General features: G+C 46.7%; 56 protein-coding genes and 1 pseudogene (1 of these 57 running past the window's edge). 22 read left to right on the top strand and 35 right to left on the bottom strand.

The genetic code is table 11. From position 1 onward, the window contains the following. On the top strand, nucleotides 1-519 hold the 3' portion of the coding sequence (locus tag ICN12_RS04615; RefSeq protein ID WP_216271270.1) for an RNA pyrophosphohydrolase. Its footprint begins 78 nt before the window's first position; 519 of the gene's 597 nt are visible here — the last part of the coding sequence; the start codon falls outside the window, past its left edge; it ends in the stop codon at nucleotides 517-519. Next, complete coding sequence (locus ICN12_RS04610; protein WP_216270999.1) at nucleotides 516-1,085, top strand: CNP1-like family protein; 570 nt, start codon at nucleotides 516-518, stop codon at nucleotides 1,083-1,085. The genes ICN12_RS04615 and ICN12_RS04610 overlap by 4 nt, the downstream gene beginning before the upstream one ends. A gap of 32 nt (nucleotides 1,086-1,117) precedes the next feature. On the opposite strand, the pseudogene proB reads toward ICN12_RS04610, so the two are convergent. The 4 genes and pseudogenes from proB to rplU form a co-directional block, all read right to left on the bottom strand. Further along, a pseudogene (gene proB, locus ICN12_RS04605) lies at nucleotides 1,118-1,894 on the bottom strand (glutamate 5-kinase); the annotation flags it as partial. A gap of 28 nt (nucleotides 1,895-1,922) precedes the next feature. Then, nucleotides 1,923-3,017, bottom strand: a complete 1,095-nt coding sequence (gene cgtA, locus ICN12_RS04600) for an Obg family GTPase CgtA (RefSeq protein WP_216270995.1) — start codon at nucleotides 3,015-3,017, stop codon at nucleotides 1,923-1,925. 87 nt (nucleotides 3,018-3,104) lie between these two features. Beyond that, nucleotides 3,105-3,365, bottom strand: coding sequence for a 50S ribosomal protein L27 (gene rpmA / locus ICN12_RS04595; RefSeq protein WP_015420374.1), 261 nt, complete (start codon nucleotides 3,363-3,365; stop codon nucleotides 3,105-3,107). A gap of 33 nt (nucleotides 3,366-3,398) precedes the next feature. Next, nucleotides 3,399-3,710 (bottom strand): 50S ribosomal protein L21, encoded by a 312-nt coding sequence (gene rplU / locus ICN12_RS04590; protein WP_041484800.1) that lies wholly within the window; start codon nucleotides 3,708-3,710, stop codon nucleotides 3,399-3,401. Between the two features lie 75 nt (nucleotides 3,711-3,785). Here rplU and ICN12_RS04585 point away from each other — a divergent pair, with 75 nt between their 5' ends. Both ICN12_RS04585 and ICN12_RS04580 read left to right on the top strand, forming a co-directional pair. Beyond that, entirely contained in the window at nucleotides 3,786-4,790 is a 1,005-nt protein-coding gene (locus tag ICN12_RS04585; protein ID WP_216270993.1) for a polyprenyl synthetase family protein, read from the top strand. A 60-nt stretch (nucleotides 4,791-4,850) separates the two neighbouring features. Further along, nucleotides 4,851-5,618 (top strand): fumarylacetoacetate hydrolase family protein, encoded by a 768-nt coding sequence (locus ICN12_RS04580; protein ID WP_216270992.1) that lies wholly within the window; start codon nucleotides 4,851-4,853, stop codon nucleotides 5,616-5,618. Nucleotides 5,619-5,737: 119 nt separating this feature from the next. On the opposite strand, the gene ICN12_RS04575 is transcribed toward ICN12_RS04580, so the two are convergent. Then, a complete protein-coding gene (locus tag ICN12_RS04575; RefSeq protein ID WP_216270990.1) occupies nucleotides 5,738-6,757 on the bottom strand; it encodes a 2-dehydropantoate 2-reductase in 1,020 nt (339 codons plus the stop codon). A gap of 101 nt (nucleotides 6,758-6,858) precedes the next feature. Continuing rightward, a complete protein-coding gene (locus tag ICN12_RS04570) occupies nucleotides 6,859-8,274 on the bottom strand; it encodes a high affinity choline transporter 1 (protein WP_216270988.1) in 1,416 nt (471 codons plus the stop codon). 108 nt (nucleotides 8,275-8,382) lie between these two features. Between ICN12_RS04570 and ICN12_RS04565 the strand changes: the two genes are divergently transcribed. Beyond that, nucleotides 8,383-9,354 (top strand): squalene/phytoene synthase family protein, encoded by a 972-nt coding sequence (locus ICN12_RS04565; RefSeq protein ID WP_216270986.1) that lies wholly within the window; start codon nucleotides 8,383-8,385, stop codon nucleotides 9,352-9,354. A gap of 5 nt (nucleotides 9,355-9,359) precedes the next feature. Here ICN12_RS04565 and ICN12_RS04560 read toward each other — a convergent pair whose 3' ends face one another. After that, nucleotides 9,360-9,854: a methylated-DNA--[protein]-cysteine S-methyltransferase gene (locus ICN12_RS04560; protein ID WP_216270984.1), complete on the bottom strand. Its 495-nt coding sequence runs from the start codon at nucleotides 9,852-9,854 to the stop codon at nucleotides 9,360-9,362. A 117-nt stretch (nucleotides 9,855-9,971) separates the two neighbouring features. On the opposite strand from ICN12_RS04560, the gene ICN12_RS04555 reads away from it, so the two are divergent. The 6 genes from ICN12_RS04555 to zapD are packed head-to-tail and all read left to right on the top strand — an operon-like array spanning nucleotide 9,972 to nucleotide 15,297. After that, a complete protein-coding gene (locus ICN12_RS04555) occupies nucleotides 9,972-11,261 on the top strand; it encodes an HlyC/CorC family transporter (RefSeq protein ID WP_216270982.1) in 1,290 nt (429 codons plus the stop codon). Continuing rightward, nucleotides 11,258-12,328 carry a GspE/PulE family protein gene (locus ICN12_RS04550; protein ID WP_216270980.1) on the top strand — a complete coding sequence of 357 codons (1,071 nt, stop codon included), beginning with the start codon at nucleotides 11,258-11,260 and terminating at the stop codon, nucleotides 12,326-12,328. Before ICN12_RS04555 ends, ICN12_RS04550 begins: the two co-directional genes overlap by 4 nt. Before the next feature lie 5 nt (nucleotides 12,329-12,333). Further along, nucleotides 12,334-13,392 carry a type II secretion system F family protein gene (locus ICN12_RS04545; RefSeq protein WP_216270979.1) on the top strand — a complete coding sequence of 353 codons (1,059 nt, stop codon included), beginning with the start codon at nucleotides 12,334-12,336 and terminating at the stop codon, nucleotides 13,390-13,392. 35 nt (nucleotides 13,393-13,427) lie between these two features. Then, complete coding sequence (locus tag ICN12_RS04540; RefSeq protein ID WP_216862142.1) at nucleotides 13,428-13,892, top strand: prepilin peptidase; 465 nt, start codon at nucleotides 13,428-13,430, stop codon at nucleotides 13,890-13,892. Next, nucleotides 13,847-14,521: a dephospho-CoA kinase gene (coaE, locus tag ICN12_RS04535; protein WP_216862141.1), complete on the top strand. Its 675-nt coding sequence runs from the start codon at nucleotides 13,847-13,849 to the stop codon at nucleotides 14,519-14,521. Before ICN12_RS04540 ends, coaE begins: the two co-directional genes overlap by 46 nt. 23 nt (nucleotides 14,522-14,544) lie before the next feature. After that, entirely contained in the window at nucleotides 14,545-15,297 is a 753-nt protein-coding gene (gene zapD, locus ICN12_RS04530; RefSeq protein WP_216270975.1) for a cell division protein ZapD, read from the top strand. Here the strand turns inward: zapD and ICN12_RS04525 are convergent. The 5 genes from ICN12_RS04525 to exaC form a co-directional block, all read right to left on the bottom strand. Further along, on the bottom strand, nucleotides 15,294-15,710 hold the full coding sequence (locus tag ICN12_RS04525) for an NUDIX domain-containing protein (protein ID WP_216270973.1): 417 nt from the start codon (nucleotides 15,708-15,710) through the stop codon (nucleotides 15,294-15,296). The genes zapD and ICN12_RS04525 overlap by 4 nt on opposite strands. A gap of 14 nt (nucleotides 15,711-15,724) precedes the next feature. Next, complete coding sequence (locus tag ICN12_RS04520; RefSeq protein WP_216270971.1) at nucleotides 15,725-16,585, bottom strand: ATP-binding protein; 861 nt, start codon at nucleotides 16,583-16,585, stop codon at nucleotides 15,725-15,727. A gap of 11 nt (nucleotides 16,586-16,596) precedes the next feature. Further along, entirely contained in the window at nucleotides 16,597-17,832 is a 1,236-nt protein-coding gene (argJ, locus tag ICN12_RS04515) for a bifunctional glutamate N-acetyltransferase/amino-acid acetyltransferase ArgJ (RefSeq protein ID WP_216270969.1), read from the bottom strand. An 80-nt stretch (nucleotides 17,833-17,912) separates the two neighbouring features. Next, nucleotides 17,913-18,290, bottom strand: coding sequence for a DUF779 domain-containing protein (locus ICN12_RS04510; protein WP_216270964.1), 378 nt, complete (start codon nucleotides 18,288-18,290; stop codon nucleotides 17,913-17,915). 77 nt (nucleotides 18,291-18,367) lie between these two features. Next, complete coding sequence (gene exaC, locus ICN12_RS04505) at nucleotides 18,368-19,888, bottom strand: acetaldehyde dehydrogenase ExaC (protein ID WP_216270963.1); 1,521 nt, start codon at nucleotides 19,886-19,888, stop codon at nucleotides 18,368-18,370. A 284-nt stretch (nucleotides 19,889-20,172) separates the two neighbouring features. Between exaC and ICN12_RS04500 the strand changes: the two genes are divergently transcribed. Further along, a complete protein-coding gene (locus ICN12_RS04500) occupies nucleotides 20,173-21,309 on the top strand; it encodes a sigma-54-dependent Fis family transcriptional regulator (RefSeq protein ID WP_216270961.1) in 1,137 nt (378 codons plus the stop codon). 6 nt (nucleotides 21,310-21,315) lie between these two features. Here the strand turns inward: ICN12_RS04500 and secA are convergent, their stop codons facing one another. Then, nucleotides 21,316-24,081 carry a preprotein translocase subunit SecA gene (gene secA / locus ICN12_RS04495; protein ID WP_216270959.1) on the bottom strand — a complete coding sequence of 922 codons (2,766 nt, stop codon included), beginning with the start codon at nucleotides 24,079-24,081 and terminating at the stop codon, nucleotides 21,316-21,318. 24 nt (nucleotides 24,082-24,105) lie between these two features. On the opposite strand from secA, the gene ICN12_RS04490 reads away from it, so the two are divergent. Continuing rightward, the gene (locus ICN12_RS04490; protein WP_255537697.1) at nucleotides 24,106-24,639 is read left to right on the top strand and encodes a hypothetical protein; all 534 of its coding nucleotides are present in this window, start codon (nucleotides 24,106-24,108) and stop codon (nucleotides 24,637-24,639) included. Between the two features lie 28 nt (nucleotides 24,640-24,667). Here ICN12_RS04490 and lpxC read toward each other — a convergent pair whose 3' ends face one another. The 19 genes from lpxC to bioB all read right to left on the bottom strand — a co-directional run bounded on the left by lpxC (nucleotide 24,668) and on the right by bioB (nucleotide 45,655). Continuing rightward, on the bottom strand, nucleotides 24,668-25,582 hold the full coding sequence (gene lpxC / locus ICN12_RS04485) for a UDP-3-O-acyl-N-acetylglucosamine deacetylase (RefSeq protein ID WP_216270958.1): 915 nt from the start codon (nucleotides 25,580-25,582) through the stop codon (nucleotides 24,668-24,670). Between the two features lie 28 nt (nucleotides 25,583-25,610). Next, complete coding sequence (locus ICN12_RS04480) at nucleotides 25,611-26,111, bottom strand: peroxiredoxin (protein WP_216270955.1); 501 nt, start codon at nucleotides 26,109-26,111, stop codon at nucleotides 25,611-25,613. Between the two features lie 111 nt (nucleotides 26,112-26,222). After that, on the bottom strand, nucleotides 26,223-27,563 hold the full coding sequence (ftsZ, locus tag ICN12_RS04475) for a cell division protein FtsZ (protein ID WP_216270953.1): 1,341 nt from the start codon (nucleotides 27,561-27,563) through the stop codon (nucleotides 26,223-26,225). Nucleotides 27,564-27,611: 48 nt separating this feature from the next. After that, complete coding sequence (gene ftsA, locus ICN12_RS04470; protein WP_173959480.1) at nucleotides 27,612-28,841, bottom strand: cell division protein FtsA; 1,230 nt, start codon at nucleotides 28,839-28,841, stop codon at nucleotides 27,612-27,614. A gap of 9 nt (nucleotides 28,842-28,850) precedes the next feature. Then, complete coding sequence (locus ICN12_RS04465; RefSeq protein WP_255537696.1) at nucleotides 28,851-29,717, bottom strand: cell division protein FtsQ/DivIB; 867 nt, start codon at nucleotides 29,715-29,717, stop codon at nucleotides 28,851-28,853. After that, nucleotides 29,714-30,706, bottom strand: coding sequence for a D-alanine--D-alanine ligase (locus ICN12_RS04460; protein WP_255537703.1), 993 nt, complete (start codon nucleotides 30,704-30,706; stop codon nucleotides 29,714-29,716). Before ICN12_RS04460 ends, ICN12_RS04465 begins: the two co-directional genes overlap by 4 nt. 13 nt (nucleotides 30,707-30,719) lie before the next feature. Then, a complete protein-coding gene (murC, locus tag ICN12_RS04455; protein ID WP_216270950.1) occupies nucleotides 30,720-32,156 on the bottom strand; it encodes a UDP-N-acetylmuramate--L-alanine ligase in 1,437 nt (478 codons plus the stop codon). Further along, the gene (gene murG, locus ICN12_RS04450) at nucleotides 32,153-33,226 is read right to left on the bottom strand and encodes an undecaprenyldiphospho-muramoylpentapeptide beta-N-acetylglucosaminyltransferase (RefSeq protein ID WP_216270948.1); all 1,074 of its coding nucleotides are present in this window, start codon (nucleotides 33,224-33,226) and stop codon (nucleotides 32,153-32,155) included. Before murG ends, murC begins: the two co-directional genes overlap by 4 nt. Then, on the bottom strand, nucleotides 33,223-34,494 hold the full coding sequence (ftsW, locus tag ICN12_RS04445; RefSeq protein WP_216270946.1) for a putative lipid II flippase FtsW: 1,272 nt from the start codon (nucleotides 34,492-34,494) through the stop codon (nucleotides 33,223-33,225). Before ftsW ends, murG begins: the two co-directional genes overlap by 4 nt. Further along, a complete protein-coding gene (murD, locus tag ICN12_RS04440) occupies nucleotides 34,491-36,110 on the bottom strand; it encodes a UDP-N-acetylmuramoyl-L-alanine--D-glutamate ligase (RefSeq protein ID WP_216270943.1) in 1,620 nt (539 codons plus the stop codon). Before murD ends, ftsW begins: the two co-directional genes overlap by 4 nt. A 10-nt stretch (nucleotides 36,111-36,120) precedes the next feature. Beyond that, entirely contained in the window at nucleotides 36,121-37,290 is a 1,170-nt protein-coding gene (gene mraY / locus ICN12_RS04435) for a phospho-N-acetylmuramoyl-pentapeptide-transferase (RefSeq protein WP_216270941.1), read from the bottom strand. After that, nucleotides 37,281-38,729 carry a UDP-N-acetylmuramoyl-tripeptide--D-alanyl-D-alanine ligase gene (locus ICN12_RS04430; RefSeq protein WP_255537695.1) on the bottom strand — a complete coding sequence of 483 codons (1,449 nt, stop codon included), beginning with the start codon at nucleotides 38,727-38,729 and terminating at the stop codon, nucleotides 37,281-37,283. Before ICN12_RS04430 ends, mraY begins: the two co-directional genes overlap by 10 nt. After that, the gene (locus ICN12_RS04425) at nucleotides 38,726-40,279 is read right to left on the bottom strand and encodes a UDP-N-acetylmuramoyl-L-alanyl-D-glutamate--2,6-diaminopimelate ligase (protein ID WP_216270939.1); all 1,554 of its coding nucleotides are present in this window, start codon (nucleotides 40,277-40,279) and stop codon (nucleotides 38,726-38,728) included. Before ICN12_RS04425 ends, ICN12_RS04430 begins: the two co-directional genes overlap by 4 nt. Further along, nucleotides 40,276-42,048, bottom strand: coding sequence for a peptidoglycan D,D-transpeptidase FtsI family protein (locus tag ICN12_RS04420; RefSeq protein WP_216270938.1), 1,773 nt, complete (start codon nucleotides 42,046-42,048; stop codon nucleotides 40,276-40,278). Before ICN12_RS04420 ends, ICN12_RS04425 begins: the two co-directional genes overlap by 4 nt. Then, nucleotides 42,045-42,311 carry a cell division protein FtsL gene (gene ftsL / locus ICN12_RS04415; RefSeq protein ID WP_216270936.1) on the bottom strand — a complete coding sequence of 89 codons (267 nt, stop codon included), beginning with the start codon at nucleotides 42,309-42,311 and terminating at the stop codon, nucleotides 42,045-42,047. Before ftsL ends, ICN12_RS04420 begins: the two co-directional genes overlap by 4 nt. Beyond that, nucleotides 42,308-43,258 carry a 16S rRNA (cytosine(1402)-N(4))-methyltransferase RsmH gene (gene rsmH, locus ICN12_RS04410; protein WP_216270933.1) on the bottom strand — a complete coding sequence of 317 codons (951 nt, stop codon included), beginning with the start codon at nucleotides 43,256-43,258 and terminating at the stop codon, nucleotides 42,308-42,310. The genes ftsL and rsmH overlap by 4 nt, the downstream gene beginning before the upstream one ends. A gap of 12 nt (nucleotides 43,259-43,270) precedes the next feature. After that, complete coding sequence (mraZ, locus tag ICN12_RS04405; RefSeq protein ID WP_041484992.1) at nucleotides 43,271-43,699, bottom strand: division/cell wall cluster transcriptional repressor MraZ; 429 nt, start codon at nucleotides 43,697-43,699, stop codon at nucleotides 43,271-43,273. A gap of 273 nt (nucleotides 43,700-43,972) precedes the next feature. Beyond that, complete coding sequence (gene coq7, locus ICN12_RS04400; RefSeq protein ID WP_216270931.1) at nucleotides 43,973-44,602, bottom strand: 2-polyprenyl-3-methyl-6-methoxy-1,4-benzoquinone monooxygenase; 630 nt, start codon at nucleotides 44,600-44,602, stop codon at nucleotides 43,973-43,975. Nucleotides 44,603-44,617: 15 nt separating this feature from the next. After that, a complete protein-coding gene (gene bioB / locus ICN12_RS04395) occupies nucleotides 44,618-45,655 on the bottom strand; it encodes a biotin synthase BioB (RefSeq protein ID WP_216270929.1) in 1,038 nt (345 codons plus the stop codon). 89 nt (nucleotides 45,656-45,744) lie between these two features. On the opposite strand from bioB, the gene bioA reads away from it, so the two are divergent. Genes bioA through ICN12_RS04375 form a run of 4 tightly spaced genes read left to right on the top strand, consistent with a single transcriptional unit; the run spans nucleotide 45,745 to nucleotide 50,252 of the window. Further along, nucleotides 45,745-47,091 (top strand): adenosylmethionine--8-amino-7-oxononanoate transaminase, encoded by a 1,347-nt coding sequence (gene bioA, locus ICN12_RS04390; protein ID WP_216270926.1) that lies wholly within the window; start codon nucleotides 45,745-45,747, stop codon nucleotides 47,089-47,091. After that, entirely contained in the window at nucleotides 47,088-48,317 is a 1,230-nt protein-coding gene (gene bioF, locus ICN12_RS04385) for an 8-amino-7-oxononanoate synthase (RefSeq protein WP_216270924.1), read from the top strand. The genes bioA and bioF overlap by 4 nt, the downstream gene beginning before the upstream one ends. Next, nucleotides 48,314-49,036, top strand: coding sequence for a dethiobiotin synthase (gene bioD, locus ICN12_RS04380; RefSeq protein ID WP_216270922.1), 723 nt, complete (start codon nucleotides 48,314-48,316; stop codon nucleotides 49,034-49,036). The genes bioF and bioD overlap by 4 nt, the downstream gene beginning before the upstream one ends. Before the next feature lie 19 nt (nucleotides 49,037-49,055). Beyond that, complete coding sequence (locus tag ICN12_RS04375; RefSeq protein ID WP_216270920.1) at nucleotides 49,056-50,252, top strand: M20 aminoacylase family protein; 1,197 nt, start codon at nucleotides 49,056-49,058, stop codon at nucleotides 50,250-50,252. 5 nt (nucleotides 50,253-50,257) lie between these two features. On the opposite strand, the gene ICN12_RS04370 is transcribed toward ICN12_RS04375, so the two are convergent. The 3 genes from ICN12_RS04370 to apaG all read right to left on the bottom strand — a co-directional run bounded on the left by ICN12_RS04370 (nucleotide 50,258) and on the right by apaG (nucleotide 52,716). Next, nucleotides 50,258-51,034 (bottom strand): enoyl-CoA hydratase, encoded by a 777-nt coding sequence (locus ICN12_RS04370; RefSeq protein ID WP_216270918.1) that lies wholly within the window; start codon nucleotides 51,032-51,034, stop codon nucleotides 50,258-50,260. A gap of 26 nt (nucleotides 51,035-51,060) precedes the next feature. Next, nucleotides 51,061-52,215: a murein transglycosylase A gene (gene mltA, locus ICN12_RS04365; RefSeq protein WP_216270917.1), complete on the bottom strand. Its 1,155-nt coding sequence runs from the start codon at nucleotides 52,213-52,215 to the stop codon at nucleotides 51,061-51,063. Nucleotides 52,216-52,341: 126 nt separating this feature from the next. Further along, on the bottom strand, nucleotides 52,342-52,716 hold the full coding sequence (gene apaG, locus ICN12_RS04360) for a Co2+/Mg2+ efflux facilitator ApaG/CorD (RefSeq protein WP_216270914.1): 375 nt from the start codon (nucleotides 52,714-52,716) through the stop codon (nucleotides 52,342-52,344). A gap of 49 nt (nucleotides 52,717-52,765) precedes the next feature. On the opposite strand from apaG, the gene rpe reads away from it, so the two are divergent. The 5 genes from rpe to trpC are packed head-to-tail and all read left to right on the top strand — an operon-like array spanning nucleotide 52,766 to nucleotide 57,407. Next, complete coding sequence (rpe, locus tag ICN12_RS04355; RefSeq protein WP_216270912.1) at nucleotides 52,766-53,491, top strand: ribulose-phosphate 3-epimerase; 726 nt, start codon at nucleotides 52,766-52,768, stop codon at nucleotides 53,489-53,491. Next, nucleotides 53,491-54,996, top strand: coding sequence for an anthranilate synthase component I (trpE, locus tag ICN12_RS04350; RefSeq protein WP_216270910.1), 1,506 nt, complete (start codon nucleotides 53,491-53,493; stop codon nucleotides 54,994-54,996). Before rpe ends, trpE begins: the two co-directional genes overlap by 1 nt. Further along, nucleotides 54,980-55,546, top strand: a complete 567-nt coding sequence (locus tag ICN12_RS04345) for an aminodeoxychorismate/anthranilate synthase component II (RefSeq protein WP_216270908.1) — start codon at nucleotides 54,980-54,982, stop codon at nucleotides 55,544-55,546. Before trpE ends, ICN12_RS04345 begins: the two co-directional genes overlap by 17 nt. A 23-nt stretch (nucleotides 55,547-55,569) precedes the next feature. Then, on the top strand, nucleotides 55,570-56,592 hold the full coding sequence (trpD, locus tag ICN12_RS04340) for an anthranilate phosphoribosyltransferase (protein ID WP_216270906.1): 1,023 nt from the start codon (nucleotides 55,570-55,572) through the stop codon (nucleotides 56,590-56,592). 11 nt (nucleotides 56,593-56,603) lie between these two features. Further along, nucleotides 56,604-57,407, top strand: a complete 804-nt coding sequence (trpC, locus tag ICN12_RS04335; RefSeq protein WP_216270904.1) for an indole-3-glycerol phosphate synthase TrpC — start codon at nucleotides 56,604-56,606, stop codon at nucleotides 57,405-57,407. Nucleotides 57,408-57,671 lie beyond the last annotated feature (264 nt).

Below are 57,671 nucleotides of genomic sequence, written 5' to 3'. Positions count from 1 at the left end.
CGCGTTGGGCAGCATTCGTGGCAGTTCCCGCAGGGCGGGATTCAGCATGGTGAGAGCCCAGAGCAGGCCATGTACCGCGAATTGCATGAGGAAGTTGGCTTGCTACAGGAACATGTCCAAATTATTGGGCGCACTAGGGACTGGCTTCGTTATGACGTCCCTGAGGAGTTCTTACGCCGACAACATGCCTCCAAAACCCATCGTGCAAGCTATCGTGGCCAAAAACAAATCTGGTTTTTATTGCGTTTAGTCGGCTCAGATAGCGATATTCACTTACGCGCCTCAGAGCACCCTGAATTTGATGCCTGGCGCTGGGTTCCTTTTTGGATTCAACTGGACTCCGTTATTGACTTCAAGCGCGAGGTTTACCAAATGGCCCTTTCCGAACTCGCCCGCTACCTTTCAAGAGGCATTCGCATGCAACAACTTGCCTGGGGATCGCCGATCGACCTACTTCAATCTTTCTATGCGAATGAAGAAGATGAGCCCAAAGAGCCAAAACCGACTGATAATCCATGATAAAACTCTCTAATCGCAGCATTTCCCTTTCTTTACTTGGCTTAGCGCTTAACCTAGCTCTAGCGGGGTGTGCGGGAGACCCTCTGGAAAGCGGCGTGGATCCATTTGCGCCAACGGTTTTCAAAGAGGGTGCGACGGCAATGCCGCTGAACCCACCAAATAAATCCACCATTCAACCTTTTTATGTATCTCAACATACTATTTTTAAGTTTGCGGTGGATACGGACTCAATTTTGATTGGGAATGATGGTGTGACGAGATACATCGTTATTCTGACCAGCCCGAATGGTAATAGCCAGACTCAATATGAAGGTATCCGCTGTGACTCATTTCAATGGCGTCTGTATGGCACTTTTGAAAATAGCGCCTGGAAAGAAAATCCGCTTTCAACTTGGCGCACTATTCAGAGCAATGTACCAAACCGCTATCAAGCTGCACTAGCCCAAGGCGCATTCTGTAACTTTGCTTATCAAGAAAAGAATATTAAGGCCATCATTAACTCGCTTAATCCGAATGGCTTTACTGGACAGACTAAGCCAACCAATTCATTTGGCGTAGTTAATTAAAGCCAGTATTAGGGGAGTGTTGACGCTTAAGCAGCTGTCAAGTAAGTGCCAATTTTTGCGCCAGCCATCAAGCGAGTAAGGATATTAGGCTCGTGGCCTGAGGCAATTACGGTAGCAGCACCCGTTTGAGCGGCAACCTTTGCTGCCAGAACTTTTGTCAACATACCGCCCTTGCTCAGCTCACTTGCTGCACCACCTGCCATTTTTTCTAAAGCGGGGTCACCAGCAACCGCATCACTCAGCAAAGTAGCTGAAGCGTCTTGACGTGGATCAGCAGTAAATAGCCCGCCCTGATCTGTCAAGATCACCAATAGATCGGCATGAATTAAATTGGTTACCAAAGCTGCCAAGCTATCGTTATCGCCGAATTTAATTTCATCGGTAACTACGGTATCGTTTTCATTAATGATGGGGACAACGCCCAACTTCAACAAAGTATCCAAAGTCGCCTTGGCATTGGCATTGCGCTCTGCGTGCGCTAAATCCGCGTTCGTTAACAAGACCTGAGCACTACGTAAATTAAAGCGTGCAAAACAGCTTTCATACACCTGCACTAAACCCATTTGACCAACTGCAGCAGCAGCTTGTAGCTGATGAATTTCTTGTGGACGCTTAGTCCAGCCAAGGCGTTGCATTCCTTCAGCAATTGCACCAGAACTCACCATCAATACCTCATGGCCAGCGCCTAACAAGGCAGCCATTTGCTCAGCCCACATCGCAATTGCAGCATGATCTAAGCCCTCACCATTATTGGTGACTAGGCTTGAGCCTACTTTGACAACAATACGTTTTGTTTTCTGAGTATTCATATCAAATGCATATTCAAATGACGGCTATTTAGTCTGGAGTTTTATTTTCTGATGGAACTTGTTCTTGATAACGTGGATCTGCTGCACGCTCATCCGCGTCATCACGATCTTTGCGAACAGAATCCAAGTAATCTTGTAGAGAGTAGCAAAGCTTATCGCAACCCAGGCCTGTTAAAGCAGAGATCTCAAATACAGGACCCTTCCACTTAAAGCGCTTGATAAAGTCTGCAACGACTTTCTTGCGATCTTCTTCGGGAATCATGTCAACTTTATTCAAGACTAACCAGCGCGGCTTTTCAACAAGAGCTTCATCGTACTTGCGTAATTCATTCACGATAGCTACAGCATCAGCCACGGGATCAATATTCTCATCAAATGGAGCGATGTCGACCAAATGCAAAAGTACACCAGTACGCTGCAAGTGTCTCAAGAAGCGATGGCCTAAACCAGCACCTTCCGCGGCACCCTCAATCAAACCTGGAATATCTGCAATCACAAAGCTACGCTCAGCACCTACGCGCACCACACCTAAATTAGGATGCAGAGTCGTAAATGGGTAGTCAGCAATCTTTGGACGCGCATTCGAGACAGCGGTAATTAAAGTGGATTTGCCAGCATTAGGCATACCCAACAAACCTACGTCAGCCAATACTTTTAATTCCAGTTTGAGCTTGCGGCGTTCGCCATCTTTACCATTGGTTTTTTGGCGAGGAGCGCGATTCGTACTGCTCTTGAAGTGAATATTGCCCCAGCCACCTACACCGCCCTGTGCCAAGCACAGGCGCTCGCCATGGGTAGTTAAGTCAGCTATTGGCTCACCAGTTTCGTAATCAGAAATGATTGTGCCAACAGGCATACGCAATTCGATATCGTCGCCTGCGCGACCATAGCAATCAGCGCCACGACCAGGCTCACCGTTTTTTGCGGTATGCGTTTTAGCGTAACGATAGTCAATCAGGGTATTGATGTTGCGATCTGCAGTAGCCCAAACGCTTCCGCCTTTGCCACCGTCTCCACCATCGGGACCACCGAATTCAATAAACTTTTCGCGGCGCATGGAGGCACTCCCGGCGCCACCTTGGCCAGCGATGACTTCAATACAAGCTTCGTCTATAAATTTCATGAATAAAAAAGGCCTCGCTTAGCGAGGCCTGTTCCTAAGAGTTAAATTCGGAATAAATCTGAATCAAACGTGTCTCAGTCAGGCGTCTTATGAACGCGGGAGAACTGAAACCTGGGCCTTCTTCAGAGCACCCTTAACGCCAAATTCCACTTGTCCATCAACTAAGGCAAACAAAGTGTGATCCTTACCAATACCAACGTTCATACCCGGATGTACTCGTGTACCACGTTGACGAATGATGATGCTGCCAGCATTGATTTGCTCGCCGCCAAAAACTTTAACGCCTAAGCGTTTCGATTCTGAGTCGCGGCCATTTCGTGTCGAGCCGCCGCCTTTTTTCTGTGCCATATCTTTCTCCTGCTATTTAGCCGTTAGCCTAAATTAGGCTTTAATCGTGTTAATCAGAATTTCTGTGTAATTCTGACGATGGCCTTGGTGCTTTTGATAATGCTTGCGACGGCGCATCTTAAAGATTGTCACTTTATCGTGACGTCCCTGGGAGACGACAGTGGCCATCACAGCTGCACCATTAACCAATGGATCACCCAATTTGAGTGAAGCGCCTTCGCCTACGGCGAGGACTTGGTCAAGAGTGATTTCGCTGCCGATTTCCGCTGGTATCTGTTCTATTTTCAATTTTTCGCCTGCAGCAACTTTATACTGTTTGCCACCGGTTTTTATGACCGCGTACATGGTGTGAAACCTCAAATTAATTCTACGTTTAAGCTAATCCACCCTGGATGAGCTAAGCCCATTATTATATATTGCATGACGACGAGTGTCAAAACCAATGAATTAAGCCAAATTTTGGCCCCAATTGCCTTAGATTTCAAGGCCTTAGACGATGTTATTCGTCTGCGACTAGCCTCAAAAGTTGCCTTAATAGACCAAATCTCCACTTACATCATCCAGGCAGGCGGAAAACGGGTGCGTCCAGCCCTACTGCTCCTAGTTGGCAAAGCTTTGGCCGATGGTAAGGACACCCCGCATGCCCTAGAACTAGCTGCAGTTGTGGAATTTATTCATACAGCCACTCTGCTTCATGATGATGTTGTTGATGAATCCACCCTCAGAAGGGGTCGAGAAACTGCAAATGCAGCCTTTGGTAATGCAGCAAGCGTACTTGTGGGTGATTTTTTGTACTCCAGAGCGTTTCAGATGATGGTTGGTCCAAATGATCTACGCATCATGGAAATCCTTTCGGATGCAACCAACACAATTGCCGAGGGTGAAGTTTTACAACTTCTCAATATGAATGACCCAGAAGTGGATGAAGAGAGCTATCTGCGGGTGATTCGCTATAAAACTGCCAAGTTGTTTGAAGCTTCTACGGAGCTTGGGGCTATTTTGGCTGGTACTAACAGCAAGCAAAGGGAGCAATCCGCTGCTTTTGGTCGCCATATCGGCACTGCATTTCAATTAATGGATGACCTTCTGGATTACACGGCCGATGCCTCCCAAATGGGAAAAAATGCTGGCGATGACTTACGAGAAGGCAAGCCTACGCTCCCATTAATTTATCTGCTCGAGAATGGCAGTACTGAAGAGCGCCTGCTGGTTCGCGCAGCCATTGAACAAAATCAAGATTTACCAGATGATGTCTTTGCACAAATTCTCAGTGCAGTTCAAAATTCAGGCGCCTTGGATTACACCCAGGCCGCAGCAAAACGTGAAGTCGATCTTGCGCTGGAGTGCCTCAAGGGATTCCCGCAGAATGCGGCAACAACAGCTTTGCACGCCTTATGCAAATACTCACTATCTAGACAGGCTTAAGCACGAACGCATCCCTGTAAGATATTGTTAATTCAAAATTAACAATCGGGAGAATTCATCATGGCCCAGTGGCTCAGATTTCAGCATCAAGGTAAAGCGGGCTTAGGGCAAGTGCAAGGCGATCAGATTGCCGTGTACACCGGCGATCTATTTAACAACCCCCAAGCCACAGGCGAAACCTTAAAACTAGCTGATGTCACCATCGACATCCCGTGCACTCCATCGAAAATGGTTGCTATGGTGGATAACTTCCACGCACTCGTCACAAAGCTAGAGCATGCTGTACCAACGGAGCCTTTGTATTTTCTCAAAGGCAATAATTCTTTCTTGGCAGCCAATCAAGTCATTCGTACCCCAAAGTCGTACACTGGAAAAGTGGTCTATGAGGGTGAGCTTGGAATCGTGATTGGAAAAGATTGTTACGAAGTGAATGAGACTCAAGCAGCTAATGCAATTTTTGGCTACACCTGTATTAACGATGTCACTGCTATCGAGATTCTGAATCGCGATCCTGGATACGCACAGTGGACACGCTCCAAGAGCTTTAATACCTTTGGCGTCTTTGGTCCTTATATCACTACAGATATAGACCCAAGCAAGCTGACAATTAAAACCATATTGAATGATCAAGAGCGTCAAAACTATCCGATCGCCGATATGATTTTCCCACCAGCAAAATTAGTAAGCTTGATTTCTCAAGATGTTCCACTAAAAGCTGGCGACATCATCGCCTGTGGAACCTCTGTAGGTGTTGGTTCCATGAAGCCCGGCAGCAATGTCAGCATCATCATTGAGGGAGTTGGGCGCCTAGATAATCGCTTCGAGTAAGTTAGCTACCGATTCAACATTAAAGCTTCAAAACAAAAAACCTCACCATATTTAGTGGTGAGGTTTATTAATGCCTAGGTACTTTAAATATTGAAGCTAAATATTGCTATAAATTTATTTTAGTAACCTGAAACCGATGGCAATGCCAAGCTACCCTTAGATGCTTGAACGTTCTCATCGAGATACTTCGTCAAAGCAAAAACAGTATTTAAGCAAGGTGTTGGTGTTTCAGTAATCTTGCCAAGTTCAATCACAGAGCCTAACAAGGCGTCAATCTCTAAGCTGCGACCCGCTTCTAAGTCTTGCAACATCGATGTTTTATGTTTACCGACTTTTTCAGCGCCAGCAATACGACGCTCAATGTCCACACGGAAAGTCACACCCAACTTCTCAGCAATAGTTTGCGCTTCGGCCATCATGTTGCGGGCCAATTCTTTAGTGAGGGGATATTGGCAAATGCCTTCCAAGGTGCCATGAGTCAGCGAGCTGATTGGATTGAAGGTCATATTGCCCCAGAGCTTCAACCAAATTTCAGAGCGGATATCTTCTAAGATGGGTGATTTAAATCCAGCAGCCGCCATCATTTCAGATATCTTCTGAATTCGCTCAGTCTGCTTGCCATCCAACTCGCCTAATGGGAAGCGATTGCCCTCGACGTGACGAATCACACCGGGGGCTTGAGTAAAAGTAGCTGGGTACACTACGCACCCAATAATATTATTGGGATTGATTGCCTTCTTAGCAACACCGCCAGCATCTACTGTCTCGACAGAGTAATCCTGATATTCGCCACCCAGCTTCTGGAAGTACCACCAAGGAATTCCGTTTTGCATCGGAATCAAAATGGTTTCAGGACCCATGATTGCAGCAAGATCTTCAATAATCGGCTCAACTTGATGTGCCTTCACAGCCAAAATAACTACATCTGGAGTTTCGGCGTCTGTAATTTTTTCTACTGCTTTTACCTGTGCTACCAAAGGCTCAGGCTGATCATCCATAATTAATGCGAGCCCACGCTCTTTAATCGCAGCCAAAGTAGCACCACGCGCTACGACAGTAACGTCATTGCCCGCTCGCGCCAACATGACAGCAAGGTAACCGCCAATAGCGCCCCCTCCACCGATCACACAGATTTTCATAAGAACTCCATAAAGATAATAAATTTTGAATTAGCGCCATATTAGAGGAGAATATTTTGCAGTGCAACAAAATATTCTGCTTAATTTTTAGGCAGCGCAGATCAATTTGCACTCAGCCTTGTTCTGGGCACCAATCCACCCAAAAGCATGCCCGCAATACTGGCCAAAAGGCCGGCCAATTGAGGTGGAAGAATGGCATTAGGTGCAAGTATTTCGCAGCTAATCCAAACCGTCAGACCACCTACAACAGCTAATAAACCACCCAAAGAATTTGCCTTAGGCCAATAAACCCCAAAAGCAAGCGGCACAAAAGCCGCAACCAAGGTGACCTTATAGGCATTCTCAACCATCTTAAAAATCGATAAATGGGAATTAATTGCAAAAAAGGTAACCACCACTGCAAAGCAGAGCACAGTAATTCGCATTACTTTCAATAAGTCTTGATCAGACAGATGCTTAAAGAAGCCTCTCACAATGTTCTCAGCAAAGGTGACGGAAGGCGCGAGCAAGGTAGCGCTGGCACAACTCTTGATGGCCGACAGCAAGGCGCCAAAAAACATGACCTGAGCAATCAGTGGCGCGTGATTCAAAATCAGTTTAGGCAAAATCATTTGTGGATCCGTATCAAGGTATTGCTTCACCAGATCCGGGCTAATGATGGTTGCTGAGTAAGCTAGGTAAAGTGGGACAAAAGCAAAGATGAAATACAGCACCCCACCTAATAAGGCTGCTTGCACTGCAATGTTGACGTTCTTGGATGAGGTGATACGTTGAAAGACGTCTTGCTGTGGAATCGAACCCAACATCATGGTGCACAGGGCTGCTACAAAGCCCAGAATCGAGGCGAGGTTCATGTCAGGCCAGAAGTTAGAAAACAGTCCAGCGGCAGATGCATGTTCCAGCACTACGCCAATGCCCCCGGTTTGCGCAGTCATCTCACCACCAATATAGAGCATGCCGACCACAATGATGATCATCTGAATGAAGTCGGTAATCGCTACTGACCACATACCGCCAAAGAGGGTATAGATCAGCACGCTACCTGCGCCAATCAACATGCCCCCAGTTTGAGAAATACTGCCATCAGAGACAACATTAAAGACTAAGCCCAAGGCTTTAATCTGCGCAGCAACCCAACCCAAATAAGAAACTACGATACAGAGCGTTACTAAAACCTCTACCGTACGGCCATATTTTTCTCTGAAGAAATCACCAATCGTGAGCATGCGACGGTTGTACAGGTGGCGAGCAAAAAAGAGTCCCACCAATATTAGGCACATAGAAGACCCGAAAGGATCAGAAACAATTCCGCCGAGTCCTTCCTTTAGGAAGGTGGCCGGGATGCCTAAGACAGTTTCAGAACCAAACCAGGTAGCAAACACGGTGGCAGTAACCACGGGCAAAGGAAGGCTGTGGCCAGCCGCAGCAAAGTCAGCGGTATTTTTTACCCGTAGCGCGGCCCAAAGACCAATACCTACCGATACCACCCAATAGATGATGACAAACCAAATCAACATCGCCCAATTTCTCCTTCAGGAATTTGCAGAAATTATATGGCTTTGTCACTTATGTCATTTAATCAATAAGGGGCAAATTTGGGCGCGCCTGTCTGACATAATTCATGGGTGAATTCCAGACTCGAGAGCCCAAACACCGATCTCACCTATCAAAAGGCGATTTTGAGCTCTGTATCGCGGACTTTTGCGCTTACCATCCCCCTGCTTCCCCCCGCTATTGAAGTTGTGGTTGGCAATACCTATTTGCTATGTCGCATCGTCGACACAATTGAAGATGCTGCTGAACTTAGCCCAACAGAGAAGCAAGGCTTATCAAAACTATTTTTAGATGCGGTTCTTGGTGCTATTCCAGTGGCGTCCTTCGTGACGCCCTGCCTAGAGGCCTTGAGGAACTACTCCAATATTGATGAGCTCGATTTAATTGCCCACACCCCAACTGTTCTCCGAATTCTTCACACCTTTCCCGGCAGAGATCAGGCGGCCATTAGCCGTTGCGTTTCAATCATGTCAGATGGCATGTCCCATTTTCATCACCGTCAAACGCAAAATGGCTTGAAAGACTTAGCGGAATTTGAAGAGTATTGCTATGTTGTAGCGGGAGTGGTTGGAGAGTTGCTCACAAGCATCTTTAGTAACCATTCCCCTGAATTTGCAAAACAGATGAATGGGCATGAACAGCTCGCCATCGCTTTTGGTCAAGCCTTGCAAATGACCAATATTCTGAAAGACTCGCCAGAAGATCGCGCACGTGGAGTTTCTTGGCAGCCTGCACAGATGAGCCAGGCCGGACTCCTTAAGATTGCCTACGAAAAACTGCAGGACTCCCTTAGCTATATTCTTCTGATTCCAAAACATGAGATTGGCATGAGGCGATTTTGCTTCCTGGCATTTGGCCTTGCGGTCATGACGCTAGAAAAGATCGCCACTAGAGAAGGGTTTAACAACAAAGCTGAGGTGAAACTCTCCAGAAATGCGGTTTGGATTTTCTATGGTTTTACTAAATTAGCTTCAAACAATGATCTGCTGATGAAGTCTTTCTTTTACCTGGCATCAAGCCACCTTAGAAAACTCTCCAGATAGCGCAACTAAAGCGCGCCCTCATGTTTTAAAAGCCAGATTTTGATCTGACGATAAAAACCAGGACTATCTTCCTTCATAAAACCACCAAGACCTTGCGCAGAAACCACCCTGTGGCACGGGGTGACTAAAGGATAGGGATTGGCACCGCAAGCAGTCCCGACTGCACGGGGTCCACTTTTAATAGCTTTTGCGATCTCACCATAGGTACTCGTCTTTCCCACCCCAATACCTTGAGTAGCATTCCAAACTTTTCTCTGGTGGGCCGTACCAGCAGGCTTAAGTGGCAAGTCAAAAACAAATTCAGCATTATTGAAATACTGATTGCATTGCTTTGTAAACGCCTTCGCCAATGAATTACCCGAAGGGCTCAATGGGGTATTTAGGGGCAAATACTCAATTTTTGAGATCATCAAGCTCCCATCCACCAACTCCGTTTGCACGCCTAAGCGGCCAAAGGGGGCTGATATCACGCAATATTCGCTGGATTTAGAGGTGGGCATGCAGAAGATTCTGACATATATTGAAGAAGGCATTCCAGCGCATTTCTGGTGCGCCTATAGCTAGTGAAATCGCACTTTGCTATATTGGTTGCTCCTGATTCTTTGCGAGCGTAACTAATGGACACCTTTTTTGATGATTGGCCTTTTATTGGCCAAGTCGCACTAGTCCTATTTTTACTCGCACTATCCGGCTTTTTTTCTATGGCCGAAACCAGCATGCTGTCTTCCAACCGTCATCGCCTGCGCGCTATGGCCAATGGCGGCAATGTGGGAGCTGCGCTTGCCGAAAGGCTATTGAAACGCATTGATTCCTTGCTCTCAGTGCTACTCATCTCCAATAACCTCATCAACACTATCCTGCCAATATTGGTCACTGGGATTGCACTCCATATTTTTGGCGATAGTGGCCTCGTGCTATCCATCGCCACCTTAGTCGTTGCCCTGCTGATCATTATTTTTAGCGAGATCACACCGAAAGTGATTGGCGCAGCCTTCCCTGAAAAAATTGCTAGCAATGTTGGCTGGCTCATTCTCCCCCTCACCTTCATACTCAAACCTCTACTGTGGTTCATTAATAGTTTTGTATCTGGATTAATGCGAGTTTCTGGATTACAGACGTCCACTGAAAATAGAGTGATGAGTAAAGAGGAGTTGCGAAGCCTAGTCCTTGAATCCAATCGCTTTGTCTCTGCTCACCATCGCAATATTTTGCTTAATCTATTCAACCTTGAAAATATCTTGGTTGATGATGTGATGACACCCCGCTCAAAGATTGAAGTGCTTGATCTCTCTAGACCAATTGATGAAGTTGTGCAACAACTAGAAACTTGTTATCACAACAAATTGCCAGTCTGCGATGGCGACTCTGAGCGCATTGTTGGAATTCTTTTTGTAAAAAAAGCACTTTCCTTGCTGGGTAATACGGAGCTTCTTCATGAAGACTTTAGGTCTCTACTGAATGAACCTTACTTCATCCCAAGCGGAACCCCTGTTTTGCAGCAGATGCAATTCTTTCAAGATAATCAACAACGTCTCAGCTTGGTAGTGAATGAGTATGGCGAAGTACTTGGTCTTGTTACCTTTGAGGATATTGTCGAAGAATTGATTGGTGAATTTACAACCTCGTTCTCCAACCTCTCCAATGAACCTCACTGGCTTGCGGATGGGACTTACCTGGCTAGTGGAACCGCTTCATTGCGAGATTTAAATCGTCTTCTTAATCTCGACTTGCCGCTGGATGGACCACGAACTCTGAATGGCCTTATCCTGGAAAAACTAGAAGCCATCCCCGATTACGATGTGAGCATTCGGATTGCTGGCGTGGTGATGGAGATCGTTCAGTTCGATGAACATAGCGTCAAAACCGTCAAGCTCTATAGACCTGACATCCAACCGAATCAAGATTGAGCGAGCTACTGCATGACTCTCACATTATTCGGACCTGGCATGAAATCGCTGTTAATGCGCTAAATGCTCGGGCTACCGATATCCATATTGAGGCAAGATCTCAAGAAACCGTAGTACGCGTGAGGATTGATGGCCGCCTCACATTACAAAACCACTACCCCATTGATTTGCATGAGCGCTTAATTACACGCATCAAAATATTAGCGCGTCTCGATATTGCAGAAAAGCGTTTGCCACAAGATGGACGCCTAGCTGTTGGTCACGACTTCAGCCATCCCAATATCGATTGCCGTGTATCCATCCTGCCTACCCTACATGGTGAAAAAGCAGTCATCCGTATTTTGCCCAGTCGACTAGAAGAGCTTGGGTTAGATCAGATCGGCCTACTGCCTGAACAGCTCGAGATATTTCAAAGCGCTATTCATCAAACCAATGGACTCATTCTGGTGACTGGGCCAACAGGTAGTGGCAAGACACGAACCTTGTATAGCTGCTTGAGTGCATTAAACCAAGTGCAACGCAATATTTGCTCTGTGGAGGATCCGATTGAAATCCGGCTTCCTGGAGTGAATCAAGTGGCCTATCATCCAAAAGCAGGGTTAGATTTTCCAACCATTATCCGCGCCCTATTACGTCAAGACCCCGATGTCATCATGATTGGTGAAATTCGTGACGCTGCAAGTGCGCAGCTTGCTATTCAAGCAGCACAAACTGGTCACTTGGTTCTCAGCACCTTACATACGCGTAATGCAATCGGTGCATTACGTCGACTCAAAAGCCTAGGAATAGATCAAGAGTCAGTTGAATCCTGTCTTCGCTGCGTCAGCTCTCAAAGACTGGTTCGAAAACGCTGCGGACAATGTCATCAGACTCCTAAGAAATCAACCTGCCAATTCTGCAAAGGATCCGGGTATTTCGGTCGCATCGGTGTCCATGAAGTATTAGGCAACCAGCAATTGCTTGAATCAACTCAGCAATTAGATCTTTACTCAGCAGGCATGCAATCAGTCAAGGCTGGCTTAATAGATCAGCACTCTCTAGATTCCGAGCTTGGCACTTGGCATTAATCGGAATGTTTTTAAATAAAAAGCTGAGTCAGTCTGAGCAACTGCATTTTGCAGAACAGATGCTCGCCCTTCTTCAAGCAGGACTCCCTTTGCTCAACGCCATTCAACTATTAATTCAATCAGCCCCAAAATCTTGGCAAGGATGGCTGGAAGATGTCCGCGCACTGCTTCAAAAAGGCAATAGCTTCTCTTTTTGCCTAAGTGCGCAAAACGGAAAATTTTCCCAAGAATTTTCGAATCTGATCAGGGTTAGCGAGAGATCGGGCGACCTTAGTTTGGCGTTGCAAACTATTTCTCAACAGCTAGAAGCCCAGATTGAATTACGCAGAAAAGTGCAGCAGTCTCTAACCTACCCTGTAATCACCTTAGCCACTTCTTTCTTGCTGGTACTCGTGATGATGATCTGGGTTGTTCCCGTTTTTAAGGAAGTCTTCGGACATTTTCAGGCGGAGCTGCCCGCACCAACCAGAATGCTGATTGCCATCTCCACTGGGACCCAAGATTACTTTTTAGAAATAGTCTCAGCCGGCCTAATAATGGCCACCGCCTTTTTGTGTGCATGGTTCAAATCAAGTTCCTTACAAAAATACTGCGACACTCTCTTGTTACGCATTCCATTTTTTGGAAATCTATTTAGGCTAGCAACACTCAGTCATTGGTGCCGAACCCTAGGTCATTTATTGGAAACTGGGCTTGCACTACCTGATGCACTAAGAGTGACTGCGCAATCCTCCAATCACTGGGTAAGCCATGACTTTAGCGCTGAAATATTTAAGCACCTCACCCGAGGATGGCCTTTGGGGGAATCACTCAAACGAGCAGACCCTAAGTCACGCCTCCTTGATGTGGAGACCTTATTGCTATTGCACATTGGCGCTGAAAGTGGTGGGTTGGCAGAAATGCTGAATAAGCGCGCCACCACCCTAGGCTCACAACTTAGCAGTCAGCTAAATGCCCTCAGTCAAAGCCTAGAGCCCGCACTTATTCTGTTAGTGGGGGCCATCATTGGCAGCTTAGTCATAATCCTATATCTACCTATCTTTAATTTAGGACAAATCGTTTAGTGGAACCCAAGACAAGCATCTGGATAATTAAATCCTTGTTGATACTGGCTTTGCTTTACTTGGCCTATATCGATTGGCGCACTTTTCGCCTACCTAATGTCATGACGCTCCCCTTGATCCTTCTGGGCATCACTTTTAACTGGGTCTCTGAACTGCGCTTCGCATCACCATCTTCCACAATGCTTGGGGCAGCCCTAGGGTTTGGATCACTGTGGGCATTAAATGCTAGCTATCGCAGACTCAAACACCGCAATGGAATTGGCATGGGTGATGCCAAGCTCTTAGCAGGATTGGGGGCTTGGTTTGGTTGGAGCACTCTCCCCAGCATTCTTCTGATAGCCTGCATCACGGGGCTGGTCGGCGGTATCGCTTGGCTCAAATGGAATCGTCGTGCACTTGAGCAAGCATTTCCATTTGGGCCTTTTTTAGCTATTGCTGGCATTATTGAGCTGTTATGGCCCCAACTGATCCAAACCTTAATCCTGCCCAGGCTGATCTAAAAGCTTTAAAAGGGGTAATACCCTTGATTGGCTTAACTGGTGGAATTGGGTCAGGCAAGACCGCAGTCAGCGACTTGCTGGGAGAGCTAGGGGCTGGGATTATCGATACAGACCTGATTTCTCATCAAATTACCGCCCCTGGTGGCAAAGCCATTCCGTTGATTACCAAGATATTTGGGACTGAATTTATTAATGCCCAAGGCGCCCTGAATCGCCCCAAAATGCGTACTTTAGTCTTTGAAGATCCCCAGGCCAGGCAAGCTCTAGAGCAGATCACCCATCCTTTAATTCAAGAAGAAACAGCTCAGCAGGCTTTTCAACTGGCCAAGTCCGGGGTTCCCTATCTAGTTTTTGTGGTTCCCTTGCTCATTGAATCCGGATTCTGGATAAAGCTCATTGATTACCTTGTAGTGGTGGATTGCCCGGAAGAAACCCAAATACAAAGAGTGATGCACCGCAACAATATGACTCGCCCTGAGGTGGAAAATATCCTTAAAGCGCAAACTAGCCGAGATACTCGTCTAGCCGTCGCTAATGCAGTAATTCAAAATCAGGGGAGCCTGGATGAGCTCAAACCAGAGGTTTTGAATCTGCACCAACAATTACTCAAAATTCAGGAAGAACGCTAGAGTTCGTCATAGAATATAGGCTTGTGATTGTCTACGAATACCCCTTTAATGAATTAGCCCGAAGCATGCTTCGGTTGGAGTATTTGTTCGCCCGCTTCAACCACTTCCTGCGATCTGATGATCCTGAGCTTCACCACAATGCAATTGCCATGTTGTTTGATTTGGGTGACATTGGCTCTCGAGGTGATATCAAGTCTTTATTGCTTAAAGAGTTTGAGCGTCAAAAGTATGCTTTGAATGGCCTGAAGTCTTCCCAAAAAGTGGATCAAGAGGCGCTTTCAAAAACGCTAGCTGAGATTGATAAAGCTGCACTAAATATCAATCAGTCCATGGGTAAACCAAATGCAGTCATCACCGAAAGTGAATGGCTCAATGCGATTCGCACTCGATTAAATATTCCTGGTGGAACAAGTCCAATTGATTTACCGAGCTACCATGCTTGGAAGAATACCGCCTCCACTCAACGTAGAGAGTTGCTAGAAAAATACGTTGCTCCACTTTTGCCATGGCATGAGGCTTGCCAAATCTTCTTGCGCTTATTACGCCAATCTGGCGAAGCTAAAGATGTTGTTGCGCATCAAGGCTCTTATCAACAAGCTCCGTCCGGCAAGGTTTATCAATTAATGCGCATTGCCGTAGAAGATGACACTCTCTTCTCAGAAATCAGCGCTAATAAATATTTATTATCAATACGCTTTCTAAAAGCGGATCGAGATAAAAAACCTCAGATCATCAGCGAGGATGTGCCTTTTAGACTCACCCTCTGCCAGCTCTAAGCCTTTAGTAGCCTGAGTTTTTCCAGCATTGGCCATGCCGCTGGTAATAAAGGCTCCACAGTTGGAGGTGCATCTCCAAGCAATTGCCAAGACAGAGCCTGCCCCTCACACCCTCTAGGTATTCCATTCCATTTCCGAATAATGCTGACATGCAAGCGAACATATGCATGAGGATAGTCGTACTCTAAAACAAGCAACTCTTCACTGGACTCAATATCAATTCCGAGCTCTTCTTGTAGTTCACGTTTCAGCGCTGTAAATACAGACTCACCACTTTCAATCTTACCCCCAGGAACTTCCCAATAGCCCGCATAAGGCTTACCTTCAGGGCGCTGGCCCAAGAGATATCGCCCCTCTGTATCCAATAAGATTCCAGCAGCAACTTCCGTAACGGGGCGATTCAAATCAGTCATGAAGATTAAATAAATTACGCAGCGTGCGTACCAGCCCAATGCTTAGCAAACTGCCAAGCTACACGGCCAGAACGGGATCCGCGCTCTAGAGCCCAAACCAAGGCCTCGGCTCGCGCACTCTCAATCTGCGCATCACTCAATTTAAAATGACGCAACCAATGCGCAACGATTGCAAGGTATTCGTCTTGTTTAGGCGGGTAAAAAGAGAGCCACAAACCAAAACGTTCAGAAAGAGAAATCTTCTCTTCAACTACTTCACCCGGATGTATCTCGCCATCATCGCTATGAGAATAGCTGAGGTTGTCCTTCATATGTTCAGGCAAGAGGTGGCGACGGTTTGAGGTGGCGTAAATCAAAATATTGTCGACTTGGGCAGATATCGAGCCATCCAATGCGGACTTCATCGCCTTGTATCCAGATTCACCCTCTTCAAATGAGAGGTCATCACAAAAAACAATAAAACGTTCTGGCCGATCTGCCAGTAAATCAGTGATGTCTGCCAAGTCGGCTAAATGTTCTTTTTCAACCTCGACTAATCGCAGTCCCTGGTTAGCAAACTCATGCAAACTCGCCTTAATGAGTGATGACTTTCCTGTGCCTCGCGCACCAGTTAGCAAAATATTATTAGCCGGTTTCTTTTGAATAAAGTTTTTGGTATTGTCACGAATAGCGTCACGTTGACGATCAATATTTTTTAGATCGTCGAAGCTAATATCTGCCACATGCTTCACTGGCTGCAGAAATCCAATGCTGCCAAAGATGCTATCGCGACGACGCCATCTAAATGCAGTAGAAGACTTCCACTGCTCCTCAGTTAACTGCTTTGGTAAAAATGTTTCTAGATGACTTAGGAGTTGCTCTAATTTTTCATTCATCTCACGATTTCCTATGAGCGGTAATCAGCATTGATGGAGACATAGTCATGAGACAAGTCACAAGTCCACATAGTCTGTTGCGCCGATCCGCGACCCAAGTCAATCTTGACGATGATTTCTGGAGCCTGCATCACCCTTTGACCATCGGCCTCTTGATATTCAGGATTACGGCCGCCATTCTTAGCGACCCAAACATCCCCAAGCCACATTTGCACTTGGCCAACATCGAGATCACTGATGCCAGCATAGCCAATCGCAGCAAGAATGCGACCTAGATTAGGATCACTAGCGAAGAAAGCGGTTTTCACTAATGGGGAGTGAGCTACGGCCTCAGCCACTAAGCGGCACTCTTCTTCTGTCTTGCCACCCTGCACATCAATCGTAATAAATTTAGTAGCTCCCTCACCATCCCTTACGATCATTTGAGCCAGCTTGCGCGCAAGGTCGATTAAGGCAGTCCGAATCAAGCCATAACTAGGATCATTGGTAGATTGAATCTGAACCGCTGACTGGCCAGTCGCCATGATGATGAAAGAATCATTGGTGGAAGTATCTCCATCAATCGTAATGGCATTAAATGATTGATCGGCAACCTCACGAGTCAAGGCAGTAAGCATGCCTGGCGCAAAACCTGCATCCGTTGCAATGAAGCCCAACATGGTTGCCATATTGGGATGAATCATCCCAGCACCCTTACAGATGCCCGTGATAGTAACCAGACCCGCTGGAGTCTCCACAGTCATGGATGCAGCCTTTGGTTGCGTATCAGTCGTCATGATCGCTTCTGCGGCATCAAACCAATGGTCTTCACCCAAACTAGCAACCGCCTTAGGTAAAGCACCAATCAATTTAGCAATCGGCAGTGGCTCCAAAATCACGCCCGTTGAAAAAGGCAGAATCTGTTCTGGCTTGAGCTTCAATTCTTGAGCAAGTGCTGCACAAGTTGCCAAAGCGTCTTTCATACCCTGCTCACCAGTCCCTGCATTTGCATTTCCAGTATTCACCACTAAAGCACGAATCTCACCTTTAGCACCATCCTGAGCTAAGTGCTCTCGGCAAACCTGAACTGGAGCGGCGCAGAATCGATTTAAGGTGAAGACACCTGCGACTTGCGAGCCTGGAGCCAACATCATCACCAATAGATCTTTGCGATTGGCTTTTTTAATGCCAGCTTCAGCGATACCCATCTGAAAACCTTTAACAGGCTTTAGTTGGTCTTTTTGGGGGAGTGGTAGGTTAACTGTCATAGTCTGACAATTGTAGAGGAGACCTTTGGGAATATCTCGGAAGCCCAAAGCCCCACCAAGATGACCTTTCCAGGCTAAAACTAAGACAGATCAGCGAACACCTGAGCCTCAATTGAGGCCCATTCTTCATCGGTAAAGAGGCGTGAGCGGGTATGAAATGCTTTTCCGGTTGAACCTTCAAGGGAAAAAGTTCCTCCTTGACCTTCAATCACATCCAGAATGAGCTGAGTGTGCTTCCAGTATTCATATTGGAGTTTGCCTATATAGAATGGCACACCCCCCACTTCACCCAACTGAATATCGTAAGGTCCAATAGTTAAGTCTGTTGGTAAATAGCAATTTGCAGCACTGTTGTCACAGCATCCACCAGACTGATGAAATATGAGCTGACCATGCTCAGCTTGCAGCTGCCTAATTAGTGCGAGTGCCTCATCTGTAGCAATTACACGTTCTACCATCGATATTTCCTTGGGAGACTAAATTACACAAAAGGGCGGATTGCTCCGCCCTTTGATAAAAATACGAACTTTTCTGCTTAGAAGAAGCCCAATTTGGATTCACTGTAACTGACCAATAGATTCTTGGTTTGTTGATAGTGATCTAACATGACTTTATGAGTTTCCCTACCGATGCCTGACTCTTTGTATCCACCGAAGGCTGCATGCGCTGGATAAGCATGGTAGCAATTGGTCCATACGCGACCAGCCTTAATGGCACGACCCATGCGATAAGCAACATTTCCATTGCGCGCCCAGACGCCGGCTCCCAAACCATAGAGTGTGTCATTGGCAATTTCCAATGCCTCTGCTTCATCCTTAAAGGTGGTCACCGCCAAGACTGGTCCAAAGATTTCCTCTTGGAAAATTCTCATCTTGTTGTGGCCTTTAAATAAAGTTGGCTGTACATAGTAGCCACCTGCAAGATCGCCCTCTAAATTTGCTTGTGAGCCCCCTATCAATACTTCTGCACCCTCTTGCTTACCCAAATCCAAGTAAGACAGAATCTTGGTCAATTGCTCTTTGGATGCTTGTGCACCCATCATGCTATCCGTGTCTAGTGGATTTACATGCTTGATTGCAGCTACTCGCTTAAGCACCTTCTCCATGAACTTATCATAAATACTCTCTTGAATCAAAGCCCTGGATGGGCAAGTGCAAACCTCGCCCTGATTGAAGGCAAATAACACCAACCCTTCAATCGCCTTATCCAAAAATCCGTCATCTTTATCCATCACGTCTGCAAAGAAAATATTCGGCGACTTGCCGCCTAATTCTAGAGTGGCAGGTATCAGATTATTTGCGGCAGCTTGAGCAATGACTCGACCAGTAGAAGTTGATCCTGTAAAGGCAATTTTTGCGATCCGCTTACTAGTTGCAAGAGGCATACCAGCTTCACGGCCATAGCCATTCACAATATTCAATACGCCAGGAGGCAAGATATCTGCAATCAACTCGACTAAAACCAAGATAGAAACGGGAGTGGATTCTGCTGGCTTTAATACTACACAGTTGCCGGCACCTATAGCAGGAGCTAATTTCCAAGCCGCCATCAGGATTGGGAAGTTCCATGGAATAATCTGGCCAACCACGCCTAAAGGCTCCTGGAAGTGATATGCAACAGAGGTTTCATCAATTTGCGATAAGGCGCCTTCCTGCGCGCGCAAACAACCAGCAAAATATCTGAAGTGATCCACGGTCAATGGAATATCTGCATTGAGTGTTTCGCGGATAGCTTTGCCGTTATCCACTGTTTCAGCATAAGCAAGTAGTTCCAAGTTAGCTTCAATACGATCCGCAATCTTTAATAGAATATTTGCGCGATCAGTTGGGGATGTTTTTCCCCATGCATCAGCAGCCTTGTGTGCTGCATCCAAAGCCAATTCGATATCTTCCGCACTAGAGCGAGCCGCCTGTGTGTAGACCTTGCCGCTAATTGGGGTAATCACATCAAAGTACTGACCTTTCACTGGCGCCACCCACTTGCCACCAATGAAATTATCGTATCGAGCTTTGTATTGAATTTTTGCGCCTTGAGCGCCGGGGGCTGCGTAGATCAAAATCTTCTCCTATTAAGGTGCTTAAGAAATGCCATTTCTTTCTTTCAAAAATGGCCTTAGTGATACTGTGTCCCAAGCTGAAAACTTATTCAATCAAATGCACTGCAGCATTTTTTAAATACTCATAAAAGAGCTGAAAGCGAGGGTAATTCCTGAGAAATAAATCAGGTAAGTGTTCATTTATGTAACACCCTCGAATTGCAACACCATGATTAAGGGTATTGCCTCATTCAATAAACTAAATTTGTTTATATAGTGGTTCTCTAACTTTTTGTGGGCACAAGATGAAAGTTTCTAATCTCCGTGATATCAGAAGAAGCTGGCTTCTTCACGGAGACCCGCCTGCAAATGGTCTTGAGGCTCAGCTAGGCTTGACGGTATATCGCTCTTGGCAAAGATGCCTGCAATCCGGTTTGGATGCCTATCAAAAACAATTGCCTGACAATATTTTAAGTGGCCAAGTATTGCAAACTCGCATTGAACAGCGACATGATTTAATTGCTCTAGCCAAACCAACAATGAACTATTTACATGGCCTGATGTCAGGAAGCGGCGGCGTAATCGTGCTCTCAGATCACCAGGGAGTCATTGTGCATTCAGTTGGAGATGCAGAATTTATCTCTAAAGCTGATCGAGTGCTGCTAAAAACAGGGGCATCCTGGCTGGAAAAACATCGCGGAACTAATGCAATCGGTACAGCCTTAGTAGACAGAGTGGCGGTCTCGGTGAATGGCTCAGAACACTTCTTAGAAAACAATGGTTTTTTGAGTTGCACAGCAGCGCCCATTTTTGAACCGGATGGAAAAATTAGCGGCGTGCTCAATATCTCAACAGATAAAAGCACGCACCATCCTCATACCCTAGGCCTAGTCAAGGCTACCGTTCACTCTCTAGAAAAACAATTATTTTCCGCCAGTGAATTCCAATACGCATTAGTCCTCAAGGTTCACAACAGTCCGGAAGGTTTGGGATCCATAGGTGAAGGAATGATTGGGATTGATGAAAGTGGTACCGTTTTAGGGGTCGATAGAGTTGCCTTATCTCTACTGGAAATGAATGTTCTTGATATTGGGGTAGTCAAGATTCAGCAAATCTTAGATATCTCATTAAACCAACTATTTGATTGCGCAAAAAAAGATAGTGGCAAGATTCATTTAATAAGAACGCGCTGCTCAAAACCTTTATGCTTTAAAGCAAATTTGAGTCAGTCATATGATGGCCATTCTCATGAGTATCAAGAGCCCAAGGGCAAGGATTCATCCAAAAATCTAGCAGAGGATCTAATTGAAACTGGAGCCCTCAAACAACTTTCAAGAATGGCAATTCAGAAAACATTGGAGAAGACCAATGGGAATATCAGTCTTGCAGCCAAGCTATTGAGAATTAGTAGAAATACTTTGTACCGCTATTTAAAGTCGTAACCTTAATTACGCCAGAGCCCCACAGCAGTTCTTATATTTCTTGCCACTGCCACAGGTGCAAGGATCATTACGACCAACCTTAGGGCCAGCGCGCATCGGGGCAGGAGCAATTTCGATTGCCGCACCACGATCGCCAGTTGAGCCAGCAACCTCAAGATCTGCATCCGCGTGCTGATACTGAATATCTGAGAGTTTGGCTAAATCTTCATTCATCGACTCAGAAGCTTCGTCCAACTCACTCGCACTACGGATCTGTACTGTCATGATGTTTTTCACAACATCATTCTTGATGACGCTCAACAACTCACCATAAAGCTCAAACGCTTCACGACGGTATTCTTGTTTTGGATCCTTCTGTGCATAGCCGCGCAAATGGATGCCTTGACGCAGATGGTCTAAAGCTGCCAAATGTTCACGCCAATGCGTATCTAAGCTATAGAGCAAAACAGAGCGCTCAAATCCAGCGAATGAAGCGCGCCCAGAAAGCTCTACTTTTTCATCATAGGTTTCTTTTGCAGCCTCTAATACGCGCTCCACAATCTGCTCATCATCCATAGATGCAGCATTTTCAACCCAGCTTTTCAGGTCAACTGTTAAACCCCAGTCGCTAGCCAACGCATTCTCAAGGCCTACTAAATCCCACTGCTCCTCCATGGATTCAACAGGCACATACAGCGCACAAATAGTGCGTAAAACATCTTCACGCAAATTGGCAATAAGCTCACCAACATCAGCGCTTTCAAGCACTTCATTTCTGAGGCGGTAAGTTTCTTTACGTTGATCATTTGCAACGTCGTCATACTCCAACAATTGCTTACGAATATCAAAGTTACGGCCCTCAACCTTACGCTGGGCAGACTCAATGGAACGAGTCACCATACCCGCTTCAATCGGTTCGCCATCCGGCATTTTGAGGCGGTCCATGACTGCGCGCAAACGATCTCCAGCAAAAATACGCAAGAGAGAATCATCTAAGGAAAGATAGAAACGGGATGAGCCAGAGTCACCCTGGCGGCCTGCACGACCACGCAATTGGTTGTCAATACGGCGACTTTCGTGACGCTCTGTACCAATAATATGCAAACCACCAGCAACCAACACTTGATCATGCAGACTTTGCCACTCATCCTGCAAGATCTTAATCTTGCTAGCTTTGTCTGAGTCTGATAGGCCGTCATCCGCCTGAATCAAAGAAGATTGTTTGCCAACGTTGCCACCCAATACGATATCTGTTCCACGGCCAGCCATATTCGTAGCGATAGTGATCATCTTTGGTCTACCAGCTTGAGCAATGATCTCTGCTTCGCGAGCATGCTGTTTCGCATTCAAGACTTGATGTGGCAATTCGCGCTTATCCAGTAAACCCGCAATCAATTCAGAGTTCTCAATCGAGGTTGTGCCGACCAACACAGGTTGACCACGCTTGTAGCAATCTTCAATATCTTTGATCACTGCGTCGTAACGCTCACGCGATGTCTTATAGATCTGATCTTGACGATCTTTTCTTTGACTAATGCGGTTTGGTGGAATCACCACTGTTTCAAGGTTATAAATTTCCTTGAACTCATAGGCTTCTGTATCAGCAGTACCAGTCATACCGGCTAACTTACCGTACATACGGAAGTAGTTTTGGAAAGTAATCGTGGCTAGCGTCTGATTCTCATTCTGAATCTGCACACCCTCTTTAGCCTCAACAGCTTGATGCAAGCCATCTGACCAACGACGGCCTTGCATTAAACGGCCCGTGAACTCATCAACAATGATGACTTCATTATTTTGTACTACGTATTGTTGATCACGGTTGTATAGAGTGTGCGCACGTAATGCTGCATACACGTGATGCATCAAAGTAATATTTTGTGGAGCATATAGGGAGTCACCATCATTCAAAGCACCAAGCTCCACTAGGACTGTCTCAGCTTTGTCGTGCCCGCGCTCTGTTAAATACACTTGCTGGGACTTTTCATCTACCCAATAATCGCCCGGCTTTTCAACGCCAGTACCATCGGCTTTTTCTTCGCCGATCTGACGCTCTAAATAAGAGGGCAATGCATTAATCTTGATATAAAGGTCAGTGTGATCTTCAGCCTGACCAGAAATAATCAATGGGGTACGCGCCTCATCGATCAAAATTGAATCTACCTCATCGACAATCGCATAAGCTAGGCCACGCTGTACACGTTGACCTAAATCTTGAACCATGTTGTCGCGCAGATAATCAAAACCAAATTCATTATTGGTTCCGTAGGTAATATCAGCGGCATAAGCTTCTTGCTTAGTTGTGTGATCCATCTGAGATAGATTCACGCCAACCTTCATACCTAGGAAGGTATAGAGGGTCGACATCCATTCAGCATCGCGCTGCGCCAAGTAATCGTTCACGGTAATAACATGAACACCCTTACCGCTTAATGCATTTAAATAGACAGGTAGGGTTGCAGTTAAGGTCTTACCTTCGCCAGTACCCATTTCAGCAATCTTGCCTTGATGCAATGCCAGGCCACCCATCATTTGCGCATCAAAATGGCGCATCTTCATTACACGCGTGCTAGCTTCTCGAACGACTGCAAAAGCTTCTGGCGCTAGGTCATCCAATGACTCGCCCGCAGCTAAACGCGACTTGAACTCAGCGGTTTTTGCTTGCAGTGCGGCATCATCCAAAGCTTGCAGGCTAGGCTCAAAAGCGCTAACTTTGGCAACGACTTTGCGATACTGTTTTAAGAGGCGGTCGTTACGACTGCCGACCAGGGTTTTAAGAAGACCGATTACCATGGGATATTGAAGTAAATTAAGTCCTTGAGTTTATCACCCGCACCTTCTTTTTATATGAACTTTGCCCCTAAACCCCCTCGCACGAAAGCCGCCCATGAGTGGCTGGACTACTTGCGCGATTCAGAGGGTCTTGGGGGAATCTTGGCTAAAACTGAAGACTTAGCCAAGCTCAAAATTGCCCTAAGAGGCGCTCTATCTGAGCTGGATCTAGAAAACTTTGCTCAAAAAATTGAGGCTGGATGGCGGTCTGGCGGGCAAAATGAGCTATTTTTGCTAGTTAACGGAGCTAGCATAGCCACCCGTTTACAGCAAGTTTTACCTAGCCTAATCAATGAGTTATCTAAAAAAGGGGTGATTTGCTCGACAATCAAAGTACGCCTGAAACCTGCCCCACCCACCTGGGAAATTAAGCCCCGGGAGGGGGGCCAGGTTAGCCAAAAACCACAAGGTTTTAATGCCGTAGCAAGAGCCTCTTGGGAATCCTTGCTCGAGAAATTGGCGCCAGATTCTGATCTGCGCAAGGCCGTTGAACGCCTTCTGCAAAGTAAACCTAAATAATCTGAACTGGGTATTAAAAAGCAGGAATTTAAATAAAGAGTGGCTGACTCTCTTTGGAATAAGCCGCAGGGGCCTTATTTTCTGGAAAACTACTAATTTCGTAAGAGCTAGGGTCTTCCAAAAGTTTTCGCAGCAGAGCGTTATTGAGTGCGTGCCCGGATTTTTCAGCGACATAGGAGCCTACGATCGGGTGTCCGACTAAATACAGATCACCAATGGCATCCAAAATTTTATGGCGAACAAACTCATCTTCATAACGCAACTCTTCATTATTCAGAATACGGTGCTCATCGAGCACGATTGCGTTGTCTAAACTACCACCGCGTGCCAAACCCATTTCTCGCAAGGCCTCAACCTCGTGAGCGAAACCAAAAGTGCGTGCGCGTCCAATTTCACTACGATAAGCATGCTCGGCAAAGTCCACCACAAATCGCTGCCCCGTTTTATCTACCGCTGGATGTTTGAAGTCAATCGTAAAGTCGAGCTTATAGCCAAAGAATGGCTCTAGACGCGCTAACTTGTCGCCTTCTCGCACTTCTATTGGCTTTTTAATCACCACAAATTGCCGTGGCGCCTCTTGCTCAGCAATGCCCGCCGATTCCATTAAGAATAAGAATGAGGCAGCGCTACCATCCATGATAGGAACTTCTTCGCCATCAAGCTCAATGAGTAAATTATCAAGTCCTAAACCTGCGCAAGCGGAGAGCAAATGCTCCACAGTGGAAACGCGTACCCCATCTTTTTGAATTACTGAGGCCAAACGAGTATCGCAAACCGCCAGAGCAGTAGCCGGCACAACCGATTGCTCTGGGGTATCTACACGTACAAATAAGATTCCTGAGTTCGCCGGCGCAGGCTTAATAGATAAAGTCACCTTGCGCCCAGAGTGCAAGCCAATCCCCACGGTTTTAATCTGAGTGGCGATTGTGCGTTGCTTCATCATGGTCTTATCTAAACTCAGGAATTATTTCTTAAAGCTGTTTCAACACTGAAGCAGCATCACTTACTTCAAATTTACCAGGCGCTTCACGATCTAAAGTTTTTACTACGCCATCTTCAACGATCATGGCGTAACGGTCTGAACGAACACCAAAACCACGAGTGGCCAAATCCAATTCCAGACCAAGCTTCTTGGTAAATTCAGCGCTACCATCGCCCAACATGCGAATCTTGTTTCCTACTTTTTGATCGCGTCCCCATGCACCCATAACAAATGGGTCATTTACTGAAATACACCAAATCTCATCAACACCTTTTGCCTTAATCGCATCAAAGTGCTCAACATAGCTAGGAACATGCTTAGCTGAGCAAGTCGGTGTAAATGCGCCTGGCAGTGCAAAGATCACTATCTTTTTGCCGGCAGTAAGTTTTTCAACTTCGAATGCGTTTGGGCCAATAGCGCAACCTTCGCTCGCTTCATCTAAAAACTCATAAAGAGTAGCGTTTGGTAATTTTTGTCCGACTGCGATCATAAAGTCTCCAATGAAATAGTTGTCATGAGTATGCCAACGCTAGCGCGGGATTCGTCGTCCGGAGGGGCGCCGCGCTGGCATTCTGCACAAGCTATTGTATTGAGCAGTGGTTTAGTCTGCTTGCTTACGTAAAAAAGCTGGGATTTCGTAATAATCAGCCCCTTTATCCAACATGGTTTTTGCCTGTGGCGAGCTATCAGCGCCTAATTTAGGGGCTGGTGTAGCTTCACGCGAACTACGGAAAACACGTGGCAAATCATATTGGCTGTAATCAACACCACTAGTTGCTGGTTGAGGAGCCATTGATGGGGCGCTGCCTGCGCCAGTCATTGCCAAGCCAGCGCTAGTACTCAGAGCAGATTCCAAACCACCTTTGCTAATTGCTGCAGATGCGCTTGCAGGAGCAAAACTGTTTAAGTCCGCCATTGTTGGCATGGCATCATGCGTACCAGTAGCCTGTCTCCAAACTACTTCTGGCTGATGGTTTTGGCGTGCTTGTGGATTATTTAATCCAGTTGCTACAACAGTAACGCGCAATGCATCACCTAAAGTCTCGTCATAGACAGTGCCGAAAATTACGGTAGCGTCATCAGCAGCATAGCCACGAATTGCGGCCATGACTTCACGAGTCTCAGATAATTTCAATGAACGGCTAGCAGTGATATTGACCAATACGCCACGCGCACCAGAAAGATCCACACCTTCGAGCAATGGTGATGCAACTGCGGCTTCCGCAGCCAAGCGTGCACGATCCATACCAGAAACAGTAGCAGTTCCCATCATCGCCTTACCTTGTTCGCCCATAACTGTTTTCACGTCCTCAAAGTCGACGTTAATCAAACCTTGTACGTTAATGATTTCTGCAATACCTGAAACAGCGTTATGCAAAACGTCATCAGCGCAAGCAAAGGCTTTATCGAACTCCGCATCCTCACCCATCACCTCGAAGAGTTTTTCATTGAGAACAACAATCAACGAATCAACATAAGACTCGAGCTCAGCAGCACCATTTTCTGCAACCTTGAGACGCTTTACACCCTCAAAGTCAAAGGGCTTGCTAATAACACCAACCGTCAAAATTCCCATCTCTTTAGCAACTTGGGCAACGATTGGCGCTGCGCCAGTGCCTGTGCCACCACCCATACCAGCAGTGATAAACACCATGTGTGCACCTTGCAATGCATCTGCAATACGGGCACGTGCTTCTTCAGCAGAGGCCGCACCGATTTCTGGTTTAGCACCAGCACCGAGTCCGCTAGAACCTAGTTGCAAATTCACAGATGCCTCAGAACGCTGTAAAGCGCCAGCATCGGTGTTCATGCAAATAAATTCTACGCCGTTTACACCGCGATGAATCATGTGCTGTACGGCATTGCCGCCAGCGCCACCGACTCCAACCACTTTAATGATGGTTTTGCCGGCTGTTTCTTGATCTAACATTTCAAATTCCATATACCCTCCTAGGTAATAAAGTTACTACATTGACGACGACGAAAAAACTTAAAAATTTCCTGCGAACCATTCCTTCATACGCGAAATCACACTTTGCAACGCGCCTGACTGAGATACTCGACGGCCACGCAACAACTGCGCCTGACCTTCCATTAATAAACCGATGCTGGTAGCAAAACGTGGGCTACGTAAGACTTCATGCAGATGCCCGCGATACTCAGGTGTACCAATTCGCGCAGGGCGTAAGAACACTTGCTCAGCAAGCTCAACCATTCCAGGCATCAAAGAAGTGCCGCCGGTCAGCACGATGCCAGAAGACACCATATCCTCATAACCTGAGTCACGCACAACACCGCGCACTAAGGTAAATAACTCTTCAACACGTGGCTCAATCACGGCAGCCAATGCCTGCTTAGACATGGGGCGGGGCTCACGATCGCCTACGCCTGGTACATCAATCATGGTGGTCGGGTCAGCCATATCCTGGCGAGCAATACCGTATTGAATCTTGAGATCTTCCGCATCAATAGTTGGCGTGCGCAATGCCATCGCAATGTCATTGGTAATTTGATCGCCCGCAATCGGAATCACCGCAGTATGGCGAATGGAACCTTGGCAGTAAATCGCGATATCCGTTGTACCACCACCAATATCAACCAAAACTACACCTAGCTCTTTTTCATCCTCAGTAAGAACGGCTAAGCTCGATGCCAGCGGTTGCAAAATCAAATCATTCACTTCCAGACCGCAGCGCCGTACGCACTTCACAATATTTTGTGCAGCACTAACCGCACCAGTAACAATATGTACCTTTACCTCAAGACGCAGACCGCTCATACCGATTGGTTCACGCACATCCTCTTGTCCATCAATAATGAATTCTTGAACCAGGATGTGAAGAATCTGTTGATCTGTTGGAATGTTGATTGCTTTGGCCGTTTCCAGGACGCGCTCAACATCTCCAGCACTCACTTCTTTATCGCGAATAGCCACCATACCGCTGGAGTTAAAACTCACGATGTGATTTCCAGCGATACCAGTAAATACCTGAACGATCTGGCGATCAGCCATAACTTCAGCCTCTTCAAGCGCCTTCTGAATAGACTGAACCGTTGCCTCAATATTGACAACAACACCCTTCTTCAATCCCTTGGATGCGGTTTGCCCAACACCAACAACGTTAAATTGCCCGTCAGGCGCCAATTCAGCAACCAAAGCAACCACCTTAGAGGTTCCAATATCTAATCCGACCAATAAATCGCGGTTGTCTTTACTCATTCTCATTCCTCATTGCTTCTGCTCACTTTTTTTGCTATCTGCTTCATTCTTTTTTAGGCTTGCCGAAGCAAGATGCACTGCAAAACCATTTGCATAGCGCAGATCAATTGCATCTATGCGATTAGCCCATTTCTCTTGAACCTGCGGCCAATATTTAAAGAGGCGCGCTACACGATCTTCGGTTAATGTTTTGTCTGAATTTTCTTCATCCCGACCAAATTCCACCTTCATGCCATTAGAAAGTTTGACGTGCCAGGCGTAGCGCTCAGACAGGGTCAAGCTCTTCACTTCTGCACTCCAAGGCTTAAACCATGTATTTGCTTTTTCATATAAGCGCATCACTTCTTTGCTAGCATCTTCTGGTCCAGAGAAATCAATCAGTTGAATACCATCACCTACATCAGAAACACGCCCTGCAAATAATTCACCATGGGTATTCATCAAGGTATGGCTATCAGCCCCGCCCCAAGTGCCAAAGGGTTTTTGCTCTTCAATGCTGATAATCAATCCGTTAGGCCATACTCTGCGAACATTGGCATGACGAACCCAAGGCATGGATTCAAATCCACGCTTTACATCTTCTAGTCTCACGCTGAAGAAGTTCCCTTGTACTGTTTCTAAAACCTGCTGCTTCACTACGGGCTTATTAATATGCTTTAGCGTTTGACCAACAACAGGCTCAATCACGACTTGGCGCAAAGAAAATACCGGGCGCTGACTTAACCAAACCAGAATTCCCACGCAAACCATGACCGCAAAACAACGCATTAAGAAGCGACTTAGCTTTTGCATCCGCTCTGGATAATTCCAAAGTGGAGATGCGAGCGAAGTAAATACTTCGCCGAATCCGCTTAAGAAGGAGCTCATCCGACTCATGCTTGCTTAGCTCCTTTGATATTCAAGGTTTGGCTAATCACCCAGAGAACTAATTCGGCATATTCAACACCGGCAGCTTTTGCGGCCATCGGCACCAATGAATGTGAAGTCATGCCTGGAGAGGTATTCATCTCCAAGAGATAGGGTTTGCCAGTTTTTTGGTCGAGCATGACATCGGCGCGACCCCAGGTCTTGCAACCGAGAGTGCGGTAAGCAGCTAAAGCCAATTCTTGAACAGCCAGATTGACTTCTGGCGCCAATCCGGTTGGGCACAAGTACTTCGTCTCATCAGAGAAATACTTATTGTGAAAATCGTAATTAGCTTCCGGTGGAATGATTTTGATCACAGGCAAAGCTTCTGCATCGGCGCCAAAACCAACCAATGGACAAGTCAGTTCATCGCCAACAATGCAAGTTTCAGCAATTACCTTTTTATCCATTCCAGCCGCTAACTTATAGGCTGCAGGCAATTCTTCAACAGACTTCACTTTAGTCAAACCTAATGAGGAGCCTTCGTGTGCAGGCTTCACTATTAATGGCAGGCCTAGGTACTTCGCTACAGCATCCCAGTCACTATCAGCTTTCAGCTCCTGAAACTCTGGAGTAGAAAGACCACTACTGAGCCAAACAAGCTTAGTCGCAATTTTGTCGATCGCCAATGCGGAAGCCAGTACACCGCTACCGGTATAAGGCAAACCTAAAAGCTCGAGTAATCCTTGAATCGTGCCATCTTCACCATAACGTCCATGCAAGGAGATAAAGACACGGTCAAATTTTTCTTTTGCCAACTCGGTTGGGCAACGCAATCCTGGATTAAATGGATGCGCATCTACCCCTTTAGAAAGCAACGCCTCTAGAACACCGCCACCAGACATCAAGGAAATCTCGCGCTCACCAGAGCGACCACCGAGCAACACGCCTACTCGGCCAAGAGATTTGACATCCAAGCCAGCGAGATCATTCTTCACTCGCTCACCCCAAGCCTTCATCGCTTGATTTTGCTTAGACATGCTTTGCCTCCGCTAATACATGAGGCAATCCAGAGATGGAACCTGCGCCCATCGTGATTAAGACATCGCCATCACGTAATAAGGCGCTTAATTTTTCCGGCATCTCAGCAACAGTTGGTGCAAATGCTACTGCCGCGCTATCCAAGGAAGCTTTCAAAGTCTTATCCATTGTAAGAGCAGCCTTCATGAGGCTTTGACCATCCGCACCTGGAATCTTGGCTTCACCAGCTGGATATACTTCGGTAAGCACCAGCGCATCAAAGTTTTTCAGTACTTGAACGAATTCGCCGAAACAGTCGCGCGTACGGGTAAATCGATGGGGCTGGAATGCCAATACCAAGCGTCGATCTGGATAAGCTCCGCGCGCTGCGGCCAAGGTGGCTGCCATTTCTACAGGGTGATGACCATAATCGTCAATCAAGGTAAAGCTACCACCCGCTGCCAAAGGAATCTCACCATATCTCTGGAAGCGACGACCAACACCACTAAATTCAGATAAAGCCTTCAAGATCGCTTCATCGCCAACGCCTAATTCAGTGGCAATTCCGATTGCAGCTAATGCATTTTGAACGTTATGCAGCCCTGGTAAATTCAATTGCACCTCTAATGGACCCGGCTTATTCCCGTGACGGCGCACAGTTTTACGATCAACCGTAAAGTGCATGCGAGTACCTTCAGCACGTACATTGCTTGCGCAAATATCCGCATCATCCGATAAGCCATAACGCAATACTGGCTGCGATACAAACGGAATAATGTCTCTCACATTAGCATCGTCGATGCATAGAACTGCTACACCATAGAAAGGCATGCGCTGGATAAACTGTACAAAAGCTTGTTTTAATCTCGCCATGTCATGCTGATAGGTATCCATATGATCAGCATCGATATTGGTTACCACTTCCATGGCCGGGAACAACTGCAGGAAAGAAGCATCAGACTCATCGGCCTCAACCACGATGAAATCACCCTGACCTAGGCGCGCATTCGCGCCTGCTGAATTTAATTTTCCACCGATCACAAAGGTTGGATCTAGACCACCTTCGGCTAAAACGGAGGCGACCAAACTGGTGGTGGTGGTTTTTCCATGGGTTCCTGCAATCGCAATGCCCTGCTTTAACCGCATGAGTTCGCCGAGCATGACAGCACGCTGAATAACAGGCACCTTTGCTGCACGCGCAGCTAGCACCTCAGGATTGTTACCTGCTACTGCGGTAGAAATCACCACAGCTTCTGCAGTGCCAATATTTTTAGGATCATGCCCAATATGGATCACAGCACCTAAATCTTTTAAACGTTTAGTTGCCGCACCTTCTGCCAAATCAGATCCAGAGACCTGATACCCCAGATTCAGGAGCACTTCAGCAATGCCGCTCATACCTGCACCACCGATACCCACAAAATGAATTTGCTGAACAATATGTTTCATATACCTACTCCCGCACAATCTGCACATACCTCAGCTACACGCTGAGTTGCATGTGGCTTAGCCAATGTATGCGCACGTTCCGCCATTACCCGTAAATCTTCGCGGCTAAAGTTTTGAATCATCGAAGCCAAATCCTGTGCATTGAGATCTTGTTGTGGCAAAAGAATGGCTGCATCTGCATCCGCCAAAAAGCGTGCGTTCGCAGTCTGATGATCATCAATCGCATAAGGAAATGGGATCAAGCAGGATGCAACGCCACATGCTGCAATTTCTGAAACTGTCATTGCACCCGAGCGGCATATCACTAGATCTGCTTGAGCATAGGCAGTTGGCATGTCTTCAATAAATGGACGAATATCAGCTTCTACACCCAACTCGGCATAGCGCTGTTGTAGGTCTACTAGATGCTTATCACCCGCTTGATGGATTACGTGTGGACGAGCTAATTTATCCATTAGGGCTAAGGCTGCCGGAATGGCTTCGTTTAAAGCGGCGGCACCTAAACTTCCGCCAACCACCAGAATCGATAGAGGGCCTGAACGCTGTGCATAACGAGCGGATGGTGCGCCCACTCTTTCAAACTCTTCCCGAATTGGATTGCCAACCCACTCAGCATGCGCCATCGTGTCTGGAAAGCCAGTCATGGTGCGCATTGCAATTCTGGCTAAAGCGCGATTTGCACTTCCTGCGACTGAATTTGCCTCGTGTAGAACTAAAGGCTTTTTCAGTAACTTAGTCACCAAGCCACCAGGGAAGGTAATATAACCACCCATACCCAAAACCACATTTGGTTTTAAGCGGCGCATGATCTTCCAACTTTGAAAACTCGCTCTTGCCAGATTGAATGGCAGCATTAGCTTGGCTTTGACGCCCTTGCCACGCAGACCACCAAAGTCAACCGCCTCGAATGGGAAATCGCAAGCTTTTACTAAGCGGTATTCCATGCCGCTTTTATTGCCAAGCCAAAATACTTTCCAGCCACAGATGCGCAGATATTCAGCGACAGCAAGGCCTGGGAAAATATGTCCTCCAGTGCCGCCAGCCATCACCAAAATGGAAGGTTTGGTCATAGCTTCCCTCCGCGCATCAAGATCCGGTTTTCATAATCAATGCGCAGTAGCATTGCTATCGCCACAGCATTCATCAAAATTCCAGAGCCACCGTAACTCACCAATGGAAGAGTTAAGCCTTTGGTAGGAAGCAAACCTAAATTCACCCCCATATTGATAAACGCTTGCCAACCAATCCAAATCGCTACGCCTTTAGCTGCAAGACCCGCAAAACTACGATCTAATTGCAGTGCAGTACGGCCAATTAAAAATGCGCGGCGCACGATCCAGTAGAACAAGAAGATCATCACTACTACACCAACAAATCCAAGCTCTTCACCAATTACTGCCATGATGAAATCCGTATGGGCTTCAGGAAGATAGTGCAGTTTTTCAACACTACCGCCCAAACCTAAGCCGAACCATTCGCCACGACCAAATGCCATCAGCGAATGGGTTAATTGATAGCCTTTATTCGCTGCGTTATCTACTTGCCATGGATCTATAAAAGCCATGATGCGTTTTTGTCTAAAGGGTGAAAAAGCAATAATAGTTACTGCACTTAAAATTCCCACCGCAAATAATCCGCCAAATAATTTAGCGTTAATACCACCCAAGAACAGAATTCCAAAAGCGATAAGAGATACAACAACAAGGGCGCCCATGTCTGGCTCAGCCATGAGCAAGCCACCAACTAAGGCAACAGCAATGCCCATCGGCAACATGCCCTTAACGAATGAATGAAGATATTCTTGGCGCTGAACTGTATAGCTAGCAGCAAAAATAACTGCAGCGAACTTCATTAGTTCGGATGGCTGGAAATTCATGAGGCCTAATGGAATCCAACGCTTCGCCCCGTTTACACCCTTACCTATACCAGGGATGAGCACGGCAATTAATAGCAATACGGTGAAACCAAAAATTACTGGCGAGTAACGATCCCAAACTGTGGTTGGAATCTTAAATGCCCAGATACCCACTCCAATAGCAATCGCTAATGAAATGCAATGGCGAATCAAAAAGAAATTGCTGCTGTAGTTTGCGTACTTAGGGCCATCCGCCAAAGTAATTGATGCGGAGTAGACCATGACTAAACCAATTAGCGCCAAGGACAATACTGCCCAAACAAGTAACTGGTCATAGCCCATCATCCGAGAGCGAGTTTGCTCCACACCAGATACTGCATCTCTCAAGCCGCTGCGGAAATTATCTATCCCGCCTCTTGAGTAATTCCAGAAACGACCTAGGCCCAAGCGATTCTCAGGAAAGAATTTTTCCTTCAAATTCATGCGTGAACTCCTTCGAATTGCATTCCCAATTCTTGAACTTCCGCAACGAAAGCTTCAGCGCGTGCAATGTAATCACTAAACTGATCAAAACTAGCGCAGGCTGGGGACAATAAAACGATATCACCAGACTGGGCCTGTTTAGCGGCTTGGGTCACTGCGTTTTTTAGGGTCTCACTTATCACACAAGAAACTGAGCCCGATAAAGCCTCGGCGATGATCGGAGCATCCTTACCAATCAAGAAGACGCCTTTTACAAATCTCACCGCAGGATCACGCAAAGGACTGAAGTCCTGACCCTTACCCTCTCCGCCAGCGATCAGCCAGATTCGCTTACCCGACTCATTGGCACTCAAACCATTTAGTGCGGCAACTGTTGCGCCTACATTGGTGCCCTTACTGTCATCAACATACTCAACATTCGACACAATCGAAACGCTTTGCACACGATGCGGCTCACCATGATAGTCACGCAATCCGTGTAGCAGCATATTCATTGGTAAACCAGCCGATCTTGCTAAGGCTAAAGCAGCCAATGCATTCAAAGCATTGTGGCGACCACGAATACGTAAGGCATCTGCCGGAATTAAACGCTTCAGTCTTAATGGCTCATCTTCCACTACCACCGCTTTACGGCGGCGCTTTGGTTGAGGCTCAAGATCTTCATCCACTTCAGCCCAAACCAACCAATCAATTCCGCCAGCGCGCAAATCATGCTCTATACCAAAAGCGCCTTGCTCATCGGGTCGGTTGGAGCCAAAGGTAATGACTGATCTATTGGCTTTTTGTTCATCGGTGAGCAAACTCATTACTAAAGAATCATCGCGATTCAAGATGCAGATAGTGTCTTGCCCAAAAATGTTGGCCTTTGCATTCACATAGGCCTGCATATCGCCGTGCCAATCCAAATGGTCTTGCGTAATATTGAGTACCGTTGCCGCAGTCGCATTAAAAGTACTGGTATAGATTAGCTGGAAACTAGATAACTCCAAAACCCAAATCTCAGGCATATCTGAAATTTGATCTGACTCATCCAAACAAGCCATTAATTTATCCAAAGCTGCAGGACTAATATTTCCAGCCACAGCAACCCGCTTGCCGGCACGCTCACATAATTGACCAGTTAATGCAGTAGTGGTTGTTTTCCCATTAGTACCAGTAATGGCTAATATCGCAGGTTGATATTGAGACTGATCTGCTTGTGCCATGCGATCTAATGTCGCAATGGCTCTAGCGAAGAACTCCATCTCGCCCCAGATATCAATACCTAATTCTTGTGCTCTAGCCAAGAAAGAGGCTGTTGGCTCTTTTAGTGGAGATAAACCAGGACTAATTCCGATGACATCGATATCTTGAAGACTGGAATTATCAAGTGGGCCAAAATGAGCATCTTTGAGTCCCGCGAACTCAAGATCAGCCAACCAGGCTTTTTGTCGTTCATTTAAGCTTTCGCGATCACGGGTATCGACTAGGCTTACCTTTGCGGCATTCCGCAAGCACCACTTAGCCATTGCATAACCAGATTCCCCTAATCCTAGTATCAGGAAATGTTGAGGTGCTTGATAGCCCTCATCTGCGATGAGCGCCGGGTTAGCGAAGGCTTGGTCTAAGTTATGCATATTCTTTGGCTTACCTTAATTTCAGGCTGGAGAGGCCAATGAGGACTAATAAAATGGTGATGATCCAGAAACGCACTACTACTTGCGTTTCACGCCAACCACCCAATTCGAAATGATGATGAAGCGGTGCCATTCTAAAAATGCGACGGCCTTCACCAAAACGCTTCTTGGTAAATTTGAACCAGAAGACTTGCAGCATCACTGAAACTGTTTCAGCAACGAAAATTCCACCCATCACAAAGAGCACGATTTCTTGACGAACAATGACAGCGATAGTACCGAGTGCCCCGCCCAAGGCGAGAGCACCAACATCACCCATAAAAACTTGGGCAGGATGCGTGTTGTACCAAAGGAATGCCAACCCAGCACCACCCATAGCGCCGCAGAAAATCATCAACTCACCTGCGCCAGGGATGTAAGGGAATAGTAAATACTTTGCGTAAATTGCATTACCCATCACATAGGCAAAAGCACCCAATGCCGCTCCAACCAAAATCACGGGCATGATCACCAAACCATCAAGCCCATCAGTCAAGTTCACCGCATTGCTACTACCCACAATCACCAAATAACTGAGGATGATGAATCCCATTACACCTAGCGGGTAGCTGACTTCTTTCATGAATGGAATCAGCAAATTTGACTTGGCGGGTAGATCCAAAGCAAAGCCGCTCTTAAGCCAATCAAAGAACAACTGCAATACCTTGAGGTTGTTGACTTCAGATACCGAGAAGGCTAAATAAATTGCTGCAAATAAACCGATCAAGGTTTGCCAAAAGAATTTTTCTCTTGAGGCCATCCCCTTAGGATCTTTACGAGCTACTTTGCGGTAATCATCTACCCAGCCGATCAGTCCAAATCCAAAAGTCACAATCATCACAATCCAAATAAAGCGATTTCTGAGATCCGCCCATAGCATGCAAGATATAAAAATGCCCAGCAGAATTAATACGCCACCCATCGTAGGGGTACCTGATTTCACCAAATGGGTTTGCGGACCATCCGTACGTACCGCCTGACCCATCTTCAATGCAGTCAATTTGCGAATAACCCATGGGCCAGCTGCTAAACCAATGAGAAGAGCAGTCACTGTTGCCATAACCGCTCTAAAGGTAATGTAGTTAAAGACCCGAAAAAATCCAAAGTCATCTTGAAGCCACTGGGCTAACATCAAGAGCATGTTTTAGCCCCCTCTAATAAGGCTTGAACCACACGCTCCATGCGCATAAAACGGGATCCCTTAACCAAAATATCTAAATGCATTTGTTTATTGGATTCTTGATTTACCAATGCCACATTGAGCTCTTCAAGTAATTGATCCAAAGTTGTGAAATGTGCAGCACTTCCGGTGGCCTGTTTTACCTGGGACTTATCAAAGCCCTGTACGGCAAATTTGCATTGCTCCCCAATAGCAAATAACTTGGCAACACCCTGCTCTGCCGCATAAACGCCAACCTCTTCATGAAATTCAGGGCCCTGATCACCCACTTCACCCATATCTCCCAACACCAACCAAGAAGTATTTCCAGATTGCTTGAGCGCATCAATAGCCGCCCTAACAGAATCTGGATTAGCGTTATAGCTATCGTCGATTAGAGTGCGGCGGGACTTTAAAGGCTTTGCCTGCATGCGTCCATTTACAGGGGCAAAAGATTCCAAGCCTGCTTTAATTTTTTCAAGACTCAAACCAGCACCCAAAGCAACAGCACTCGCTGCTAGCGCATTACGGACGTTGTGGTTCCCTAAAGTATTGAGCTGAACCTCAATCTTGCCCAATTCTGTCGCAATCTCAATTCTTCCATTCGCGAGCAAGCTACCGGTTACGGAAGCTTTAACCGAAGCCGCATCAGCAGACAAAACAAAATCAATCACCTTGCGCCCTGCGGCAGCTTCATGCCAAACATCAGAAAACTCAGAATCGGCTGGGAATACTGCAACGCCATCTGCAGGGAGCGTGCTCAAAGCAGTCGCATGTTCTTTTGCAACCGCTTCAACGGTCGCCATAAATTCTTGATGTTCGCGCTGCGCGTTATTGATGAGGACAATATTGGCTTGCGCAATAGCGGCTAACTCTGCTGTTTCACCAGGATGATTCATACCCAACTCAATCACGGCTAAGCGATCACTCGAACGCATGCGCAATAAAGTTAAAGGCAAACCAATATCGTTATTTAGATTACCTTTAGTAACTAAGGTAGATTCTTCACCAGCCGCTACCCTAAAGATAGAGGCAATCATTTCTTTTACAGTGGTCTTTCCGTTAGAGCCAGTGACCAATGCTACTGGGATAGAGAATTGTGCACGCCATGCTTTGGCCAATTCGCCCAAATCTTGTTTGACATCTTCGACACAAACTGCTGCTAAGTTTGCAGGGCATTTTTCTTTATTGCTAATTAGCGCTGCGCTAGCACCTGCTGCCAATACATCCCCAAGGAAGTCATGCGCATCAAAGCGCTCGCCCGCCAGGGCTACAAATAATTCACCAGCCTGAATTTGGCGACTATCACTTCCCACACGAGAAATATTGATTGCCTGAGCGATCTCATTGCTAGCGTGAATCAATTCACTCCCCGGTAACATGGCATGTACTTGAGCAAGGGTGGTCATCGGTAGACTCATACGCCACCTCCCGCAGCCAAACGAATGTGCTCTTGATCAGAAAAATCAAATTTCTTACCATTGATTTCTTGGGTAGACTCATGCCCCTTACCGGCAACTAGGACAATATCCTTAATATCAGCATGGCGAACTGCAGCCATAATCGCAGCCGCTCTATCAGCAACTACTTGAACATTTGTTAAGTCGCCTGACATACCGGATTGAATCATGGCAATAATTGCCTGAGGATCTTCAGATCTTGGGTTATCGCTGGTAATCACAATGTGATCGGCAAAATCTTGCGCTGCTTGACCCATTTGCGGGCGCTTTCCTGAATCTCGATCACCACCGCAGCCAAATACACACCAAACTTTCCCGCCTCTTTGGTTTGCAATAGGTCGCAATGCATTCAATGCTTTAGTGAGGGCATCTGGTGTATGCGCATAGTCCACAACAATTAATGGGCCCTCAGTTTTCTGTGTTTTATTCAAGCGAATGAGTTCCATACGACCAGGAACAGTACTCAGCTTGCTCATGCGCTTAGAGGCCTCACTTGGGCTCAAGCCTTGGACCAATAAGACTGTCCAAACTGCCAGGCAGTTACTCAGATTAAATTCACCAAGGACTGGGAGATGTACAGCGCTGGAATCAACACCCTCGAAACTCAATACAGCGTCATAGCCAGCCGAAGTCAGAATACTGCCTGCTGTATAAACACGCTTCAAGCGATCGCTGAATTTCTCAAACCCAGCAAAAGCGTCTTTGTTTAATGCATAAGCCCAGACCTGAAGATCGCCATTAGCAAGAAGTTTCATAGCGAGCTCACGTCCAAATGGGTCATCAAAATTGATTACGGCATGCTGAAGACCAGGCTGCTGAAATAACTTGGCCTTGGCTTCGGCGTACTCACCCATCGTGCCGTGATAATCCAAATGGTCTTGGGTCAAATTCGTAAATACCGCAGTGTCTATCTCCAACCCAGAAATACGCTCTTGATCTAGCGCATGAGAGGAGATTTCAATAGCCACCTGTTGAGCACCAGCATTAAGCAATTCTTTTAACTGCGTTTGCAAACGCGGTGCATCTGGCGTGGTGTAACCCGTCTGAATCAGCGCACCAGGAAATCCCGTACCCAAGGTTCCTAGTACTGCTGTCCGATGGCTTGATTCATCTAAAGCCTGCGCTAGCCACTGAGTAATGCTGGTTTTGCCATTCGTTCCGGTGACGCCAATAACGTTTAATTTTTTACTTGGGTAGTCATACCACTCTGCACAGAGTTGTCCTGCTAGGGTCGCCAAACTTTCAATAGAGAAACATACCGGATGATCTAGATATTCGTTGGCTACTCCATCAGCAGGATCAAATACAACTGCCGCTGCGCCGTTCGCCAAAGCAGCGGCAATGTAATCGCGACTATCTCGCAGGACATTACCATGCCCAACTGCATACGCAAAGAAAATATCACCAGCTTGAATTTGACGACTATCTGCGCTCACTGCTGCATCCGCAGAAGTAAGATCGCGTAAATGCGAGATCAAGAGATGGGGTTCTATATTTACCATCGCCATCATCTTTTTAAAACCGCTGCATGAGTTTTTACTGAAGCACTTTGAATTTCTAGAGGATTTTTATCCTGCAATGTCATCTGCTTAACATTACTATCTGGCAACACATTCAAGGTACGGAGTGTCTCACTCACAATAGTAGAGAACACCGGTGCGGCAACATCACCGCCATAGTGACTTCCGCCAGTCGGCTCATCGATCATCACCGCCACAACAATGCGCGGCGCACTAATCGGTGCTAGACCTGCAAAGTAGGCGCGATATTTATTACCATACCCCTTACCCACCAACTTATGTGCAGTACCTGTTTTTCCACCAACTCGGTAACCTTCGGCCTGAGCTTTAATAGCTGTTCCACCAGGCTCTGTTACTGACTCCATCATGGTGCGCATTTCAATAGCCGTCTTTGCTGATATGACATGAGTGCCAGGCTTAAAGTCTGGGCTACGTTCAATCGTGAGCGGCACCAACTCACCATCACGCGCAAAGATGGTGTAGGCGCGAGCCACCTGAAAGAGTGAGGCTGAAATCCCGTAGCCAAAAGCAATACGCGCCTGATCTGATGGTACCCATTTTTTATAGGGGTGCACTGTGCCTGAGACTGCGCCAGGGAATCCAATCTTCGGCGCTTGACCTAAACCAACAGAAGTATAGAAATTCCACATTTCTTCCGCAGATAGATTATTCATTGCAATTTTGGCCGTACCAATATTGCTCGACTTTTGAATAATTTGAGCAACAGTAAGATTGCCGTACGGGTGAGTATCCGTAATTGGTTTTGGGCCAATTAAGTATTTGGCACCAATCACCATATTGGTATTTGGAGTAATAACGCCCTTCTCTAAGGCAATTGCCACAGTTAAAGGCTTCAATGTAGAGCCAGGCTCAAAGGTATCCGTTAAAACACGGTTACGTAATTGCTCACCATTTAATTTCTTGCGATCATTGGGGTTATAGCTTGGGTAATTTGCTAGAGCCAATATTTCACCAGTCTGCGTATCCAACACAACTGCCCCGCCAGCACTTGCACGATGTTGCTCGACAGCATTTTTCACAGCGTTATAGGCAAGAAACTGAATTTTGCTATCAATCGAGAGTTGCAAATCTTTTCCGTTTTGTGGCAACTGCAGAATGGCTACGTCCTCCACCACGCGACCCAAGCGATCCACTACTACGCGACGTGCGCCAGGGTGCCCAGCCAATTCTTTTTCTCTAGAGAGCTCCATGCCCTCCTGGCCGCGGTCTTCAACATTGGTGAAGCCAACAACGTGCGCCATCGCCTCACCCTCAGGATAGAAGCGGCGGTATTCATTATTCAAACCAATACCGGGAATCTCTAATTGCTTAATTTGTTGCGCCACTTCTGGATCTACTTGGCGCTTTAAGAAAATCTGCTTACGCTCTTCTTTTAATTTTTTACGTAATTCTGATTCGCTTATCTGTAATAGGCTTGCCAACTTTTGAACCTTGTCCGCAGCCAAGTCATCCGGAACAGTATCGTTATAGGCGATCACTGACTTTGCTTCCAAACTCGTAGCAATCACTTGACCATTGCGATCCAATATTTTTCCACGTGAAGCAGGTAGCTCTAGCTCGCGCTGTGTTCCGCGTATACCTTTCGCTTCATAGAAAGCATTTCCTGGGCCTTGAATCCAGAAAGCGCGAATCAGTAACAACATGAAGACAAAGAACAACATGAATAGCATGAGGCGTGACCGCCACATTGGCAAACGCAATACTAAATTGGGCGTAGTGGAGAAACCTACCGGCCTCATCTTGCCTCCTTCAAGTACAAAGTACGTTCTGGAGAGATGGGAACCATGTGCAACTGATTTCGAGCAACATCACGAATCCGTGCAGACTTAGATAGATTTCGCTGCTCATATTCCAGACGCAACCAGTCTTGATTGAGCTTGCGCTCCTCAATTTGCGCACGCTCTAATGCAATAAATAACTTACGAGCACGCTGTTGTGCGGCAACCAAAGATAAGGCGCAGATCAATAACAAAGCGAGCAGCGTCAGAGTAGCGCGATTCAAACCATGACTCCCGCACGTTTTTCAGCAATACGCATGATGGCTGAACGGGCACGAGGATTCTCTCGAACCTCTTCATCACTAGGTTTAACGCGTCCAATAATTTCCAGAGCGCTCTGCGGTAGATCTCTATCGCGAACTGGCAAACCACGTGGCACTTCAACCTTGGAGTGTGACTGCATGAACTGCTTCACGATACGGTCTTCAAGCGAATGAAAACTAATCACCGCCAATCGCGCACCCGGCCTCAATAAATGAAGCGCTGCTTTCAAGCCGAGTTCTAAATCTTCCAGCTCGCGATTGATAAAAATTCGAAGCGCTTGAAAAGTTCTGGTGGCAGGATCTTGTCCCACCTCTCTTGTGCGAACTACGCTAGCTACTAAGCTTGCTAATTGCAAGGTTGTTTTTGGCGACAATCCCTCTTCTCGCTTAGCCACAATAGCTTTAGCAATCTGAAATGCAAAACGCTCCTCACCATAAGCCTTAATCACGCGAGTGATGTCCTCTTGCGATGCTTGCTCCAACCATTCTGCTGCCGTCAATCCGTGATCCGTATTCATCCGCATATCGAGCGGACCGTCCTTGCGAAATGAAAAGCCACGATGTGCTTCGTCTACTTGTGGAGAACTGATTCCCAAATCCAATAAAATGCCATCGACTGATTCTGGTTCTGCGTACTGATCCATCTGCGCAAAACTGTCGTGCACTATTTGCAAACGTGGGTCGTTGATTTTTTCCGCTACTGCAATTGCATCCAAATCCTTGTCGAATGAAATCATTCGCGCACTCGGAGGTAATTGAGAAAGTAGGGCTTGCGTATGGCCACCGCGCCCAAAGGTCCCGTCGATCAAGAGTAGATTTTTTGAAGCTTCGAGAGTATTGATGCGTGGGCCACTGATCAGCGCCTTCACCGCCTCGGCCAGTAACACTGGGCGATGAGTTATGTTCATGGCACCCTGTCATCAAAAATTAAATTGCTTCAGGGCTTCAGGCATACCTTGTGCAATGGCAGCCTGTTCTTTTGCAGCGTAAGTAGCGGCGTCCCACAACTCCAGATGACTACCCATTCCGAGCAGCATCACTTCTTTTTCAATACCAGCAGCTGATCGCAACTCCGGACTCACCAAAATTCTTCCGGCGCTATCCAAATCCACTTCTGCAGCATTACCAAGGAAGATTCGACGCCACCAATGGGCATCCATCGGTAATTGCGCTACGCGAGATCGAAAGGTTTCCCACTCCGGGCGGGGGAATAAAAGGAGGCATCCATCAGGGTGCTTGGTAAGCGTAATTCGGCCCTCGCCTTGAACTAACAAGGCGTCACGATGCTTTGCCGGCACAGACATGCGGCCTTTTGCATCTAAATTGAGAGCTGACGCACCTTGAAACACCATTTACCCCACTTTTTCACACTTCCTCCCACTTTAGAGGATCGCAATAAGAGGGTCAAGTGTTTTTGGGTAATTTTTTAGGAAATTCCCTAGCAATTACAAACACTTAGCGTGATGTGTTGAGAAAATGGTAGTTATAAAAATGCTACTTGAAACAATGGCTTGGAAAATATACTTAAGAATAGATCTTAGCTATTTAACCTAATAATAGGTAAATATACTGTATTAATAAACAGTATTCTGAATAAATATATCCGAAAAATTAATTTGGAATTAAATTTTGTAAGCAGTCGTCGTCATGACCTTGGACATTGCCTGCATTAACTTTTTAATCGGCTCCGGCAAAACTGCTCCACCAGCAGAAATTGCCGCTTGTCCATGCTCAATTTCATCGATGCGCATTTGGTCAACAATCGCACGTGAACGGTGATCTTCTGCGGGCAATTTTTCGAGATGACTCTCTAGATGATTTTCCACCTGTTTTTCGGTTTCTGCGACAAAGCCCAGACTCCACTTATCGCCCGCTAAGCCAGCAGCCAAGCCGATTGCGAAGGATCCTGCATACCAGATTGGATTGAGGTAACTAGTATGAGAACCCAACTCTTGCAGACGAGTTTCGCACCAAGCTAAATGGTCCATTTCTTCCTGGCCAGAATGATCTAGCATCTGCTGAATTTCTGGGTTGCGAGCCACTAATTTTTGAGATTGATACAGTGCCTGGGCGCAGACTTCGCCAACATGATTTACGCGCATCAATCCTGCCGCATGCTCTCGCTCCTTGGCATCCAATAAACCAGTTAATTGGGCTTCAGATCCAGGGGTTGGTCGATGAGCATGAGCGCCCCCGACAACCGAGCGAAGTGCCGCATCAAACTCAATAATGAAGCGGTCTACTAGTGCCATTTAACTTCTAAAGCCTTAGACCAAAACCTCTGCTTTGCAGCTTTGCTTGGTCTTTAAGCCTAACTCGGCCAAGAGTTCGCGGTCTTGTTCTGCCTCAGGGTTACCGGTAGTGAGTAGTTGCTCACCATAGAAAATTGAGTTTGCACCCGCCTGGAAGCACATGGCCTGAACCGCTCGTCCGAGCTCCTGGCGACCAGCTGACAGACGTACTCGTGCATGAGGCATGGTGATACGGGCTACGGCAATCGTTCTGACAAACTCCAATGGATCCAAAGGTTTCTGATCTTCTAAAGGAGTGCCAGCCACAGGAACCAGATGGTTAATCGGTACTGACTCTGGGTATGGACTCAAATTGGCCAAACGGGCTAAAAATGCCGCACGTTGCTCGCGGGACTCACCCATACCAACAATGCCGCCGCAACAAACTGACATACCAGCAGCGCGCACATTTGAAATCGTGTCTAAACGGTCTTGATAGCCCCGCGTAGAAATAACTGAGCGATAGAAGTCCTCGCTAGTATCTAAATTATGGTTATAGAAGTCCAAGCCGGCCTCCTGAAGGGCTTGAGCCTGGCCAGCCTCCAGCATCCCTAGAGTGGCACAGGTTTCAAGGCCTAAGGCCTTGACGCCTTTAATCATGGCCGTTACTTTTTCAATATCACGATCTTTAGGCTCGCGCCAAGCAGCGCCCATGCAAAACCGGTTAGATCCAGCAGCCTTGGCAGCCTTGGCAGCCTCCAGCACTTCGTCTAAATCCATTAACTTATTGGCTTTAACATCCGTGTCATACCGGGCGGCCTGCGGGCAATAGCCGCAATCCTCAGGGCAGCCACCAGTCTTAATCGACAGCAGGGTCGCTAATTCCACATCGCCGTCAGGGAAGTTAGCGCGGTGAGTCTCTTGCGCCCTAAAGATCAGATCGCTAAATGGGAGGGCAAAAAGCGCCTCAATTTGAGCCACAGACCAAGCGCCTGAAGCGTCTACCTCTTTCTGCAAATCCTTTTGGGATTTGACGTGGGTGAGGGGTTTTTCAGTAGTTTGGGTGGCCTGCATAGTCGAATTCCAGAAAATAGATTAATTCAAGGCATAAACATAACAGATACAGGCCTAAATTAGGAAAAACTAGTGGTCAAATACCAAACATGAAGCATATTTCTGATCCAAATCAAATGTCACTGGTTGATCGCAGCCTAAATGCCGTATGGCATCCCTGCACACAGATGAAGCATCACGAATCCCTACCCTTAATTGCGATCACCCGCGGTAAGGGTGCGTGGCTCTTTGATGAAAAAGACAACGCGCTCCTCGATTGCATTAGCTCTTGGTGGACCAATCTATTTGGTCACTCTAATCCCCGAATCAATCAAGCCATTAGCAATCAGCTGGAAAAAATTGAGCATGTCATGCTCGCTGGATTTACACACCCCCCAGTAGTAGCGCTTTCAGAAAAACTATCCGCTTTAACTCAAGGACATCTGGGTCATGTGTTTTACGCATCCGATGGTGCCTCTGCGGTAGAGATTGCCCTAAAGATGAGTCACCATTTTTGGCGACTAAATAATAAGCCGCAAAAGAAAAAATTTGTTTGCTTAGAAAATGGTTACCACGGAGAAACTTTAGGCGCACTAGCGGTGACTGACGTTGCGATCTTTCGGGAGGCCTATGGCGAGCTCTTGCAAGATGTATTCACTGTTTCATCTCCTGACGCACGAAAGGCACAAGCAGGTGAAGATGCTGAGGATGTTGCTAAGCATGCCGCAAAAAAATTAGAAGAGTTATTGCAATCCGAACATCAAAATATTGCCGCCATCATTGTTGAACCACTCATTCAATGCGCCGGACAGATGGCAATGTACTCACCGGAATATCTGCGATTAGTACGAGCACTCTGCGATCGCTACGACGTTCACCTCATCGCCGATGAAATTGCCGTGGGCTGTGGTCGTTCAGGAAAGTTTTTTGCTTGCGAACATGCCGGAATCTGGCCAGACTTCTTAACCCTGTCCAAAGGCATTAGTGGCGGTTACCTTCCGCTCTCACTTTCCATGACTACGGATATGATTTATCGCGCCTTTTATGGTGATAAAACACAACAAGGCTTCCTACATTCACATTCCTATACGGGCAATCCGCTAGCATGTGCTGCCGCCCTCGCCTGCTTAGAAATTTTTGAAACTGAATCTGTTCTTGAAAAAAATATTGAGCGCAGTAATGATCTTGCAAATGCTTTTGCTTGGGCAAAAGCAGATGCTCGTATTGAACATTGGCGTCAGCAGGGCATGATCCTGGCATTTGATGTCAAGTCAGAATCGCTCAAACGCCCAAATACTTTTTCACGAGAAATGTTTACAGCAAGTCTGGATGAGGGTGTACTCATCAGGCCAATTGGCAATACGATTTATCTAATGCCCCCGTATATTCTTTCAACCGATGAAGCGATGCAAATGGGCGCATCCGTACAGCGTGCTTTAGATCGAGCACTTGCATGAGCAGAACTTTCAATGCGCTCAACATGGCTGAAGGCCAGATTGCCAGTCTGGATGAACGGCTTCTCAGGCGTAAGCTGCGCACCACTGAGTCACCATGCGACACCAAAGCAAGAGTTGACAACCGAGAGCTCAAAGCTTTTTGCAGTAATGATTATTTAGGTCTCGCAAACCACCCCGCATTAGTGGCAGCCCTTGCTGAAGGCGCCAAAAAATATGGTGTTGGCAGCGGCGCCTCTCACTTGATTAGTGGCCATAGCATTGCACATGACTTACTTGAAAAAAAATTAGCCGCTTTTGAGAGCGCCCATATTCCGAATACACGAGCTTTATTCTTTAGCACTGGCTATCTTGCTAACATCAACGCTATTACCGGGCTAGCCAGACTTGCCAAACAGGGCGAGGCAAGCATCTATTCAGCCAAACTGAATCACGCCTCTTTGATTGATGGCATTCGTTTAGCTAGCGCTCAAACTAAAGCGAATGTGACTTTGTTTGATCACCAAGACCTCGACTCGCTTGAGAATGCATTGAAGCACGATGCACATCCACTTAAGTTGATTGTGGTCGACGGCGTCTTCAGCATGGATGGCGATATTGCGCCAGTAGAAAAATTGCTTCAAATCGCTGAGCAATATGATGTGCTGCTGATGGTAGATGATGCCCATGGGTTTGGTGTGCTTGGCAAACACGGTCACGGCATTCTGGAGCAATCCAATGTGCATTCAGAAAGAATTATTTATATCGGCACACTTGGTAAAGCGGCCGGTGTCGGCGGCGCCTTTATTTGCGGAGCAGCCCCATTTATTGAATGGCTGATTCAAAAAGGTCGCCCTTATATTTACAGCACAGCAACACCACCAGCCATTGCACATACCCTTCTTAAGAGCCTGGAGATCATAGAGGGAAATGAAGGTATTGAACGTCGTAAAAAATTAAACCAATTGATCGAAATTTGGCGGGAAGAAATGACATTCTCCAATTGGGAGAAGATCTCTTCATCCACGCCTATTCAACCAGTGATTCTAGGAAGTAATGCCAACGCATTGGCAGTAGCACAGTTACTAGATAAAGCAGGGTACTGGATTCCGGCAATTCGGCCACCCACCGTCCCTGTTGGTAGCTCTCGCCTACGCATTACATTTTCTGCAAACCACAGTATTGACGACTTACGAGAACTCATCCAGACCTTAAAGGGGATTGAGCAAAGAGTAGAGGGTGGAACATGACCTCAAACTTGCCCACGAGTTTTTTTGTAACTGGTACTGACACTGAAGTTGGCAAGACTTTGGTAAGCGGCGCTTTAGTCCTGAAGCTTAAAGAAAAAGGATTGAGTGCAGCAGGCTTTAAACCTGTTGTTGCTGGAACTTATACGGGCTCTAGCGGCCAAAAACTAAATGAAGACCTAGAAGCACTACGCATTGCTTCAGGATTGAATCCCAACGAACAAAGTCTTTGCCCTTATGTTCTCGATGAAGCGGCAGCGCCACACCTTGTTGCCAAGAAAAATGGCATCTACTTGGATTGCACGATCATTCTGGGCGCTTTAAATTCTCTGGATCATCAATTTGATTCGGTCGTTGTCGAAGGCGCAGGTGGGTTTTTAGTTCCTTTAAATGAGCAAGAAGATTTAGGTGATTTGGCTCAGGCGATGGATTTACCAGTGATCCTCGTGGTTGGAATGCGCCTAGGGTGCATTAACCATGCTTTACTCACTTGTGAGGCCATTCAGTCTCGTCAATTAACGATTGCAGGATGGGTTGCCAATACCCTTTCCGATGAAATGCCTCTTTTAGAAGAGAATATTCAAACCTTAAAAGACCGAATATTTGCCCCATTTCTGGGAATCATTCCCAGCCTTCCAGCGCAACTCAAGAAGTCAGAGAATGCCCCTTACTCCATAGAGGCATTAGGTTTTGCTGCAGAGCACATAAAGCTGCCTGAGTAAATTCAGATAAGATGAAGTTATGCGATTACTTCCAGAAATCATCGACTCCGCATCCGCCATACAAGAGATTCGCCGCAATATTCATGCGCATCCAGAATTGCGCTTTGAAGAAAATCGTACTTCTGATCTTGTAGCTGAAGCACTTTCGAGCTGGGGAATCACGGTTTATCGTGGTCTTGGAAAAACTGGGGTTGTCGGTAGACTTGATGGCGACTTAGGTCCAGGCAAGATGGTTGGCTTGCGCGCCGACATGGATGCCCTGCCACTTCAAGAACACAATACCTTTGAACACACTTCAAAGAATCCAGGAAAAATGCATGCCTGCGGCCATGATGGTCACACTGCAATGCTCTTGGGCGCAGCTCAATACTTATCTAATCATCGAGACTTTACAGGTTCGGTCATTTTCATTTTTCAGCCAGCCGAAGAAGGTGGTGCTGGTGCGCAAGAAATGATTAACGATGGCCTTTTTAAGCAATTTCCTTGTGACGCCGTGTTTGGCCTCCACAACTGGCCAGGTCTTGCTGAAGGCCATTTCGGCGTGACAGCTGGTCCCATGATGGCCTCAAGCAATACTTTTGAAATCACCATTCGCGGTAAAGGTGGTCATGCTGCCTTGCCACACAATAGCGCTGATCCTGTCTTAGCAGGTACGCAAGTTGTTCAAGCCCTACAAAGCATCATCACGCGCAATAAGCGGCCCGTAGATGCGGCTGTTTTGTCGGTCACGCAATTTCATGCTGGTGAGACAAGTAATGTCATCCCTGATAGCGCCTTTATCGGTGGAACAGTTCGTACATTCACGATAGAAGTTTTAGATTTGATCGAACAGCGCTTAAAAGAAATCTCACACAACGTAGCTAACGCATTTGACTGTCAAGCAGAAGTGAGTTTTGCTCGCAACTATCCCCCACTAATTAATCATGATGATGAAGTGGAGTTCGCAAGCGAAGTGATGGGCGAGCTCGTTGGAGCGCAGAACGTCAATACCTCTATCGACCCAACCATGGGTGCTGAGGATTTTGCTTTTATGCTGCTGGAGAAACCCGGTTGCTATGTTTTCTTAGGCAATGGTGATGGCGATCATCGCTCCGTAGGGCATGGCATGGGCCCATGCCATCTACACAATCCATCTTATGACTTCAATGATGCATTGATCCCAGTTGGCGTGAGCTACTGGGTCAAGCTAGCTCAACGCTATTTAGAAAAAACTTAATTACTTTAAGAGTTAGTAAATTGAGCTGGGCGCTTTTCCATAAAGGCGGCCATACCTTCTTTTTGATCGTTAGTCGCAAAACAAGCATGGAATAAGCGACGCTCAAAATGAATACCTTCTGCAAGGGTAGTTTCATAAGCGGTGTTGATTGCTTCCTTCACCATCATTGCTGTTAGCAATGGCATATCAGCAATGGTTTTGGCAATCGCTTTAACCTCTTTCAATAAATCCGCTTGAGGAAAAATTCGGGCGACGAGGCCTGAGCGCTCGGCTTCAGCAGCATCCATCATGCGGCCAGTCAATGCCAAATCCATAGCCTTAGCCTTAGAGACGGCACGTGGCAAACGCTGCGTACCACCAGCACCAGGGATAATTCCTAATTTCACTTCTGGTTGGGCAAACTTCGCACTATCAGCAGCCATGATGGTGTCGCACATCATCGCCAATTCGCATCCGCCGCCAAGGGCGTAACCGGACACTGCAGCAATCACTGGCTTACGTACTTTTTTCATCTCTTCCCAGTTGCGAGAGATAAAATCTCCACGGTACACATCACCAAATCCATACTTCGCCATCGTCGCAATATCTGCGCCAGCAGCAAAGGCTTTTTCACTGCCGGTAACGATGATGCAACCAATATTGTCATCCGCATCAAAGCCTAACAAAGCCGCACCTAATTCATCCATTAACTCATCATTCAAGGCATTTAGCACTTGAGGGCGATTCAAAGTAATCACGGCAACCTTGCCATCTACTTCAGTCAATATGGTGTTGTAAGTCATCAATATCTTTCAAAAAAATAATTCATTCAGCGCGGCAACAATAACCACATCTTGCCATCTTGCTTCATCCGTCCCGCCAATTCTCCAGCGGAATCTCCCGATCCCCAATAGTAATCTGCCCGTACCCCGCCCACAATGGCTTTGCCCGTGTCCTGGGCCATCACCAATTTTTGCAGGGTTTGACTACTCAATGGTTTAGTCGTACTCAAAAATACTGGTGCACCTAAAGGCATCGCCTTTAAATCAATCGCAATACTTCGCTCAGCAGTCAATGGCACCCCTAAAGCTCCATTAGGGCCAAGATCGGCGCTCACATTTCCTGGCAACTCTTTGAAGAACACAAAACGAGGATTGGCGTTGAGCATCTCTTCAACCCGGCTAGGGTTACGCTTGGCCCAGGCGGAGATGCCCTGCATGGTTGCTTCGCCACGAGTAATTTCCTTACGATCCAAGAGCCATTGAGCGAAAGACTTAAATGGTTGATCGTTGGTGCCGGCATAGCCCAGACGTAAGACACGGCCATCCTCAAGACGAATCTTTCCTGAGCCCTGTATTTGCATAAATGCAGCGGCAACTGGATCTTGCACCCAAGCAATCTCCGAGCCTCGAAGGACTCCGGAACTCATTAACTCTGCGCGCGTCGGCGCAGGACTCGGCTTCGATGTCTTCCAAGCATTTGGCAGCCCGTACAAGGGGACCGTGTAGCTTGCAGTGCGGGTCTGGGAGCCATTCATGATAGGTTCGTAATAGCCCGTGATCAGGCCGGATTCATTGCCGGTAGCACTGTTGCGCACTTCGTATACCTGAAAATTTCCCTCAAAATATTGGCGAATCGCTTGCTTGTCGCGCCCCGAGACGCTGGAAGCTTGGGAACATACCTGCTTCCAATTGATCTCGCTATTGCGCTTACGCAATGCATCACAACTCTTGAGCCACGCAGGCCAGGCCTGTATTAAGTCGTCCTCCTGCCAACCGGGCAACTCTTGCCATGCTACCGATCGAAAGCTGGCGATCGAGGAACTATAAGAAACTGGGGCACTACCACTAGAGCGGTAACCAGAGCCTCGTGTAGAAGGCGTGGAACAAGCCACCAATAAGCTTGCAATGCTGATAGCGAATACACTGCAGGCAAGGATTCGCAGAGTTTTCTCGCGACTTATTAATTTGGATATAGAAATCATGATTGCCAATTTACTCGATGAATACCCAATGATCTTGTTTGCCGTTGAGGGAGGTCTAGCTTTAGCCCTCCTGCTCTTTATTGTCCTTTGGACTGGTAAGGGCAAAAAATAGGGCTTTTTTAGAACTTAATGCAAAGTTCTAGGCATTACCAAGGCAAATTCTGGGATTGGGGCCTGGAAAAATTGAGCCTCTTCAGTGACGCAGAAATACTCCCCACGCATTGTTCCTGCCGGTGTCGGCAAAGTCGCCCAGCTGGTGTACTCAAATTGCTCGCCTGCCCGCAACAGCGGTTGCTGCCCTACAACCCCCAAGCCACGGACTTCTTGGACATCATTATCCCCATCGGTGATGAACCAATGGCGGGCTATTAGCTGAATACTGGCTGCGCCGGTATTTCGAATAGTGACGGTATAGGCAAACGCAAATTGGCGGTTATCTGGGTCAGACTGGTCGGGCAAATACTGGGTTTTGACCGTAATGCTAATTTCATGAGGATTCATGCTCGAATTCTGCTCCATCCTAAGGCCAACTGCAAGCTAGAATCTAGGGATGGATAGCCAGAAATCACCCTCAAATAGCCAGTTTGTTATTGCCCCCTCCATTTTGTCGGCTGACTTTGCCTGCCTTGGCAAAGAAGTTCAAGATGTTCTGATTGCGGGCGCTGACTGGATTCACTTTGATGTGATGGACAACCATTACGTCCCCAACCTGACTATTGGCCCCTTGGTATGCGAGGCAATTCGCCCACACGCATCAAAAGATGGCAAACCAGCCATGATTGATGTGCACCTGATGGTGGAGCCAGTAGATCGCTTGATTCCGGATTTTGCAAAAGCCGGAGCAAACCTCATTAGCTTTCACCCAGAGGCAAGTCCTCATGTGGATCGCACTATTAATTTGATTCGTGATCAAGGATGTCAAGCCGGACTTGTTCTCAATCCCGCGACACCGCTTCATCACTTAGACCACACTCTGGAGCTTCTCGATCTCGTCTTACTGATGTCTGTGAACCCAGGCTTTGGTGGTCAATCATTCATTCCAAGCACTCTGAATAAAATTGCTCAAGTTCGTGCACGCTTAGATCGTTATCAACAAGAAACCGGTCGTCATATTCGCTTAGAGGTCGATGGCGGAATTAAGGTCGACAATATTGCAGAGGTAGCTAAAGCTGGTGCAGATACTTTTGTTGCCGGCTCCGCAATCTTTGGCAAAGAGAATTATGCCGACGTGATTAAGGCGATGCGCGCAGAATTAGCGACCTCAGGAAAAGCGTAATGCAGCACGAAGAATTTTTAGCCCTAGCAAAACAGGGTTTCAATCGCATTCCACTGGTGAAAGAAGTTTTAGCCGACTTAGAGACACCTCTCTCGCTTTACGTCAAATTGACTCAAGCCTTTGGCCAAAAAAATACCTACCTACTTGAATCCGTTTTAGGTGGCGAGCGCTTTGGTCGCTTCTCCTTTATTGGCTTACCAGCTAAAACGGTTTTGAGAACAGTGGGTACACCGGCTTCACCACTGACTGAAGTGCTCCTTAATGACCAAGTGATTGAAACTAATCATGACAATCCATTGGATTTTGTGGATACTTACTTCAAACGCTTCAAAGTTGCAGTACAGCTAGGCCTCCCACGCTTCTGCGGTGGCCTTGCTGGCTACTTCGGCTATGACACGGTTCGCTATATCGAATCCCGCTTAGCCAAGCATAGCCTTCCAGATGAATTAGGTGTGCCTGATATTCAATTGATGTTGACGGAAGAGTTGGCGGTAATCGATAACGTGGCTGGTCGTATTTATTTAATTGTGTATGCAGACCCAAGTCTTGTAGATAGCTTTGAAAAAGGCCAAGCGCGATTAAAAGAGCTACTAGCCTGCCTAAGTAAACCTGTGAACATGCCGGCTTCATTGCCGAGTACTAAGACAGAGCTTATCCGCAAGTTCAAAGCAGTCGATTTTGAAAACGCAGTTCTTAAAACCAAAGAATATATTTTGGCTGGCGATTGCATGCAAGTAGTAATTGGTCAACGCATCAGCAAACCATTCACAGATTCACCGCTCGCTCTCTATAGGGCGTTGCGCTCGCTCAATCCATCGCCTTACATGTACTTCTATGACTTTGGTGATCTGCAAGTCGTCGGATCTTCACCTGAAATCCTAGTGCGCCAAGAGCAGCGTGATAGCCAAAAAATTGTCACCATTCGTCCGCTAGCGGGTACACGTCCTCGCGGCGCAACGCCTGAAGAAGATCAGCGCCTTGCTACAGAATTGCTTGCCGATCCCAAAGAAATTGCAGAGCATGTGATGTTGATTGATCTGGCTCGCAATGATGTTGGTCGCATTGCCAAAACAGGCACCGTCAAAGTCACCGACTCGATGTCGATTGAAAAGTACTCTCATGTACAACATATCGTGAGCTCTGTCGAAGGTGAACTGCTAGACAATATGAGCAATATGGATGTCTTGCGAGCAACCTTCCCGGCCGGCACTTTATCTGGCGCCCCAAAAATTCGGGCAATGGAAATTATTGATGAAATGGAAATCGTTAAACGCGGTGTCTATGGTGGCGCAGTAGGCTATCTCTCATTCTCGGGAGATATGGATGTGGCAATAGCCATTCGTACTGGCGTGATTCGTGATGGTGTATTGCACTCCCAGGCTGGCGCTGGTGTAGTTGCCGACTCAGACCCCACTGCCGAGTGGAAAGAAACCGAAGCCAAAGCCCGTGCGGTATTGATGGCGGCTGATTTAGTACAAGGAGGACTCGATGCTCCTCATGATTGATAACTACGATTCATTTACCTATAACCTCGTTCAGTATTTTGCAGAGCTGGGTGAAGAGGTCAAAGTCTTTCGTAATGATGAGATTGCAGTTGAAGAGATCGCCAAAATTAATCCTGCGCGCATTTGCATTTCACCTGGACCATGCAGCCCAGCTGAAGCAGGGATTTCAGTAGCTACGATCCAACGCTACGCAGGCCAGATTCCCATTCTGGGGGTATGTCTTGGACACCAAGCGATTGGTGAAGCGTTTGGCGGCAAGATTATTCGCGCCCAAAAAGTGATGCACGGCAAAACCGACGATATTTACCATACTGGTGTTGGCGTTTTCAAGGGATTACCAAGCCCATTCAAAGTGACGCGCTATCACTCTCTTGCAATTGATAAGAGTTCTTTGCCGGCTGTACTTGAAATCACTGCCACATCCTCTGATGGAGAAATCATGGGCGTACGCCACAAAGAACTCGCAGTTGAAGGCGTGCAATTTCATCCAGAATCCATTCTTTCTGAGCATGGCCACGCACTGCTAAAGAATTTCCTCCAAGCCAAATAACTCAAACCAAGTAACTAAGCACTATGCCAATCACCCCTCAGCAAGCACTGCAACGTTGCATTGAACATCGCGAACTCTTTCATGATGAGATGACTGCAATGATGCGCCTCATCATGAGTGGTGAGATGCCACCAACTTTAGTGGCTGGCTTGCTAGTTGCTCTACGCACAAAAAAAGAGACTGTTGGGGAAATTGCTGCAGCTGCTCAAGTGATGCGCGAATTTGCAACCCCAGTACATGTGGAAGACAGAAAAAATTTAGTTGATGTTGTGGGTACAGGTGGTGATGGCGCCCACACCTTCAATATTTCTACAGCAGCGATGTTTGTGGCAGCAGCTGCCGGTGCAAAAATTGCTAAGCACGGTAATCGTAGCGTGAGCAGCAAATCCGGAAGCGCAGACATTCTGGAATCATTTGGCGTGAAGTTATCGCTATCACCAGAGCAAGTAGCGCAATGCATTGCCAAGGTTGGAGCAGGCTTTATGTTTGCTCCAAACCATCACCCGGCTATGAAGAATGTCGTACCGATTCGTAAAGATCTTGGTGTGCGCACGATTTTCAATATCCTAGGCCCGCTGACTAACCCAGCAGATGCCAAGCGTATTCTGATGGGCGTGTTTCATGCAGACTTAGTAGGTATTCAGGCGCGCGTATTACAAGCCATGGGTATGGATCATGCGCTAGTAGTTTATGGTCGCGATGGTTTAGATGAGATTTCTCTTGAGGGCCCCACCCTCGTTGGCGAATTAAAAGATGGCCAGGTTCGCGAATATGAAATTCATCCACAAGACTTTGGCTTGAATACCGCTCCGACCAATGGCTTTAAGGTTGCCGATGCCGAAGAATCTAAAGCGATTGTTTTAGACGTGCTAAACAAAACGCCTGGTCCAGCAAGTGATATTGTTTGCCTCAATGCTGGCGCGGTACTGTATGTAGCAGATGTAGCTCCGAGTATCGCCAGTGGTATTCAGTTGGCACAGGCAGTCATTGCATCTGGTGCGGCCCGTCAAAAGCTTGACCAATTTGTTGCTGCAACCCAAAATTAATTAAGACTTTCATGAGCGATATCCTCGACAAAATTGTTGCAACCAAAAAGATTGAGGTCGCCTCAGATTCAAAAAAAATCTCTCTAGGCAATCAACGTGATCAGGCTGAAGAAAATAATCGCGATGCCACTCTAAAGCCACGCGGCTTTATTCAATCGATCAATCAGAAGATTGCATCTGGCAAAGCTGGCGTCATCACTGAAATTAAGAAGGCAAGTCCCAGCAAGGGAATATTGCGGGAAGACTTCCGGCCAGCTGAGATTGCTCAGTCCTATGAAAAAAATGGCGCAGCTTGCTTATCTGTTCTCACAGACAAAGACTATTTCCAGGGGGCAAATGCCTATCTTCAGGCAGCAAGAGCTGCCTGTAGCATTCCAGTGTTGCGCAAAGACTTCACGATCGACCCTTACCAAGTCTACGAAGCTAGAGCAATCGGTGCGGATGCCATTTTGTTAATCGTGGCCTGTCTTGAACTTAATCAAATGAAAGAGTTGGAAGCCTGCGCGCATGAACTTGGCTTAGATGTATTGGTGGAAGTGCACAATGCCCCTGAATTAGAGCAAGCTCTAGAACTTAAAACATCCCTGCTTGGGATCAATAATCGTAATCTCAAAACTTTTGAGGTTACCCTTCAAACAACATTGTCACTGCTATCAATGGTGCCGGATGGCAGAACCCTGGTCACTGAATCGGGAATCATGACGCGTGCCGATGTCCAACTGATGCGCGACCATCAAGTCAACGCATTTTTAGTTGGCGAAGCCTTTATGCGAGCCAACGATCCAGGAGCAGCGTTAAGCGAGCTCTTTGATTAATCAGCCCTTGAAGCTCTCATTAAATTCAGACTATATTTAATAAGAACAATCAGTAAAACTGTTCCTAGTACATCGCCCGAAAACATTGCCACGAAGTGATTTAGGCTCCCAGTGTCATCAAGGCCACGAATTCCGAACCACGGTAATCCCCCCATTTTTAACTTAAGCTAAAAGTAGAAGCTGGTACTGCAAGTGCTAGTTTTTGCTTTGGTGTAATTCCACCTAAGCCCATGTTCGGTCTTTCATGATTGTATGTCCACATCC

The organism is Polynucleobacter sp. AM-25C3 (assembly GCF_018882335.1).
In the GTDB taxonomy this organism is placed as follows: Bacteria; Pseudomonadota; Gammaproteobacteria; order Burkholderiales; family Burkholderiaceae; genus Polynucleobacter.
The sequence above is the reverse complement of the archived record's forward strand: the minus strand, read 5'-3'. Positions and strand labels throughout refer to the sequence as shown.

Coding starts and splice junctions, on each gene's coding strand:
- ICN12_RS04610 (WP_216270999.1), top strand. CDS start 516: ATGATAAAACTCTCTAATCGCAGCATTTCCCTTTCTTTACTTGGCTTA.
- cgtA (WP_216270995.1), bottom strand. CDS start 3,017: ATGAAATTTATAGACGAAGCTTGTATTGAAGTCATCGCTGGCCAAGGT.
- rpmA (WP_015420374.1), bottom strand. CDS start 3,365: ATGGCACAGAAAAAAGGCGGCGGCTCGACACGAAATGGCCGCGACTCA.
- rplU (WP_041484800.1), bottom strand. CDS start 3,710: ATGTACGCGGTCATAAAAACCGGTGGCAAACAGTATAAAGTTGCTGCA.
- ICN12_RS04585 (WP_216270993.1), top strand. CDS start 3,786: ATGACGACGAGTGTCAAAACCAATGAATTAAGCCAAATTTTGGCCCCA.
- ICN12_RS04580 (WP_216270992.1), top strand. CDS start 4,851: ATGGCCCAGTGGCTCAGATTTCAGCATCAAGGTAAAGCGGGCTTAGGG.
- ICN12_RS04575 (WP_216270990.1), bottom strand. CDS start 6,757: ATGAAAATCTGTGTGATCGGTGGAGGGGGCGCTATTGGCGGTTACCTT.
- ICN12_RS04570 (WP_216270988.1), bottom strand. CDS start 8,274: ATGTTGATTTGGTTTGTCATCATCTATTGGGTGGTATCGGTAGGTATT.
- ICN12_RS04560 (WP_216270984.1), bottom strand. CDS start 9,854: ATGCCCACCTCTAAATCCAGCGAATATTGCGTGATATCAGCCCCCTTT.
- ICN12_RS04555 (WP_216270982.1), top strand. CDS start 9,972: ATGGACACCTTTTTTGATGATTGGCCTTTTATTGGCCAAGTCGCACTA.
- ICN12_RS04545 (WP_216270979.1), top strand. CDS start 12,334: ATGTTTTTAAATAAAAAGCTGAGTCAGTCTGAGCAACTGCATTTTGCA.
- coaE (WP_216862141.1), top strand. CDS start 13,847: ATGGCCCCAACTGATCCAAACCTTAATCCTGCCCAGGCTGATCTAAAA.
- ICN12_RS04525 (WP_216270973.1), bottom strand. CDS start 15,710: ATGACTGATTTGAATCGCCCCGTTACGGAAGTTGCTGCTGGAATCTTA.
- ICN12_RS04520 (WP_216270971.1), bottom strand. CDS start 16,585: ATGAATGAAAAATTAGAGCAACTCCTAAGTCATCTAGAAACATTTTTA.
- argJ (WP_216270969.1), bottom strand. CDS start 17,832: ATGACAGTTAACCTACCACTCCCCCAAAAAGACCAACTAAAGCCTGTT.
- ICN12_RS04510 (WP_216270964.1), bottom strand. CDS start 18,290: ATGGTAGAACGTGTAATTGCTACAGATGAGGCACTCGCACTAATTAGG.
- ICN12_RS04500 (WP_216270961.1), top strand. CDS start 20,173: ATGAAAGTTTCTAATCTCCGTGATATCAGAAGAAGCTGGCTTCTTCAC.
- secA (WP_216270959.1), bottom strand. CDS start 24,081: ATGGTAATCGGTCTTCTTAAAACCCTGGTCGGCAGTCGTAACGACCGC.
- lpxC (WP_216270958.1), bottom strand. CDS start 25,582: ATGATGAAGCAACGCACAATCGCCACTCAGATTAAAACCGTGGGGATT.
- ICN12_RS04480 (WP_216270955.1), bottom strand. CDS start 26,111: ATGATCGCAGTCGGACAAAAATTACCAAACGCTACTCTTTATGAGTTT.
- ftsZ (WP_216270953.1), bottom strand. CDS start 27,563: ATGGAATTTGAAATGTTAGATCAAGAAACAGCCGGCAAAACCATCATT.
- ftsA (WP_173959480.1), bottom strand. CDS start 28,841: ATGAGTAAAGACAACCGCGATTTATTGGTCGGATTAGATATTGGAACC.
- ICN12_RS04465 (WP_255537696.1), bottom strand. CDS start 29,717: ATGAGTCGGATGAGCTCCTTCTTAAGCGGATTCGGCGAAGTATTTACT.
- ICN12_RS04460 (WP_255537703.1), bottom strand. CDS start 30,706: ATGAAGGCTTGGGGTGAGCGAGTGAAGAATGATCTCGCTGGCTTGGAT.
- murC (WP_216270950.1), bottom strand. CDS start 32,156: ATGAAACATATTGTTCAGCAAATTCATTTTGTGGGTATCGGTGGTGCA.
- murG (WP_216270948.1), bottom strand. CDS start 33,226: ATGACCAAACCTTCCATTTTGGTGATGGCTGGCGGCACTGGAGGACAT.
- ftsW (WP_216270946.1), bottom strand. CDS start 34,494: ATGAATTTGAAGGAAAAATTCTTTCCTGAGAATCGCTTGGGCCTAGGT.
- murD (WP_216270943.1), bottom strand. CDS start 36,110: ATGCATAACTTAGACCAAGCCTTCGCTAACCCGGCGCTCATCGCAGAT.
- mraY (WP_216270941.1), bottom strand. CDS start 37,290: ATGCTCTTGATGTTAGCCCAGTGGCTTCAAGATGACTTTGGATTTTTT.
- ICN12_RS04430 (WP_255537695.1), bottom strand. CDS start 38,729: ATGAGTCTACCGATGACCACCCTTGCTCAAGTACATGCCATGTTACCG.
- ICN12_RS04425 (WP_216270939.1), bottom strand. CDS start 40,279: ATGATGGCGATGGTAAATATAGAACCCCATCTCTTGATCTCGCATTTA.
- ICN12_RS04420 (WP_216270938.1), bottom strand. CDS start 42,048: ATGAGGCCGGTAGGTTTCTCCACTACGCCCAATTTAGTATTGCGTTTG.
- rsmH (WP_216270933.1), bottom strand. CDS start 43,258: ATGAACATAACTCATCGCCCAGTGTTACTGGCCGAGGCGGTGAAGGCG.
- coq7 (WP_216270931.1), bottom strand. CDS start 44,602: ATGGCACTAGTAGACCGCTTCATTATTGAGTTTGATGCGGCACTTCGC.
- bioB (WP_216270929.1), bottom strand. CDS start 45,655: ATGCAGGCCACCCAAACTACTGAAAAACCCCTCACCCACGTCAAATCC.
- bioA (WP_216270926.1), top strand. CDS start 45,745: ATGAAGCATATTTCTGATCCAAATCAAATGTCACTGGTTGATCGCAGC.
- bioF (WP_216270924.1), top strand. CDS start 47,088: ATGAGCAGAACTTTCAATGCGCTCAACATGGCTGAAGGCCAGATTGCC.
- bioD (WP_216270922.1), top strand. CDS start 48,314: ATGACCTCAAACTTGCCCACGAGTTTTTTTGTAACTGGTACTGACACT.
- ICN12_RS04375 (WP_216270920.1), top strand. CDS start 49,056: ATGCGATTACTTCCAGAAATCATCGACTCCGCATCCGCCATACAAGAG.
- ICN12_RS04370 (WP_216270918.1), bottom strand. CDS start 51,034: ATGACTTACAACACCATATTGACTGAAGTAGATGGCAAGGTTGCCGTG.
- mltA (WP_216270917.1), bottom strand. CDS start 52,215: ATGATTTCTATATCCAAATTAATAAGTCGCGAGAAAACTCTGCGAATC.
- apaG (WP_216270914.1), bottom strand. CDS start 52,716: ATGAATCCTCATGAAATTAGCATTACGGTCAAAACCCAGTATTTGCCC.
- rpe (WP_216270912.1), top strand. CDS start 52,766: ATGGATAGCCAGAAATCACCCTCAAATAGCCAGTTTGTTATTGCCCCC.
- trpE (WP_216270910.1), top strand. CDS start 53,491: ATGCAGCACGAAGAATTTTTAGCCCTAGCAAAACAGGGTTTCAATCGC.
- ICN12_RS04345 (WP_216270908.1), top strand. CDS start 54,980: ATGCTCCTCATGATTGATAACTACGATTCATTTACCTATAACCTCGTT.
- trpD (WP_216270906.1), top strand. CDS start 55,570: ATGCCAATCACCCCTCAGCAAGCACTGCAACGTTGCATTGAACATCGC.
- trpC (WP_216270904.1), top strand. CDS start 56,604: ATGAGCGATATCCTCGACAAAATTGTTGCAACCAAAAAGATTGAGGTC.